Genomic DNA, 57,671 nt, shown 5'->3' on the forward strand with positions numbered 1-57,671 from the left:
CTCCTTTAACGGTGCCTGGATGCCCAAGCTCCGCATCATGCGGTATTAATCACCCTTTCGGGTGGCTATCCCCCTCTATGAGGCAGGTTACCCACGTGTTACTCACCCGTCCGCCGCTAAGATACATTGCTGCATCTCCGCTCGACTTGCATGTGTTAGGCACGCCGCCAGCGTTCGTCCTGAGCCAGGATCAAACTCTCATGTTAAGTTTATTTCCTAGCTAGACTTAACTAGCTATTAATTACTGTTCTAGGTTTCTCAAAAGATATTGTGACTAATTATCGAAGATAACTCATTATCCATGATAATTAATTTGGGTTGTTTCAGTCTTACCTGAAACGCTTCACACAATCTCTCACACTGTTCAATTTTCAAGGATCGTTACCGCTCTTTTGAAGCGGCTGCTCCGAGGGGAGCGACATTTACTATCTTATCATCTCTCTTGCCCTCTGTCAACATGGTTTTTGTTGGCAGTTTTTCTTTTTCTCTTCGCAAAAGTGACGCTTGATTAATATATCATCTTTAACTGCGCATGTCAACATATTATTTTATAACAATCGGCGCTTTCCCCTTCCCCCCGCATTTTATATATCGTCAGGCTCTTCGATTTCATAATAATCAGCCTCTACTAAACCTGCCCCCTCGCGGTTTTCTTTCCTTTTATCCTTGTGTTTTCTCTTTCTTTCTCCATGCAATCTATGTTCATAATAGCTTAAGTCCTTCTCCTCCTTGGCTGCCTTTATCCTTAGATTCAAATCGTCTATTTTACGGCATCTCTCTATTATCCTTTTTTCATCAAAAGCACTCCTTCTGTTCATCTTATATACTAAAGACCCTAAGTCCTTTAAAACCTCATCCCTTTCTTTTTTAAGAGAATTGACCTCAAGCCACACCCTTGCATCCCCTGCAAACTTACCTGTCTTATGCCCCATAGCTTTCATATACTTATCCATTTCATCCATTACCTTTTCAAAAAAATCAGCCATAATACCCCACTTCTTAATTAATACTAATACTATATAATATGAATAGAATTTCATATGGACAATCAAACATAATGGTTATATTTGGTATTATTTTAGTTTATAATAGCATTAATGTTATATTAAAATTAAAGGGAGTGATATAATGTCTTTTCTTGATAACCTTACGAAAAAGGTAGGCGATGCTGCCAAGGTTGCCGCTAAAAGGTCCGAGGGCTTTATGGAAACTACAAAACTGAACATGGCGATCAGCTCTGACGAGGGCAGAATAAAGGCTATATACAATCAGCTGGGGGAATTAACCTACAACAAATTCAAGGCCGGTGAAATTTCAGATGGTGAGCTTGCGGCATTATGCCTTCAGATCAGGGAAATAGAAAATAACATAGCCGAATTGAAAGAAAAGATAGAAGAGATAAGGTTAACCAAAGACCATGAAACCGCTGAATCTTCCTATACGCCTCCTGCTTCAGCCGAAGAGAAGAAGTTTTGCTCCTCCTGCGGTGCGGAAGTATCCGCCGGAGCAAAATTCTGCTCTTCCTGTGGTACGAGTTTGTAAAATATATAGAAAGTGGGATTACCGATTATCCGCAATCACGTTTTTTCTGTCTATGCAGAGCCGGAGCTTCGTCCATCCTCCGCATTAAAAACACCATAATTGCTGTCAATGTAATGGGGCTGTGTCATTAGTAAAACTGAAGACACAGCCCCATATATAATTAAGAGAGGATATAGAAATTTACAAACCTAACCCAGTACTTCCGATATTACTTTTTTCAATATTTCCGTTATTAATCCTGTCTTTCAAAAAATCTTTTACATGACCCTCGCCTCTCTGAGCACCCTTCCGGAATACCTTCGATATTTCATCTGCCTGCTCATTTGTCAGTATACCATCCTCCACAAGCTCTGAAAGGAAATTTTCTTTATCTGATACTTTATTTTGCATATATTCACGGCGTTCTTCAAAAGTCATATCTCTAATTTTCTCATGGTCCAGTTCTTTATTTTCTTCTTCTGTATTCATATATTCAATCACTTTATCTGCCTGCTCCTGAGTGATTGTCCCTTTTTGCACCAGTTCACTCATAATTTCAGATATTTTCTTGTCTCTTTCTTCTTCATGGATTGAATCAAGTTTATTGCGTATTTCATCTGCTTTTTCCTGAGTTATAATGCCTTCTGTGACTGCCCGTGAATATATATCTTCCTTCACAGGTTTAAGGCTTTGATTTTTATTGTCTTCAAAATACGCTTCCCTTTCCTCTTCAGTCATATCTTTTACTTTATTTAATTCTTCCTTTCTCTCATCTATATTTTTTTGCTGAAGTTCTTTGATTTTATCTGCTGCTTCCTGAGATATAATTTTTTCATCCACAAGAGTCTTTAACTGTTCCTCCATAAATACATCCACAGGAATAAATGTCCCGGGGAAACCCTTTATTCCGCTTCTTAAAATTCTCTCTTTACCATATGTAGGGTTTTTATTTGTATCTGCCATAGCTATACTTCCAGTTGTTAAAATAACTCCGCTTATTACTATACCGCCGACTATTCTAATTAATGCTTTCATAATCACTTTCCTTTCATTTTTTAATTGTTCATCTTGCTTATTTAGATTATAAACTTCTACTGTGACCATTAGGTGAACATATGGTGAAATATTTGTGACAAAATATAATTATGCTAGATTGGCTGAATTATAGAAATATTGATATGGCTTATTATGTTTGGAGGTACTTTAAATGAACCTGATAACCCTGGTGCTTACAGCCTTCGGGCTTTCAATAGATGCTTTTGCAGCTTCCGTAACCAACGGAATAGTAATTCACAACCTTAAAATAAAGCATGCGGTAAAAATAGCTCTTTACTTTGGCTTTTTTCAGGCAGTCATGCCCTTGATAGGCTGGTCGGTAGGTATAAATTTCAGTACATATATTGTTGAGATAGACCACTGGGTGGCATTTTTTGTACTTGGATACATAGGCATCAAAATGGTGGCGGAGAGTTTTAAAAAAGAAGAAGAAAATGAAGTGCCTTCAAAAGAAGAGAACCCTATAAACGATAAAACTTTGTTTATGCTTGCTGTTGCAACAAGCATAGACGCTCTTGCAGTAGGCATAAGCTTTTCCTTTCTCAATGTGGCAATTTTGCAGTCTGCCATAGTTATAGGGGTAATAACTTTTATAATATCCTTCGCCGGCGTAATCTTTGGAAAGAAATGCGGCATCCTGTTTAAAAAAAGGGCAAAAGCATTGGGAGGCATAATATTAGCCCTCATGGGATTTAAGATATTAATGGAGCATACAGGAATGCTTTCTTTTCTTTAATATAAGCAATTAAAAAAGGGGTGTAGCATTTGAAAAAACGCAATGAGCATTGTGAAAGTTCTCTGCAAGCTCTTGGTGACTCTGCCGCAGAAAATACTTAGAATTTTAGATTGCTTGAACGAATGAAGTTTAAAAATTCTTGTATTTTCAAGGCAGGGAACCTTAGAACTTGCAGAGCTCGAGCACAGCAATGCAGTGTTTCAAATGCTACAGCCCCTTTTTGTGTTTACATTATAATTCAAATGTTTCGTATAAATCCGGTACAATGGCTTCGGCATTTGATACTTCTTTAAGCTTCTCTTTAAGGTTTTCGGCGGCTTCGGCGTCTCCGTGGGTTATAAATATTTTTTTCTTTACACCGTTTTTGATACTCTTAACCCATTTTAATATGCCGTTCAAATCGGCGTGGCCGGACAGACCGGGTACGCATTCAACCTCTGCCAGCACTGCAATTTTTTCTCCGAATATTGTTACGGATTTTTCGCCTTCTAAGATCCTTCGGCCTAAAGTACCCTCGGCCTGGTATCCTACGAAAGCAATTGTGGCTTCCTTTCTCCACAGATTATGCTTTAAATGGTGCTTTATCCTTCCGGCTTCGCACATGCCGCTGGAAGAAATAATAACTATACCTTTTTTATTATTCAGAAGCTTGGAATCATCCGCCTTTTCAATGATGTTAAGGTTTGAAAAATTAAGCGGAGCTACGTCGCTCTCTAAAACCTTCAATGCTTCTTCATCATAGCATTCCTTATGCTTTTCAAAAATCTCCGTCGCTTTAATGGCAAGAGGGCTGTCCATAAATATCTGAACATTTTCAAGCTTATGCCTTTTTTCAATATCCAAATAATAATTTAAAATATACAAAAGTTCCTGGGTTCTTCCGACAGCAAAGGAGGGTATAACTAGATTTCCGCCTCTTTCCATCGTATTTATTATAATATCATAAAGGCTTTGAGTTTCTTCCCTCATCTCATGAAGCCTGTCACCGTAAGTAGATTCCGTTATGAGATAATCAGTTCCATCTATATATTCATAATTCCTTATGATAGGTATATCAACATTTCCCAAATCACCGGTAAAGGTTATTGTCTTCTTCTTCCCTTCATCATTTATATTGAGAATGATGATGGCCGAACCTAAAAGATGTCCTGCGTCTTTTAAAGTCAGGCTGATGTTTTCATCTATTGTAATTGTTTTATTATAGGTTACAGGCACCACATATTTTGCAACCTTTTCCGCATCTTCAACTGTATATAAGGGCTCTACCGGGTCTAATCCCTTCCTGAGCCTTTTTTTAGTCTCCCACTGGGCTTCCATCTCCTGGATGTGTCCGCTGTCTTTCAGCATTATACCTATCAGTTCTGCTGTTGCCGATGTGCAGTATATGCTGCCTGTAAAACCTTTCTTGACTAAAAGAGGTATCCTTCCAGAATGGTCTATGTGGGCATGGGTTAAAATCATAAAATCAATGTCTCCAGGGAAAAAACGAAAATTCTCTGAGTTATGCTCTGCCATATTGCCCTGGAACATTCCGCAGTCCACCAAAAATTTTCTTCCTGCAGCCTCTAAATAGTAACAGGAGCCTGTAACTGTCCTGGCTGCGCCTAAAAATCTTATCTTCATAATTAATCCCTTCTCTCTAGCATATAAACTAATTATATAACACGAGAAGATGGTTGCAAAGGGCAAAGTGCAAAGGGGCTGCCGCATTTGAAACAATATAAATGAGCATTTGCGAGAGTTCTCTCTAAAGCTCTTGGTGACTCTGCCAAGATATTACTTAGGATTTTAGATGGCAGGAAACCTTAGAACTTGCAGAACTCGAGCACAGCAATGCAGTGTTTCAAATGCTACAGCCCCTAGACCTAGACGCCGAAACGGAAGGTGCCCCAAAATCATCTGCTGTAGGTTATAGCGTGTTTGCCCATCTGCTCCCAGGCTGCGATGAAGCTTTCCCGATCGACTGCCTTATTCTTCTCCCCTGTCAAGGGGTCGTTTAAATATATGTTCTTGTTATCATATCCTGTTATGACTACACTGTGCTCTTTTGTTGTGACTTTTATCTTTCCTTTTACAGTCTGCCAGGTTGCAAACTGGTCTTCTGCAAGTACATTGAAGGTTGTGTTGTTTATGACCCAAACAGGTCTTCCCCTGTCTAAATACTGGAGCACCCATCTGAAGTCCTCACCTGTTAAGTTTACTATTTTATATGGAATGTATTTATTGGCAAGCTCCTGGATTGGCTTGTCATAAACCCCCAATCCCGGCTGGCTCATTGTGTAAATATTCCCCACGAATCCTGAGTTTGGATGGCCGTACAAGCCGTTTTCCAAATATGGAACCTTCCTTATTTTTTCAGCCAGCTCCATTTTCGTCACTTCAACCCCCGCATAATTCAGCAGCATGGTAAGGGATGTGACTTCACAGCCTCTGGGAAGCTCAGGCAATTGGGATATTACCGGCACGTCCAGTAAAACCTTCTTTTCCTCCGGCATATCGGCTAAGGTCATAGGCTTCTTTACCTCCAAATATATTACCGGTCTGGCAAGGATATGGATGGTTATAAAATAGACTTCTGCAATTATAAGCATTATTAATATATATAATATTTTCTTCATAATATCACTGCTCCGGGTAATTTACTAAAATCAGCAGCGGTATTTACTGCCTATATCTTATATTTCGTATAATTTTAAAAAATATAAAGTCCAAAATCTAACAAAAGGACTGTAAACACAGTCCTTTTATTCAATAAATAATATTTAAAATCCGGTAACACATGTATTACATTTTATTTGCCTGTATGGCATAATACTTGTTTAACATCTTGTCCAGCTCTTTGCTGACAAAAATAACATCGGGATTTAATAAATCGCTGTCATCTAAAATCAAACTGCATAAGTAGCTTTTTACAATCTCGATACGCGAATATATCCTTTTAGACTCCACACAACACCCTTCTTTCCTCATAGTCATGGTAAAACCCTTTAATATTCTGCCACAAATTTCAAGGAATGTAAAATTCAACGCATCCAAATTCATGGGAATAATCCCCATTTATTTAGCATATCTTTGTATTTTAACAACTATCTTAATTTATCGTATTTTTTTCGATAAAAGTTATATTTTATCAATACCCGTAAATATATGGTGTTTAAAAACTTCTACACTACCAATAACACCATAAAATCACAAAAAAATATGAAAAACGGCAGTGCTGTTTTTCATATTTTTTAATTTATTAATTATTCCTGTTTATGCCCAACAGGGCGTTTATTATGATTCCGAATACTGCTGCTGTGGCGATTGCCGGCAGCTTTAATCCAAACATGGGAATAAGTCCGCCTTCAAAAGCAAAGGTACCGCCCAGGCCTATCGTGAGTATTGTGGATATTATGGCGAGATTTCTTGTATCAAACATGTCCACCTGCTGGCTTATCATTATAGCCAAACCCTGTACTCCTATAACTCCGAAAAGATATATGGTAATTCCCCCTATTACCGCACCGGGTATTGAATTTACCACGGCGGATAATGTGCCTGAAAATGATATAACCATTGTTATAACAGCCGCCACTATAAGTACCAAGCTTGAGAAATTTCTTGTAATAGCCATGGTGCTTAAATTCTCGCCGTAGTTTGTTCCTGCAGGACCGCCGATAAGTGCTGAAACTATATCGCCTATGCCGTCACCTATAAGGTTTAATCCTAATTTGTCGGCTATTTTATATTTCTTCTTGCTTCCTGTTTTTACTGCCAGGTCATTTACGTATAAATCCAGCTGAAATAAATGTGCCGATGATTCGGGTATCGTTGCTATGGCAATAGGCATAACAGCCAATGCTGAAGCCAGGCTCATCTTAGGCAGTGTGAAATGGGGCACTGTAATCGGCGCAGCGGCTGCAATGCTTCCAAAATCCACAAGTCCGAAAGGTATGCTGACTATATAACCTAAAATTATTCCAAGTAATATTGATAACTGTCCGTAGGTTCCCTTTAGGAACACCGAGAAAAACATCGTTGCCAAAAGTGTAATAAGGGCCACCGGCCAGTGTGCTGCCGCACCGCTCATGGCAGTTCCTGCCAGAGATAAACCAATTACGATTGCTATGCTTCCTGTAATGGTTGGAGGAAGTATTTTATCAATTCTTTCTTTACCGAATTTATTTACCATAAAACCTGCTGCAATTGATACTAAACCCGATGCCATGATACCAAACTGAGCTTCTGCTATGAGGCTGTCGCTTGCAACCTGTCCGAATTCCTTAACTCCGGTTATGGCGACTATGGCTGATATATATGAAAAACTGGAGCCATAGAATAATGGTATCTGCCTTTTAGTAACTACCATAAAGCATAATGTAGCAAAACCGCTGGCAAATAAAGTTGTGGATACATGGAAGCCTGTAAGTAGGGCAACCAAAACCGTTGCCGGGAACATAATAAGTATCTGCTGCAGTGCAAAGAGTATGAGCTTCCATATAGGGGGATTTTCGTCGGGTAAATAGCCTGTTAATTTTTCTTCGTTCATAATTTCCACCTTCCGTTTTAAAAAATATTAATGATTGCAATAAAAAAACTTCTTACCGTTTAACCAGCAAGAAGTTATTACACAACTAATCTAACATATCTTGCCGGTCTCACGGGACCAACTTAAAGATACTATTTAATCTGCCTTTCATAGTGTAACATCAAAATATTTAAAAAACAAGAATAATTTAATTAATTTCGAATACTTTATCCAATCGGGTAAGCTTGAATATTTTATATACATTGGGGTTCATGGAACGAAGCTTAAGGCTTCCCCCTGCTTCCATGCACCTTTTATAGACGGCCACGATTACTCCTAGCCCTGTGCTGTCTATAAAGCTGCAGTTTTTAAAATCCATTATTATGTTCTTATGGAATAATTCGCTCATTTCTTTTCTTAATTCCGATGCCTGCTCAACTGAAAAATAGTCGGGAATCATTATAACTATTTCCTTATCCTTACCCTGAGATACTATCATTTTTCTCCCCCTTTACCTTAAACCTTCTTACCAATTCCTCTAAGCCTGCCGACAAGCTGCTTGTTTCCTCTGCGGTTGACGCAATGGTCTCGATGGTTGCTGTCTGTTCTTCTGTTGCTGCGGAAACCTCCTGGCTGTTTGCCGATGTGGTTTCGGTAATGGTTGCTATTGTATCGATCAATTTTATTACCTGATCTGATGTTGCTACCTCATCCTTTGTAATATCGTCTATCTCTTCTACGTCCCCTACTATCTGCTCAACGGCATTTATAATATTCACAAAGGATTTGTCGGTTTCGTTTGCTATTCTCACTCCGTTTTCAACGGCTTCCTTGCCGCCGTCTATGGAGCTTACAGCCTTCTCAGTATGTTTTATCATTTCATTAACAAGCATTGCAATCTCATTTGCCCCTGTATTGGACTGCTCTGATAATTTACGGACCTCTTCCGCTACAACGGTAAAGCCTTTTCCGTGCTCTCCTGCCCTGGCAGCTTCTATGGCTGCATTTAATGCAAGAAGGTTTGTTTGCTCTGCTATGGCATTTATTGTGGTAATGATGCCTCCTACCTTGTTGGAAAGCTCGTTTAAAGCAGCGACAACTTTGGCCGTATCATTTGTGCTTATACTTATTTTATCCATTGCCTTAACGGTTTCTTCAACCTTAATACGCCCGTATTTTGCGGCTTCCTTGGTCTCAACGGCGTTTTTATTGGCGGACATGGCTTTATTCTGAGCCATCTGCACCAAACTGGACAGCTGTACTAAAACCTGTGAAGCTGTGACTACGGCACCGTTTTGGTGTTCGGCATTATCGGAAACTTCCTGAATGCTTAAATTTATCTGCTGGGCAGCAGAGCTTACCTGCTCAGCAGAAGCAGCCATCTCTTCGGAGGAAGCAGCCAATTCCTGAGCCCCTGCCCTTACCTGGCTTACAATTTGTGACTGGTGCTCCATCATATCGTTAAAGGAATTGCCCAGTGCTTCCAGTTCATCCTTGGATTTTATATCGGAACGGGCTGTCAAATCTCCGCTCCCGGCAATCTCCATTAATTTCTGCATCTTTCTTATGGGATTTACTATCTCTTTTGATGAGATAAAAAATGCAAGGAACAAAGCTATGATTATAGCTGCAGCTGTGATTATTATGGTATCAATAAGTATTGTCCTGGCAGGTGCCATGTATTCGTCATAGTTGGCTGTTAATGCAACCACCCAGTCTCCCACAGGCTGGAACCGCACAAATTTGTAGACCCCTTCATATGTATAAAAGCCTTCTCCCGTTTCTCCCGCCTTCATTTTTTCCACCAGTGCGACAAGCTCTCTGCTGTCTGAGTCACTTAAATTTTCAGCCAGTATCTTTTCTGTTACAGGATGGCTGACTAAAAGACCTGTCCTGTCAATCATATATGAATAACCGTTTTGCCCTATTATAGCTTCTGTGGAGGCTTTCACTATTTCATTAAAATTTATAGTAGCAACAATAAGTCCCGTAACCCTTCCTTCGGATATTAAAGGAACGGCTGCTGCAACAACGGTATTGCCCGTAATCCTCGATGTCAAAACCTCGCTCATTGCCTCAGTGCCGGATAAAGCTTTTTTAACATAGTCCCGGTCGCTTAAATTCATGTCAGGGTTCTTTGAATCGTCCGTAATCATCGCTACCCCGTATGCATCTGTGATAACCAGACTTTCAATAAGCTGGCTGTCATCTTTTTTCAAGGCTGTAAGATAATTAATTGCCTTGTCTTTGGCCTCTTCATTTGTCCTTAAGGATGCCGAGGCATTGATAACGTCCTCGTTGCGGCTGGCTGCCTTTATAAATTTCATAACCGACTGGGCTGTCATGTCTATTGCTTCAGCAATATCCTGGTTTTGCTGCCTTAACTGCTGCTCTATAACTTGCTGAAGTGAACCGGAAGACATCCTGTAGGAGAAAAAACCAAGAATCATCATTGGTATGGCAATAAACATAAGAAATGTGCCCGCCAATTTGATCTTTATGCTTAATTTCATGTATCTTCACTCCCCGTGTATTTATAAGAATATGAAAACATAATATTTTTCATTAGTATATTCTGACTTTCTTCTCTATAATCACAGTGCTGTCGTTAAAACTTATTTTATCCGAACAGCAGCTTATGAGATAAAACCCCCTCCCTTTTTCACTTAATATTCTTTCATCGGCGATTTTTTCGGGTATTAAATTTTCTGTCATACCGTCGCCGCAGTCCTTTATTTCAATTATCACAATTTCACCGTCATAACGAAATTTAAGACAGACAGGCTTTGATGCATCTCCCTTGTTTCCATGAACAAAGGCATTTGTGAGGGCTTCAGACATAATAAGCCTTAAATCAAAGCTGTCTTCTTCATTAAAATTCATTTCCTTGATAATCTCTTCAATGATAATTCTTTGATTTTTCGTTCCAAACATATTGTATTCCTTGTTTATCATGCATCTCCTCCGTAATCATTTGATTTCTACCCCTAACCATGTACAGTCGTCATAGAGCTTTTTAACATCAAATAATGTTTTGCTTAAGTAATCCTTCATTTTTTCCTGGGTCTCAAGTACCAAACACTTCTCACTTTCAAATAAATCATCTATTATAAAATCCAGACCGTCGGTGTAAAAACCAAAGCAGTCCTTTTCCTTAAAGCTTATAATATGCTGCTCAAATTCACTGTCTTCAAACATACCCAAAAACGGACCTTTTACTGTTTCTATGCTCCAGCTGCTTGAAGCCTCTTTGTGCATATACTGATTTATACCCGCGCCGGCAATTACAACCTCTTTTTTTGAAAAATCAAATAAAAAACAGCATACGGCAATGTAATCATCTTCAAAATGCCTTATTACCTGCCGGTTTAAGTAATTCAATATTTTAATTGGCTCCCAGTCTATCAACAGGCCGTCGCTGAATAGCACCTTTATGGCATTTACATTTAATGCGGCGGTCATTCCCTTCCCGCAGACATCCCCTATGATACCCACTACCTTATTGTCATCCAGCCTGTATAATTGATAGAAATCGCCGCTTACAGACATTGCAGGTATGTATATGCTCTTTAATTCTGCTTTGTCTTCCAGGGGAAACTTTGTGTCCAGCCGATGCTGCTGCAGGCTCTCGGCTCTTGCAAATTCCCTTTTTCGCTCCGTCTCATCATGAATTATGGAATATAAAAGCTGTTTTCCCTTTAACACTATGGGGCCGCTGTATACTTCCACATGCCTTACCCTTCCGTCCTTTAAACGGTGGCTGAAATTAAAGGTTCTGCTTTTGGTGCTCTTAGCATGGCTCATTTTTGTTCGTATCTCTTCATCGGTCAAAGTATTGATGCGGTTTATATTCATATTTATAATTTCTTTTTTGCTGTATCCGTAAAATTTCAGGGCTGCGGGATTGGCACCTTCTATAAGAGCGGTTTCGGGATTTATGATGAGAATGGGAGAATTGTTTTTTTCAAATAAAGCACTGTATATCTCCTTATTTTCTTCAAATTTTTCCTCAATCAATTTTTGCCTCGTTATATCCGAATGGGATATAACGACGTAATCCCTTTTCCCGGTGAGGGGAGAAACATTCAGCCTATACCATGATTCCTTTCCTTTATAGCGGCAGGGATACTCATAGGTGAAATTATTCTTCTCTCCATTCAACACTTCCTTTATTCCCTGATAAGTGCTCTTCGCATACTCCAAATCATCCCAGGCATTATCGCAAACCTTAAAATAATTTACTCCCATACCGGTTGTCCCTGGCTTTGCACCGTTTTCTTCGGCAAATTTCTCCCAGGAAATGTTTACATATACGATAGTACCTACCTTGTCCAAAACTGCAATCCGGTCTGTAAGCGAATTAAGCACCATAAAACTGAGTTCCATCACATTATTTTTTTTATGACTCAAGTCTAACACCTTCTTTGAATATTCCGGCTGATATTTATTAACGAAAACAGACCAATTCTAGCAATTTTCAACAATTAATTTATTATAACATTTATATGGATATTTGTGTATCAATTAATAATAATTTCCTGACAACTTAATGAAGCTATTTGACTGCTTCCACAATAAATTAAGGCATGAAAAATCCCCCTAACCGCAGTTTGTTATATTCTACGGCCAGGGGGTTATTTTTGTAATATCCGCTTTTATGGGTTCAAATTAATAGTATAGAGCTTTTAAAAATAACATTATCTTTTAAGAGGCATTGTTTTTAAAACAATTATATAACCTGAATTTTATCCAGAATACCCTTTCCCATTTCTTCCTTGAATTGATTAGTATACAAGCTGTAGTAATAGCCCTTTAACGCCATGAGCTCTTTATGGTTTCCCTGTTCTATTACTTTTCCCTTTTTAATCACCAGGATCCTTCCGGCAGAGCGGATGGTTGACAGCCTGTGGGCTATTATAAAGCTGGTCCGCCCTTTTAACACCCTCTCCACCGCGTGCTGTATTACCTTTTCAGTTTCGGTGTCAATAGAGGATGTAGCTTCATCCAGCACGAATATTTTAGGATTGGCTATGAGGGCCCGGGCAAAGGATATAAGCTGCTTTTCTCCCGTCGACAGCCTGTTTCCTCCTTCTCCCACTTCCGTATCATAGCCTTTGCTTAGCCTTACAATAAAATTATGGGCATTGACAAGTTTTGAAGCTCTGATTATTTCCTCATCCGTAGCAGTAAGCTTTCCGTAGCGTATATTGTCCTTTACGGTGCCGCTGAAAAGGTGGGGGGACTGGAGCACATATCCCAAGTTTGACTGAAGCCAGACTAAGGACCGCTCCTTATAATCCACGCCGTCAATTAAAATAACCCCTTCCGTAGGCTCATAAAATCGGCATAAGAGATTTACTATGGTGCTTTTTCCCGAACCTGTTTCTCCGACCAGTGCTATGGTTTCTCCTTCTTTAACCTCCAGGTTGAAGTTATCCAGTACCTTCTCCCCCCTTTTATAGGAGAAGGATACATTCTTAAAGGCTATATTTCCTTTTATATCTTCCCAGTTTTCTTTCTTAGGAAAAAACACATCACCGTAAGTGCGGATGACTTCTTTTTTATCCACAATATCCGGCTGGGTTTCTATCATGGACAGCACCCTCTCTCCTGAGGCCTGGGCTGACTGAAATTCCGCAAAAATCCTGGCAAGCTCTCTTATGGGTTCAAAGAACTGCACCGTATATGCGACAAAGGCGACCAGGGTACCGTAGGTTAATGTGCCGGCTACAAGGCCGTCTCCTCCAAACCACAATACAAAAGCCGTTCCTATGCTTCCTAAAGCCATGACTACAGGAAGATAAATGGAGGTAAGAACAGCCGCCTTCACAGAGGCTTTGAACATTTGACCCGTAATTTCCTTAAACTCCTCTAAGTTCTTTTCTTCCCTTACAAGTACCTTGGAGGTTTTTGCCCCCATGATTCCTTCATTGAAAGCTCCTGTTATTCTGGAATTTATCTTTTTTACCTTTCTATATAAATTAAGAATCTTCTGCTGAAAAAATATGCTTAATACCGCCAGCACCGGGACAACAGACAGGGTAATCAATGCAAGCTTCCAGTTCATGTAGAGCATGGAAACCATAACCGCAACCATCATGGCGCTTCCCCAGGCCAGATCCACAAGCCCCCAGGCTATGGTCTCACCCAACCTGGTGGTATCGGAGTTCATCCTGGCCATAATCCATCCTACAGGAGTTTTGTCATAATATGAAAAGGACAGCTCCTGCAAGCGTTTAAAGCCCTCTTTTCTTATGTCATAGGTTATGCCCATCTCGATTTTCCCGGCAATTGCAATGAGCATCCCTATATTTACAGCTTGCAAAATAACCAGAAGGCCATAATAGAGCATAAACTTATCCATACCTTCCAAATTCCCCGGCACAATGAATTTATCTATAGCGTACTTTGACATCATAGTAAAAGCCGCATCGACAATACCGCTGCCTATTAATATGGCGGCAAGTAAAATCATCCATGATTTGTAGGGCTTTGCATATTTTAATAATTTTTTCCACAGGGTCAAATCAAATCCCTTGCTGAAATCCTCTTCATCATACATAGCCATATTCATCACCTGCCTTAACTATTTCCTGTTCAATTGAATTTTGTATATTCCAAATCCTTTGATACAGCCCCTCTTCTGAAACCAATTGTTCATGAGTTCCCGTCTGTTTAAGCTTCCCTTCATGAAGAACCAATATTAAATCAGCTTCCTTTAAAGTGGTAATCCTGTGAGAAATGATAAAAGTTGTGGCTGTATTTTTTCTTTCCTTTAAGGAATTTCTTATCCTGACATCCGTTTCTGTATCAACGGCACTTAAAGAGTCATCAAAAATAAGTATGGGGGTATTCATAACAAGGGTTCTTGCCATTGCTACCCTCTGCTTTTGGCCGCCTGATAACGTAACTCCTCTTTCGCCGACGATTGTATCATAGCCTTCCTCAAATTCGTTGATAACATCGTGGACGCTTGATACCCTTGCCGCTTCGAATACCTCGTCATCACCTGCCCTATAATTTGAAAGGCCTATGTTTTCCTTTATGCTCCTCGAAAAGAGAAAGGGTTCCTGAAGTATCAATCCTACATTCTTTCTTAAATGCTCTTTATTTATGTCCTTTAATTCAACGCCGTCTATATATATGTGGCCGGAGTTATAATCATAAAGTCCCTGCAGAAGGTGGACCAGTGATGATTTTCCCGAGCCTGTGGCTCCGAGAATGGCAATTGTCTCTCCTTTTTTAGCGGTAAATGAAATATCCTCTAAAATTTCTCTGCCCTCTTCATAGCCTAAAGAAACATTTTCAAATTCAATGTCGCCTTCCATTTGAGGTTTAAGCCCATTTTCCTTCATATCCTCAAGGGGCGCATCAAGTATTTCTTTTATCCTTCCCAATGATACCAATGCTTTTCCCGCGTCGGTAAGTATCCTTCCTAAATGCCTGATAGGCCAAAGTAGCTTCCCTTCATAAGATGTGAATACCACTAAAGTTCCCAGAGTGATTGCTCCCGTAACTGTCCTGTATACGCCGTATATAAGCACGATGCCCGTCTGAGACATAATAACAAAATCAGACATTGCTAAGTAAACTGCCAGAAGCATGGATAATTTAAAGGATTTATCCCTGTATTCCCTGTTCTTTTCATCGTATTTATCAACCTCATATTTCTGCCTTCCGAAAGCCTTTACAACCCGGACCGCCGTTAAATTTTCCTGAAGAGTCGTCGACAGCCTTCCTTCGGCTTCGTCGGCATCCTGAAAGAGGCGGCTTACCTTATTGAAAAACACAACGGCAAATATGAATATGAAAGGCATGGTAGCCGTAGATACAAGAGTCATATTAATGTTTAAAGATATCATAACCGTAAGCGCCGAGGCTATCATAAATATAATGTTTCCCATCTCTACCATCTGAACTGCAAGAAACCTTCTTATAGTCTCGATGTCTGAGGTACAGCGCTGTATCAAATCCCCCGTCTCCGCCTTTACGTGATAATCGTAAGGAAGGCTTTGTATATGGGAGTACACAACATCCCTCATATTTCTTGCAGCGGCTTCCGAGGCTTCAGCAGACAACTTTCCTTTTAAATAAAGAAAAATACCGTTCAATGCCGTAACAGCCACAAGAATAAGTGCAGGCACCCATAAATTATTCATGAGCACTTCCCTGCCCCCCAATTTATTTATAAACCACATTAAAAATTCCGGAACTTCCTCAGGCTTATTCTGTATTATGTAGTCAATTGCCACCTTCACGATCAAAGGCGTAGCAAGAGACAATACTGCAGAAATACCCATGCTTAATATGGCTCCAAAGTATTGGAGCCTGTTCCCCCTCATAATCGCCCACATGAGCCGTAATTTTGCTGCCAAAAATATCACTTCCCCATTATTCATTGCTTTTGCCCGACAAAAAAACCATAGAAAAAGTCACATACCCATGGCTATTCTACGGCAATTTGAAATTTCATATACACATCTATGTAAATATAAAAAGCCACAGGTACGCACTCCCTGTGGCTCTGTTTTACTTTTAGGCAATAAAAAACAAAATAATTAAAAGCCAGATACCGGTCGTGCGATGAAATTTTCTAATTTAACTATTACGCTGTCCTCTCTGAATTTCATGTTTACGACCCCCTCTCAATTAATCTGCTACCTTTTTAGTATAATACTTAAATTTGGAAAAGGCAACGGATTTTATACAAGTTTTGTCTTTTTCAGCGGGGCGGCAGCAGGAAAGCCTAAAATCGCACCCAATACTATTTGCACAGTTTTCATACATTTTTTATAAGGCCTTAAAATTTACAGATATTATAGCGGCTTTTTTTAAATATGCAATATTTATTTTAGATTGTGGGTAAAATTCTAACATTTACACCTTTTAAAATTATCAAAATAGTTATATAATAAATATCTAGCTTAATGACAAATTACTATGGAGGGTTACTCAAGTGGCTCAAGAGGACGGTTTGCTAAACCGTTAGCAGTCGTAAGGCTGGCGCAGGTTCAAATCCTGTACCCTCCGCCATTAGTATGAAAGAGACTTAAGTAATACAGACAATCGCTATGGCAACATAGAGGAAAGTCCACACTGCCGCAGGCTGAGATGCCTGCGCCAATAGGATTGAGCCTCTCGCAAGGGAGGGCGGGGCAACCCGACGGCGGAGAAAATGCACTCACTGAGGCATGAGTATCCTGAAAGTGCAACAGAGACGAGCTTTTCCGGCGACGGAGAAGGTGGAACGTTTGTAAACCCCTCAATGCAGAAACCCAAATTAAGGTAGGGGAACCCCCTCAAGGGAATAAAACTAGCGGGGGACCAGAAATGGTAGACAGATGATTGTCCGCGACAGAAAGTGGCTTACCGTATTGCTTAATATCTTTATATGCACTAAAATTAAGTGCGCCAAAATAAAAAATCGCCGGGTAACCCGGCGATTTTTTATTTTGGCGCTATCTGCTGTTATGATTTTTGCGCTGCTCTTTGCTTTAATTCCTCCTGTATTTCAGCCATCTTGTTTTTATCCAGGCTGTAAATAGTCATAAATATAATGGCAATAACAGCAATTACACTTGGAACTGCCGATATCAAAACCCTTAATCCCTGCACTACTTCAGGCGTAACCTCATTTGCCTTAAATCCTATGGTTGCCAGGCCGAAAGCTGCCACCGAGCCGCCTATTGCCACGCCGGCCTTTATTGGTATGAGCAGTAAGGACATATTGAGGGCTTTTACGCTTTTTCCTGTCTTCCATTCACTATAATCGGCAGTATCTGAGTAAAATGCGGCGGACGGGGCATTGGATATAGCCATGCCGAACTGTGCCAATCCTACAAGCGCGATAAATACCGCCGCATTGCTGCCGGCAAATAAATAAACAGAAATCATCCCTATGGCCCAGACTACTATTCCCATTCTGTATACAGTTCTTTTATCATATTTATTGGTTAAAAACCTTGACGTTGTGGCTCCCACAAGCATACAGCCTGCTGTAATAGGCGCATACACCGCAAAGAGCAGTAGATTTCCTACGACATATTTAAAATAATACATACCCAAACCCATGAGGACGTTTGTTGCGGTCAATCTGAAAATATCCGCAATCACTAATAAAAGCAGCGGTTTGTTTGTGGCTACGGCTATAACCATATCTTTTAGCGTGGCAGGCTTTCTTCCCGGCATGGGTTTATCATAATCCTTTGCAAGATAGGCAATGTAATATAATCCGGATATGATTACCGCTCCGAATACCAGCACGGTTAAAAAATATCCCTTAGTCTGATCACCGCCGCCCAGGAATAAGACCAGCGGCAATACTATAGCACCCCTTACCAGCTGTCCTATGGCGGCACCCTGGCCTCTGCTTGCGGAAAGGGCTGCTCTTTCGGTCTGGTCCGAGGTAAATACCGGAAGCATTGTAAGGCGGGAAGTGGTTGTAAAGTTGACAAAAACATAGCCCATTATATATGCAATTGTGAGATAGGCAGCCTTTACAGGCAGGCTTACATTAAAATCGGTAAACATGAGCAGGTTAAAAATTATAATTAAGGGCGGGGCTACAAAAAGCCATGAGCGGTATTTACCCCATGGCATATTGCTTTTTTCAACCAGCGCTCCTATAAGAGGTACGTCAACTGTGTCAACAACTCTTCCGATAAGCAGGATTGTTGCCGCGACAGCCGGCAATACCATTGCAACATCGGTCAAAAAGAAAGGAAAATACTGAGTTCCCATTGTTGTCGCAAAACCCATGGCAAATTCCTGATATCCGTATGCGATATAAACTCTTTTTGGCAGCTTAGACATTCTTAAACCTCCTATATATATTTAAGAACAAAGATTGATTATAAAGTTAAACATCATATCTTCATATTTTTGAATTTTAGGTCCTATTATATTTAAGGGCCTTCCATCAAGCTCCGGATGGCTTTCTCTATATTTTTCCCATACTGTAAAGTACTTTGAATTTATGCTTTTATCTATTTCATTGATTATCTCGCTGCGCCTTTTTAGCTTTAAAGCTTCATGGGGGTCCTTGTTATCGCCTTTATAATAGTCATCATATCTTCCGTTTATATATACATACTCAAGTACGGCTTTTAAGTTTTCGGATATGCTGCCGTGCATATCCATGGCGCCCTTGTCAAAGCCGAACATATAATTTCCGCCGGGTGCAAGTATATCAATCAATTCCTTGGCTTTGTCTATGCATTGTTCTTTCGTGGCCGAGTGAAGCATTACAAGAGGATAAAAACCGCTTAATATATGCTTTTTGCCCAGCTTCTCCTTAACGATTTTGGGATCACCGTATTCAAAACGGAGGATGGTATGGGGAGGCAGCTCATAGAAATAATCCAGAAACCTCATAAAGTCATGCTCTACAAAGAGGTTTACATTTATGCCCATTTCGGTTATTGCTTCCACCTGTTTTTTCAATGTGGGCCAATAGAACTTTTCAAAATCCTTTTCTCTCATAAAGGGGCCCATATGGAGGGGTATGCCTACCTGGCCGAAGGTTGAAGGGCCCAATGGCTTTCCTTTTTTAATAAGGATGGGTGTTATAGCTTCACATGCTTCTATAACCTTTTGGGGGATTCTTCTAATATCGGATGAGATTCCTGTAAAGCTTCTGAAAAAGTCGGCCATAAAGTCATAGGGACCCGTTGTTGCACCGCCGGCCATTGATACAAATCCGTATTTGGCATTCAGCCTTGCACTTATGCCTCCGATTACCGCCGCATCATCGCTTTGAACCTTCATTGCTTTGGAGAGCGTCATGGCTTTTGTGTTAGAGTCTGTGTCAAGTCCGGTATATAAGCGCGGTAAAATCTTATCTACAATGCAATCATATGGCGAAGCTATGAAATCATCATAATCTTCCGCCGTCATACCTGCTACATTGGGATGCTGCATGGTTCCGTCAGAGCTCATTATAAAAGGCTTAGAGCCTAGAATCTGGTAATATGAAGGGTACCTTCGCCCTACACCCGGTGCCGAATCCGAAGGAAAGTCCTGACATACCTTATCCAGCGCTGCTTCTGCCTTTGAAAAATCCCAATATACTTCCGCCACATCCATCTGGCAATACTTAATAGCTGAATCTAAGCCCATGGCACCGCTTATTGGGATCCTTGACGGAATTCTCCCGCTTAATAAATTGCGGTACATATCTTCTCTTTCTTTTGCTAATACTTTTACATCGGACATATTTTCCATTCACCCCTTAAATATTTCTCCTTCTTATGGGACTTAAGTCACATAGAAATTTAAATAGCTCATAATATCTTATTGAAATTGATAAAGACCTAGAACAAAATAATTAATCCGCACCAGCTTAAAATATCTTGACACCGCATATAATAGTTGATATTATAAAAAAAAATCTATGAGAACACGTTCTCATCCAGAGAGGTTGAGGGACTGGCCCGATGAAACCTCGGCAACCTTCAGGTCCATTCACCTGAAAAGGTGCCAATTCCTGCAGCTGAATTTCATTTATTCAGAGGCGAGATGAGAGAGGTAGTCTGCTTTATTTTGCGTGTAAACCTCTTTCATTGACAATCGAGTATGAAGGAGGTTTTTTATATGCCAATAAAAATACCGGATAACCTTCCGGCAGCTGAAGTACTTAACAGTGAAAATATTTTCGTGATGGGTGAAGACAGGGCTTACCATCAGGACATCCGCCCGTTAAAGATAGCCATATTAAATTTGATGCCTACAAAAATTTCAACGGAGACGCAGCTTTTAAGGCTTCTCGCCAATTCACCCCTTCAGGTGGATATTACGCTGTTTCTGCCAAAGGACCACGAAAGCAAGAACACCCCGGCAGAGCATCTTAAGAACTTTTATACCACCTTTGACAGCATAAAGCATGAGAAATTCGATGGCATGATAATAACGGGAGCTCCTATTGAACATCTGGAATTTTATGAAGTGGATTACTGGGATGAGCTTAAGGAGATTATGAACTGGAGCCTCCGCAATGTATATTCCACGTTGCACATATGCTGGGGAGCCCAGGCAGGACTTTATCACCATTATGGAATACCTAAATACCCCCTCAAGGAAAAAATGTTCGGTGTATTCCCCCATACCGTTGAAAAACTGGGAGTAAAGCTATTAAGAGGGTTTGATGATGAATTTTATGTGCCGCAATCCCGGCACACGGAAATAAGAAAAGAGGATATAGTTAAGATGCCAAGCCTTGATATTCTTGCCCAATCGGAAGAGTCGGGCGTATATTTGGTAGCTTCAAAGGACGGAAGGCAGATTTTTATAACCGGCCATCCCGAATATGATCCTTTAACCCTGAAGGCAGAATACGACAGAGATGTTGCAAAGGGTGTTCCCATAGAGGTGCCAAAGCATTATTTCAAGGATGACGACCCGGCAAAAGCCCCCGTTTCAAGGTGGAGAAGCCATGCAAACCTTTTATATGCAAATTGGCTCAACTACTATGTATACCAGGAGACACCATATGATTTAAACGCACTGGAGTAAAAGATAAGGGGCTGTGGCATTTTGAACACTCAATTGGCTATGTTCGCGTTCTGCAAGTTCTAAGGCTCCCTGCCTTGAAAATACAAGAATTTTTAAACTTCACTATCGCTCAGACAATCTAAAATTCTAAGTATTTTCTTCGGCAGCGTTACCAAGAACTTGTTCAGAACTCTCACAATTGCTCGTTTATGTTGTTCATAATGCCACAGCCTCTTTGTTCTTTATAAATTGAATTCTTCTTTTGATGTTAAAATACAGTAAGCCAAAAGTATTGTGCCTGTCACTATAAATATGTCCGCCACGTTAAACACAGGGAATATATAGGTTCCAAAATGAAATTCCAGAAAATCTACTACGCTGCCTGTCATAATCCTGTCAGTTAAATTTCCTATGGCCCCTCCCATTATAAAGGACAATGCCGTCCTTACAATCTTATTTCTAAGCCTGAAAAGGTAATAAGCTATGAATATGCACACAAGCACCGTTGTAACTATGAAAAAGTACCTTTTATTTTGCAGAATGCTCCAGGCTGCCCCTTTGTTCAGCACATGGGATATATAAAAGAATCCGTCAATTACCGTTACCGAATCATTCAATGGTATGGCACCCGATATAATATATTTGGTAGCCTGATCCAGCACTATTATCAAAATTATTATCGCAGTCCAAAGCATAGTCCATCCTCCTTAGTTGGGCTGCTGCGTCTTGAACAATCATTTACTATGTTCGGATTCTGCAAGTTCTAAAGCTCTCTGTCTTGAAAATGCTAGAATTTTTAAACTTACTTTCGCTCAAACAATCAAAAATTCTAAGGATTTTCTGCGACAGGCAGGCCAAGAACTTTCAAAGAACCCTCGCAATGCCCGTTACATTATTCAAGACGCAGCAGCCCCTTTTCATATAATATCATACCAAGTTGTCATGTGAAATACCGGCATTATATAAATTTTTCATTATCCGGCAAAAAAATATTGCCCATGACGTTACGTCATGTATTACAATTATGTAGAGGTGATGTCGTTGGGAAATGATGAAGCCATGTTCACCGTAGGAGAGTTTGCTGCAAAGGCAGGAGTTACACACAGGACTCTGAGGTATTACGACAGTATAGGCCTTTTGCAGCCCAGCGCCCATAATAAGTCAGGCCACAGGCTTTACTCGCTGGAAGACTTTGCAAGGCTCCAAAAGATTATGACCTTAAAATTTATAGGTTTGCCCCTTGATGATATAGGAAACATTATTAAATATGATATTGATGGCAAAGGCTTTAAAAATCCGCTGGAGCTTCAAAAACAGGTGATGACTCAGAAGATCCGGCATATGCAAGAGGTTTCAGCAGCCATCGACGAGGCTCTTTTAATGCTTAATAAAGGAGAAAAACTTAATTGGGACAAATTTATAAATATCATAACTGCAATCAATGCGGACATAAACTGGCCGGCGCAATATCAAAATGCCTCCAATTTAAAGACCAGGATTAAAGTTCATGAAGATTACAGCACGAACAATCAGGGCTGGATGGAATGGTTTTTTAAACAATTAAATCTTCCTGATAATGCAAATATTTTGGAATTAGGCTGCGGTGATGCCAGTCTATGGGTAAAAAATTTTGCCTTTATCCCTGATGGCTGGAGCATAATGCTGACGGATTTCTCTCCCGGTATGCTGAAGGATGCAAAGTCTAATTTGAAGAATAAGAATAACAGGTTTAAATTCAAAATGGCGGATGCTCAGATGATACCCTTTGAAGATGAAACCTTCGATGCTGTTATAGCCAACCACATGCTCTACCATGTGCCTGACATTGAAAAATCCCTGTCAGAAGTTCACAGAGTCCTTAAACCCAAAGGTATATTCTATGCTTCTACCGTGGGTAAAAAACACATGTCTGAGCTTAGGGATATAATACAAAAATTTGATTGCCGGCTTATAACAATTAAAAGCTGGGAGCATACCGAAAAATTTCACCTGGAAAATGGAATGGATAAGGTTTCAAAATTGTTCAAAAATGTTAAACTAAAAAGGTATGAAGATAATTTAATTGTCACTGAAGCAAAGCCCTTGATGGATTATATTTTTTCCATGCCGGGCAACGCAAGACAGGGGTTTTCCGAAGAAAAACTAATGGAGTTTAAAATATTTCTGGATAATGAGATATCTGTAAGTAACGGCATATTCATATCCAAAGACACAGGATTTTTTTATGGAACAAAATAAATTTTGAAAGGAAGTACATAAGCTATGAAACATAAAAGCATACCCTTCTCTCCCCCGGATATAAGCCAGGCGGAAATAGATGCTGTAGTTGATGTCTTAAAATCAGGCTGGATTACCTCCGGCCCCAAGGTGGCAGCCTTTGAAGAAAAAATTGCGCAATACTTAAATGCACAGCACGCCGTAGCCCTGGCCAGTGCCACTGCGGGCATGGAGCTTATACTTAAGGTTTTTAATATCACATCAGGAGATGATGTAATAACAACCCCCTATACCTATACCGCTACGGCCAGCGTTGCCCTGCACCGCGGGATAAAGCCGATTTTTGTGGATACTCAAAAGGACAGCTTCATGATTGATATAAACAGGCTGTATGATGCAATAACCCCAAAGACCAGGGCAATATTGACGGTGGACTTCGGGGGAGTTCCGGTGGATTACGACGCTGTAAAAGAGGTTTTAAAGGCTAAAAAAAGAGAGGATATACTGCTTATCTCCGACTCTGCCCACTCCCTCGGTGCATCATACAAGGGGCAAAAGGTAGGGGCACAATTTGATTTTCACGTATTCTCCTTCCATGCCGTAAAGAATCTTACTACGGCGGAAGGCGGAGCAATCACGTACAATGACAAGGCTTCTTTTGGCAAGGAGGATTTGTTCCGGGAATTCAAATATACCGCCCTTCATGGCCAGAGCAAGGACGCTTTATCAAAAATGAAGGCAGGAGCCTGGAAATACGATATATTGACCGACGGCTTCAAATGCAATATGACAGATACATTGGCCGCCATAGGTCTGGTACAGTTAGAACGTTATAATGATATGCTCAAAAAGAGGGAGGAAATATTTGACCTTTATACAAAATTGCTTTCCCAAAATGATTGGGCGGAAATTCCTTTTAAAAAGGATAATGGCACCGAGACCTCCTATCACCTGTATCCCCTGCGGATAAAGGGCTTTAAGGAAGAACAGAGGGATGCGCTTATACAAATGCTGGCAGACAAGGGTATAGGCACAAACGTGCACTTTATTCCCTTACCAATGTTTACATTATACAAAGGCCTGGGATATAAAATTGAAGATTATCCCAATGCCTATAATCAATATGCCAATGAAATAACTCTGCCTCTATATTCCACCCTTGCCTTAGAAGACGCGGAATATGTGGCAAAGGAAACAATTGCTTGTACAAAAGAGATATTAAAGGCTGGTGGATTATAATGAAAGTAAACTTTTATACATCTCAAAGGGAATACCAGGAGAAAAAGGCTGAGTTTGACAAGGCCATAGAAAATGTGTTGAAGGACGGCATATCCACACTGGGCAAAGAAGTTGCCGACCTTGAAAAATCCATAATGGAGTTTACCAGCGCCAAATACGCCGTAGGCGTCGCATCAGGCACCGATGCTCTTGTTCTGGCTTCGGATATTTTAGGCTTTAAAAATGGCAGTGAGGTAATCACATCCCCCTTTACATTCTTAGCCTCCACCTCCTGCATTGCAAGGCATGGGGGGCAGCCGGTATTTGTTGATATCGACGAGGAAACCTTTAACATTGATGCCGCCAAAATCGAGGATGCCGTGACGGATAAAACGGTAGGCATAGTTCCCATCCACCTTTTCTGCCAGATGGCGGACATGGATTCAATCATGGATATAGCAGCAAGGCACAACTTAAAGGTTTTAGAGGACGCTGCGGAAGCCTTCGGAATGTCCTGGAAAGGAAAAGGCAGTAAATACAAGCACGCCGGCACCATCGGTGACTACGGCATATATTCCTTCTTCCCTACAAAAACACTGGGGGCATATGGTGACGGCGGCATGATTGTGACCAATGATGAAGGCCTTTACAAGCTGGCAAAATCCTACAGGGTACACGGAGCCACTGAAAAATATCATTACGATTACATAGGATACAACTCCCGCTTAGATACAATCCAGGCTGCCATACTCCTGGTAAAAATGAAATACATGAGAGAAGCCATTACAAAAAGGGAGGTTATCGCCAATTGGTATTTTGACAGATTAAAGGATTGTCAAGGCTTAAGGTTCCCCAAAATAAAGGGAGAGCAGCATCCCGTATACTATGTTTTCAACATTTTAGCTGAAAACAGGGATGGACTTGTTGAGCATCTTAAGAAAAACCAAGTGCAGTATTCCATATATTATCCCCTTCCCTTGCATCTCCAAAAATGTTTCAGCTATTTAGGCTACAAGAAGGGTGATTTTCCCGTATCGGAAAGGGTTTGCACCGAGATTGCAGCACTTCCCATTTATCCTGAGATAACCGAGGATGAAGTGGATTTCGTATGCCACACCATAAGAAACTTTTATAAATAGGGACAAAATAAGGGACAAAAGACTATTATAATTAGTGATAGAAGTTAAAAAAGGAGATTTTTCTTTGTTTACTAATTATAACCCTGTCTTTTGTCCTGTTTTTTCTTATATGCAGCCGGGATTTTCCTACCCACCTCAATGGAGAATGGAAAAGACAAATATAGCAAAAGCAGATATTAAAGGAGGTCCTTTAGCACCCGATATAAGAGGCGTGGTATACTTTTTGGATGCGATGGACGGTACTTATGTATTTGCCGAAGTTTACGGCCTTCCCGACTACCAGCCGGGCAGTGACAGCAAGCTTCCAATAGGCCCTCACGGATTTCATATTCATGAAAAGGGCAGCTGTGAAGTTGGCGACCCAGAAAACCCTTTCCAGTCTGCCGGAAGCCACTGGAATCCTACAAACCAGCCTCACGGCAATCATGCCGGAGATTTCCCCGTGCTCTTTTCCAACCACGGCAAGGCTATAATGTATTTTTTCACCGACAAATTTACTGTCAGCGATGTACTTGGCAAAGCTATGATAATTCATGAAAGCCCCGACGATTTTAAAAGCCAGCCGGCAGGAAACGCCGGAAGGAGATTAGCCTGCGGGGTAATAAACAATAAACAAATTGGATACTTATAACCTTGGGATGCTTTAAGTTGTGATACTTTAAGTTGGGGCTGTTTCAAATGCAACAGCCCCTTTACTATTCTCTGTAGCCCTTTCATCTTTTACTGCCTTCCTTTCTTATTTCAGCGCATCTTCTGCTTACTGGATATTTCCAGTTTATTCGAACATATGTTTGCATATACTGTTTTTATATGATAAAATTAAATATAAATCGGGGCATATCCCCTAAGTTGAGGAAGCACTTCGGCTACTCCAGATTCATTTCTTACAAAGAAAAGGTGCGTCCCATAAGTCGGGGGCATTTACCCCGGCTCCTACAAAAGCTATTTAAAAAGAGGGGAAGTGTCCCCTTACATTGGACGGTGACTTTATGGATATTCAATCAAAGCTCAATATTTTAGCGGCAGCGGCAAGATATGACGTTTCCTGTTCCTCCAGCGGCAGTGAAAGAAAAAATAATAACGGCCTTGGAAATGCCCACGTAAGCGGCATATGCCACAGCTGGTCATCTGACGGACGGTGCATATCCCTCCTTAAAATACTGATGACCAATATGTGCTCCTATGATTGTGCTTACTGCATAAACAGGAGGAGCAGCAGCAATGACCGGGCAATTTTTACGCCTGATGAAATCGTAAATTTAACTATAAATTTTTATAAAAGAAACTATATAGAGGGCTTGTTTTTAAGCTCTGCGGTATATAAAAACCCGGATTTTACCATGGAGCTTATGCTGCAATGCGTCGTGAAATTGAGAATGGCAAATTTCAATGGCTATATACACTTAAAGGCAATTCCCGGTGCTGATAAAAAGCTTATAGACAAAGCCGGGCTTTACGTTGACAGAATGAGCGTAAATATCGAACTTCCCTCAAGGGAGAGCTTAAAATTACTGGCTCCTCAAAAAAGCGCCGAAGCCATATTTAAACCCATGGATTATTTAAACAACAGAATAATTGAAATAAAAGAAGACAAAAAAACATATAAAAAGCCTCCGCTTTTTTTACCGGCAGGACAGACCACCCAGTTGATTATAGGGGCCACAAATGACCATGATCTTGGCATTTTAAGATTATCAGAGGGCTTATATAACCGCTACAGTTTAAAAAGGGTGTATTATTCGGCTTATATTCCCGTATCCGATAATCCCAACCTTCCGGCGCTTTTAAATCCTCCCCTTAAAAGGGAGCACCGTCTTTATCAGGCCGACTGGCTGCTAAGGTTTTACGGATTTAAAGCAGGAGAATTACTGGATGAAAAAAATCCGGATTTTGATATTGATCTGGACCCAAAATCCTTCTGGGCATTAAAGCATATGGAGCTTTTCCCCGTTGAAATAAACAGCGTTGATTATACCCTTCTTTTAAGAATTCCGGGCATTGGTGTCCGCTCAGCCTTAAAAATAAGAGCGGCAAGAAGAGTAGGCTCCTTAAGCTATGATGACTTAAAGAAATTCGGTGTTGTGTTAAAGCGGGCGAAGCATTTCATAACCTGCCAGGGCAAATATTACGGCACATCATTTACTGATTTGCCCATCATCCGTCAGTTTTTACTGCCTTCGGAAAAAACGCAGGCTCCTAAAAATAAATTCGAGCAGCTTTCCATTTACAATATGATGCAGGATAATTCATCTGCAGTTACAGGAGAACTTTAAAATGATTATCTTTACTTATGACGGGACCTTTGAAGGCCTTCTCTCGGCAGTCTGTGAAGCCTTTAATAAAAAAATCCGTCCGGGGGCTTTCATAAAAAAAGACAGGGTGCAGCAAAGCATCATAGACACCTATGTTGAAGTTGAAACGGATAAAGAAAAGGTAATCAGAATAACCGAGGCTGTTAATAGAAGAATTGGCGGAGATACACTATTGAATATATTTTACCTTTACTTATCCGAATATGAGAATTCCGGAAAGCTCATATTCGAATACATTAATTTAGGATGGAAGGTGGGTTTCAAGCTTAATCTCCACCTTCAGGATGAAAGGGTTCTAAATGTAATGAATGTCTGTAAAAAGGTAACCTTTGAAGTACACAGGCTTTTAGGCCTCATAAGATTCAAAAAACTAAAAGGAGATGTATTATATGCTCCCATTGAGCCGGATTACAACACCCTGCCTCTTTTGGCAACTCATTTTGTTGAAAGGATGTCAAATGAGCTATTTATAATCCATGATGTAAAAAGAAACACCGCTGTCCTGTACAATAAAAAAGAATATGAAATAGTCCCTTTCTATCTTGATTCAGCTTTGCAATCAGCTGATGAAGAAATGGATTTTCAGGTTCTTTGGAAAGATTATTTTAACAGCATAGCCATTCCTGACAGAGAAAACAAGGCTCTGCAGAAAAGCTTCATGCCGGTCAGATACTGGAAGCACCTCACGGAGAAAAATCCCCTTCTGTAATCTTTATTTTACATGGTAATATTTACATATTATGTGTTTTGTTATAAAATTATTTTACTGTAAAATTATTTTATAACAAAATAAGGAGAAGTGATTATGAAAGATTTGACTCAAGGCAATGAGGCCAAACAGATTTTCTTCTTCGCACTGCCTATGCTTATAGGCAATATTTTTCAGCAGCTGTATTCTACCGTAGACAGTATTATCGTAGGCCGCGCATTGGGGAAAAGCGCCCTGGCGGCCGTAGGCGCCAGCTTCCCCATTTTATTCCTTCTTATAGCCCTCATTATGGGAATAACCATGGGTTCCACCATTATGATTTCCCAGTTCTACGGAGCCAGGGATATAAAAAAAGTTAAAACCACCATCGACACGGCATATATATCCCTCCTTATCGGAGCCCTTATAATGATGGTAGTGGGGTTGATGATCAGCGGACCCATTTTAAAATTGTTAAAAACTCCCGATACCGTGCTGCCTACAGCTAAATCATACCTTAATATAATGTTTTTAGGCATGCCGGTTATGTTCGGATATAACTCCATAAGCGCCATATTAAGAGGCCTGGGAGATTCCAGAACCCCCCTCACTTTTTTGATAATTGCAACAGTTATAAATATCATACTGGATTTGATCTTTGTAATGGTATTCAACTGGGGCGTCGCAGGAGCGGCATGGGCGACGGTAATCGCACAGGCATGTTCCTTTGCCTTTGGAGTATTCCATCTTAACAGAACCCACGAGGTTTTAAGATTCAGCATTAAAGGCATGACCTATGATAAAGAAATATTTAAAACCATAGTAAGAATAGGCCTTCCCTCCGGCGTACAGCAAATGTTGGTCTCTGCCGGAATGATGGCATTGACCAGAATTGTAAACGGCTACGGAACCGACACCATGGCAGCCTACACGGCGGCTACCAGGATTGAATCCTTTGCAGTAATGCCCTGTATGAACGTATCCATGGCGGTATCCACCTTTGTAGGGCAGAACATCGGAGCCAACAAGCCCGAAAGAGTAAAACAGGGATTTAAGGCAGGAATTTTGATATCCGGCACTATATCCTTGACAATATCCATAGTTGTAATACTCTTTGGAAAGCACCTCATATCGATATTTACCTCAGACGCCGCCGTAAAGGCAATAGGCGGAAGATATTTAACCATAGTGGGAGCCTTCTTTATAGTATTCTCCACCCAGTTTATAGTCAATGCGGTATTAAGAGGCGCCGGAGATACATTTGTACCTATGCTCTTTACCATACTTTCCCTATGGGTCATAAGAATTCCCGCATCGGCGCTTTTATCTGCCAGAATTGGTTCCGACGGCATATGGTGGGGCATTCCTGTAGCCTGGATAGCTGGTCTTTTGATGTGCTATAGTTATTACAGAACAGACAAATGGAAAAACAAAGCAGTAGTCAGAAGGAGTGTACTCAATGCAGAATAAGGAAACGGCCCGGAAACTTTTAAATTTTTTCGTAAATTTCAACAGCCACATGAAGATTTATCATAATTATCACAATGACAGCCGACCCATAACCGAGCAGCAGTTTAAAACCATGCTTAACCTTAAAATATTGGAGCGCTGCACTTTGAAAGAACTCAGTGAAAAGCTTAATTTATCAAGCTCCAGCACCTGCATAATGCTAAACAAGCTTGATGAGGAAGGCTATATTACAAGGGAAAGCGATACAAAGGACAGGCGAAATACATTTTACAGCCTTTCAAATAAAGGTCAGGAATTTTTAAATGAGGACCTTGATAAAAAGCTGGACATCATAGGCAGCAGATTGGAAAAGCTTTCTGAAGACAAACTTGAGCGGCTTATAAGCTCTATGAATGAATTTCAGGAGATATTAAAAGAGATAAAGAGTCTTTAAGACTCTTTATCTCTTCTATAAACTATTTTAATCGGCCTATCCTAGCCACTGGCGCATGTAAAAATTTCGGAATCTTAGTTCCGGGTGAACAGGTAAACAAAAGGCAGGTGGAAGGACCGGCGGATTTATTTACATCCACATCACCTATGAGTTCAAGTATCAATTCACACCCATTGCTTTTAGCCAATGTTTGCGCTTCTGCCAATATACCTCTTGAGCCTACGGGCAATATATCATGAACCCCTTCGATAAAGGATAGCAGCTTTATATGATTTCCTTTTGCCACCTCTTTATCATCCGGATCGTCAACCTCATTTCCTACCTTGGGAATGCCTAAGAAATACACATCATCCAAAGCCCTTGACGTTCCAATCCTAAGCTCTTCTTTGCCGCACCTTCCTACAACTGTGACGCCAACGGCAGTTTGTTTTGTGGTCATATTTTTTTCAGTGCTTATTGCTATTGGCAGTTCCTTTATATCATTTGCCTTCAGCTCGTCGTATACTCCGTCCAGTATGCCTTCTCCAGTGGGATTCAGCTCGTTTGAGATTGTGACGGACATGACTATGGGATATGCACCTGCCGACAATATCTCTAAAAGCGGCACTCTGGCTGCATATCTTCCTACTATATAAGGCGTAACCTTCACGACATCCAGCTCTTTGCTTCCTATAGCTCCGCTGGAATCGCAGGCAGTCACTATATAAACATTGCCGCAATCCACAACCTCAACATCCCGACCAAAATATCCCATTATTTAGCCTCCTGAATCTCCTTCACAAATCCTACATTTTTAATGGATGAGAAAACTACTGCAGCCAAAATTACATTGAATATGCTGGCAGCCATCAACGGCAGAAGTGATGCCAAAAATACCGGCAGCCCTAAGTTAGGAATGAATATCAGTATAACAGGTGATACAATACCATTTAATATAATACCTGCTATAATTGCCACAATCAAGTTAATTTTATTTGCTATAAAGCTGAATACCACCATTATTATTCCCATTTCAACGGCTACAACGAGATGGATCGGCAAGCTCATAGGAAAACCTCCCAATGCCGCTGACAGCATATGTCCTAAAAATGCCACGGCAGCCCCCGGCAATCCTCCCAGGACAAGAGATGCTAAAAATGCCGGCAGCGAATCAAATGCAATGCTTGATGTAACGGGATTAGGGATTTTTATGTACCCACCTATGATGCTAAGAGCGATAAAAAGGCCCATCATAATAATTGTTTTTTGTTTTTTCATAATACTTTTCCCCCTTGAAATTTTAAAAATAAGAATCCCACCTACTATGGCAATCTTTGATTGCTATAGCAGGTCCCGGGAACCCTTTATTACATATAAAAAAGTCCTTAAATACAAAAATACCGTATTTAAGGACTTTACCGTCATCCTGCTGCCTGTCTGCACAGACATATTACATAAAGGCAGGTCTCCTGGCTTACGGAATAACAAGACTTTCGCCTTCCCGGCAAAAGCCAGTGGCAATTGAAAATCTCTACCGTGTACAGTGGTGGGTCCGCTGAGGATTTTCACCTCATTCCCTATTATCCATAATGGCACCTTCACGCTTTTATTTAGCTTTCATGATATGATAATTCCTGTAAGGAATTATCATATCATGTTTATATTATCACATTTAGCTGCTTAAAACAATATTTAAAACTACATTTCTGCTGTTATATCTCCTGCAACGGTATTTTTCCTTTTAAATAGCTTTGTCTTAAGAAATACCGAAAGATCATCAAACAATGTATAGGTTACCGGGATAAAGACCAGTGTCAATAAGGTTGAAAGGGTCAATCCGCCTATAACCACCGTACCCATAGGCGCCATAGTCTCGGCTCCTTCGCCTATTCCTAATGCCATGGGCATAAGGCCTAAAATGGTTGTCAAAGTCGTCATCAATATCGGTCTTAGCCTTATGGGGCCTGCATTTATAACGGCAGTCCTCCTGTCCTCTCCTCTTTTTCTTCTTGTTATAATGTAGTCTATCAGCACTATGGCATTATTAACAACTATACCGGCCAGCATTATAACTCCTATAAAAGCCGGGACGCTTAAAGACCTTCTTGTCAATGCCAGAGCCAGGGCGCCTCCCGAAAATGAGAAGGGCACTGACAGCATGATTATAAATGGATTCAGCAATGACTCAAACTGGGATGCTATTACCATGTAAACTATGATAAGGGCAAGAACGAGCGCCATTCCAAGATCGGCAAAAGCTTCCTGCTGCTGCTGGCTTTCTCCGCCTATCTCAAAAATATATCCGTCCGGCATATTATATTCCATAAGCTTTTGATTTATATCATTTGTCACGCTCAAAAGGTCTCTTCCCATAATCTGGCTGGATACGGTAACCACCCTAACCTGATTATCCCTGTTTATGGTTATGGGGCCTTTTTCTATGGTTACCTCGGCCACCTGGCCTATAGTAACGCTGGCACCCGAGGCTGTCTGTATTATTATCTGCTTTAAATTGGATAAGCTTTCATTGTACAAATTATCGCTCTTTATAACTACGTCCAGCTCATCACCGTCATATTTCAGTGTTGTCGCCGTTCTTCCTGTAATATTTCCCCTTACGGCTGACGCTATCTGGGAGGCTGTCAGGCCATACTGGGTGGCAGCACGCCTGTCTATTTTTATCTGAACTTCGGGTACCTCTCTGTCCAGGCTGGAGCTTGGTTCTCTTGTTCCTTCGACAGATCTTATTATATTTTCAAAATCATCGCTTATTCTTTTCAGCTCTTCCAAATCGTCTCCCTTTATGCTTATGCTTATAGGAGAACCTCCCATCATACCCATGCTGCCGGTTGCGGCCGTAACTCCTATTTTAGCACCGGGTATATCCTTTACCAGATTACGTATTTCATCTGCTACTTCAAGAGAGCCTCTCTCTCTTTCGCTTAAGCTTTTCAGCATTACTGTAATAGAGCCGCTGTTTGAGCCCCCGCCAAGATAACCTCCGCCGGAACCCGCCCTTGAAAATACCGACTTTATTTCCTGAATTCCTTCAATCTTTCCCTCAATGTCTGACACCAATTTTGCCACATCTTCAATTTCAGCGCCGTCAGGCATGGATATGCTTATGGAAATCTGACCCTGGTCCGATTGGGGGAAAAATTCCGAACCAACTGTTGAAAGGGAGACCATGCTTGCTATAAATACGGCAATGGCTATAAATACGGTGCTCTTTCTGTGATTCAACGCCCAGTTTAATATCTTTTTATATACGGATTCCATACCGTTAAAGAATTTATCAAAGCCTGCATATATGAAAGAAAAGATTTTTAATATGCCTTTTCTTTCCTTGTTCTTGTTCCTGTCCACCTTAAGTAATTTAGATGCCATCATGGGAACAACTGTAAGTGCTATCACAAGTGAAGCCACCAGTGAAAAGGTTATGGTCAAGGCCAGCTCCTTAAAAATTATGGCAGTCATGCCTTCAACGAATACTATAGGTATAAATACGGCAATTGTGGTCAGAGTTGATGCCACAACGGCCATGCTTACTTCCCCCGTACCTTCAATGGCTGCATCTTCCCTGGAATGCCCTTCCTCCCTAAACCTGAATATATTTTCCAATACCACTATGGAGTTATCCACCAGCATACCTATACCTAAGGCCAGACCTCCGAGAGTCATCATATTCAATGTGATTTTGCTGAAATATAAAAGGGCAAAGGTAGCTATAATGGAAACCGGGATGGACACGCCTATTATAAATGTAGTCCTTAAATTTCTTAAGAATAAGAACAATATAAGAATGGCCAGTATTCCGCCCTGTATGGCGCTGTTTGCCACATTATCAATAGAGAACCTTATGTATTCCGACTGATCCATTACAACTTCAAAATTTATGTTGGGAAAATCCTTCTTTAAATTTTCAAGCTCTTTTGTTACACTTTCAGCAACGGCCACGGTATTTGTGCCCGACTGCTTTTGTATCGATATATTTATGCTGTCTCTGCCGTTAGTCTTTACAATGCTTGTGGTATCCTTGTAATTCAATTGAACATCCGCTATGTCGCTTAAAGTTACCACACCGCCTGTTTGCAAAGGTATGGGAAGAGCCCTTATCTCATCCACGCTTTTAAATTCGCCTACAGTTTTTATGGTCAGCTTCTGATTTCCGTTTTGCACCTGACCTCCAGGCATATTTAAGTTTTCCGACGCCAGTATCTGTGAAAGGTAATCTAAAGACAGGCCGTAGCCTCTCATTTTTTGTTCGTTTACCAAAATTTCTATCTGATTTGTATATCCTCCCGTTGTGCTGACGGAAGCAATACCTTCCAGCCTTTCAAACCTGGGCTGAATGCTGTCTTCAGCTATTGCCTGAAGCTTTGATAATTCCATTGTACTTGTCAATGAAAGCTGGACTATGGCCTGGGCATTGGGGTCTATTTTTATTACCATGGGATCTCCCGCATCTTCAGGCAGCATTCCCTTAACCATGTCCACCTTTTCCCTCATTTCAAGGGATGTAAAATCCATATCGATTCCAAAGTCAAACTCCGCTATAACCACGGAATTGCCTTCGGATGACATGGAGGTTATGTTTTTTATATTGCTTACGGTACCTATGGCCCCTTCTATAGGCCTTGTTATGAGGTTTTCCACCTCCTGGGGCCCTGCTCCCGAATAGGATGTTGAAACTATTATAATTGGAATCTCGATATTGGGCAGCAAATCTATAGGAAGCCTTTGCAATGATACCGCACCTAAAATTATTATAATCAGGGTCAGCATCATGACGGTGACAGGCTTTTTGACTGAGAGCTTCGAAAGGTTCATCAATTATCACCTCTGACTATCTTAACTTTTGTTCCATTTTCTACATAGTCCTGCCCCTTGACAATTATATTTTCACCTTCGTTAAGACCGCTTATAACCTCAACTAATGAGCCGGTATCCATGCCAATTGCAACTTCCTTTTCAACGGCCGCATCATTTTCAACTACATATACGTAACTCTTTCCTTCTTTTTCTTTTATGCTTTCCTTTTTAACTATGATTGCATCATTAACCGTATCTGTGCTGAACTCCACCTTTGCAAACATTCCAGGCAGGATTTCCTGTTCTTTATTATCTATATTGATTATTACGGGATACATCTGAGTCTTGGAGTCTGCCACAGGGCTTATGTTTTCTATGTGGCCTGTATACTCCTTGCCGGGTATGGCAGTGAGAGCTATTTTAACCTCTTGTCCTAGCTTTAAGGAGCTTATCATATTTTCTGCAGCGCCTATCTGGACATTTACAATATCCATGTCCACGATGGTTACTGCAGGCTGGGCTGTGGATGCCATCTCCCCTGCTTCCACGTTTACAGCGGATACAATTCCCCTTATAGGTGATTCAATAACTGTGTTCTGTAAATTTTGCATTGCCTGGTTGTAGGATACTTCCGCCTGGCTTAACTGGGCGCTGTATAGATCAAGCTGTATGGAGGATGCAGCAAGCTCTGCCTGCTCTAAATCCTTCTTTGATATGGCGCCGCTGTCATATAAAGTTTTCATTCTATCATATGTAAGTTTTGCATTATTATATTTTTCCAAGTTCATTTGGTAATTAGCATTAGCCAAATCATAGGCAGCCTTTGTTGAATCCACCTGCTTTTGAATATCTTCGCGATCTAATGTCAGTAAAACCTGCTTTTCATTAACCTTGTCCCCCACCTTGACATTAACGGCTGCTACCTTCCCGGGGGCTTTGGGCATGACAGCTATTTCCTTATCAGGAAATACTTTGCCGCTTAATGTGGACATATTGGACAGGTTTTCCTTTTTTATAGTTTGTGTTTCAACAGGGGTATATATATCCGTCTGAGGCGCAGGTCCCGCAGATTGGGGCTGGCCGCCGCAGCCGGCTAAAATACTCACCAATACAAGAATAAGAATAGTCATGGATAAAAATTTCTTTTTCATTAATACTCCTCCATAAATTAATTATTATTGCTTTTATATTTAATATGGTTTGGTTACCACAGATCGGCATGGGCTGTAAAATAAACGGCAGATTAAGAATAGGTACATAACAAAATTATAATATCTTGTGCGCAAATATTAAACCCCTTGTTTAAGGTATACATTAGTCTTTTTAGCATAATTTCACATTTAACTATACCATATAATAATATCTTTTAATTCTGAATTAGTATTAAATTAAATATTAATTATTTATAAACTATTGCAGACAAGTTCAGATAAGGTACAGTGCCAAAAAAAGCCCTGAAATTTCTTTCAAAGCTTTTTTATATTTATTATATATCTTCCGTCCCGTCCTATGTTTATGACAGGAAGAGTTTTTGTGCTTTCAAAGGCATCATAGCCTGCCTTTATATTCTCCCAGAAATAAAGCAGTTCTGCATCATCCTTATGCCTCTCCTGCAGCTCCCGGAAGCCTATATCATCCATGATTTTTGGAAAAATGTGAACCTCAATCCTGTCCTGTCCCTGGGATACGGCTTCAACGGCAGCAATGTATAGCTCTTTTATGCCGTCATCATTAATGGGAATACAGCCGATAGTACTGCTGCCTCCGTGGATAAATATATCTCCTCCGGGATTTTCCCTGTACCCTAATATCATATCCGACTCATTCGGGTAATTGATGCTTAAGGATAGATAATATTTGCTCAAAGGATTAAAATAATCGATGAAATAAAAGCCTTCGGGCACCTGCTTATCACCTTCTTTTCTCTTAGGTCCTAAAACACCTGAGGATTTGCTTACCGGGTAGCTTTTTACAAGTGTGTAGGGCTTATCCTTTGAGCTTGACCAAAGCTCCAGTATCCCTTCTTCTTTAAAAACCCTTATGAATATGCTCTTGGGGGGGTATTTCACATTTTTCGAAGTGAAAATGTCTTTAAGCAATTTATTTTTTTCTTTGTAGGCCAGTTTTACTCTTTCATATTCCATCTGTTTTTCTTTGAACATTTTTCTTGTAAACCTCTGCAGTATCAATAGCCCTGCCATAACCAGAATAAATATTAAAACTGCCGCCGACTTTGTTGAATCCAATGCTTTTAAATTAAAAATATTATACAAAACTGTAGCCATTTTTAAAACCCTTTGCTTAACCTCCCCTTAAAAATATTGTTAACTATATAATATTCACGTCCATTGATTTTGTGAACTTCAAATAGGGATTTTTATGAAATGCCTTGATATATTTATACTTGCACAAATTTTGACAAGCTGAATATGATGGTATTATAAGTTTATATTTTTGAGGTGAATCTTTTGCTTCGTTATCCGATGCCTGCGGGCATGCCGTTACCTATGAATAATTTGGAATATGCAAGAGCATATGTTTTGATCCAGCCATACATGGGAGTTGTTCTTCCCGAAGAAGCATTAAAAAGAGGTACTGTTTTTCCATTCCTTTTAAAATCATATCTGCCTCAGCTTGAAAAGATCGAAAAGGGGGAAGATTAAATGAGAGAAATGGATGTTAAGGACCTTGTAAAGAGAATTAAAGAGCTTGAATTCGCTGCCGTTGACCTGAATCTGTTTCTTGATAATAACCCTACATGCCAGCAGGCTATATCCGACTTCAACATCGTTCATAAGGAATTGATGGATTTAAAGGAAATGTACAATATGAGGGTGGGGCCTTTGCAGAATTTCGGAAATTCCCCCAGCAAATCAGTCTGGACATGGGTTGACGAGCCCTGGCCCTGGGAAAGCGGCGAGTGATGAGGAGGAATAGTCATGTGGATTTATGAAAAGAAATTAGAATATCCGGTTCATATTAAAAATAAGGACTTAAAGCTGGCTAAATGCATAATGGCACAATATGGGGGACCTGACGGAGAATTAAGCGCATCACTCAGATATCTTGCACAGCGCCATACCATGCCTACGGGCAAATCAAAGGCACTGTTGAATGATATAGGCACTGAGGAATTAGCTCATGTTGAGATTGTATGTGCAATTATTTACCAGCTTACGAAAGATGCTACTCCTGAAGAGCTGAAAGAAGCAGGCCTCGGCGGATATTTCACACAGCATGATAACGCACTGTATCCTGCAGACGCAAACGGAGTTCCATGGACCGCAGCATTCATACAGTCTATTGGAGACCCTGTTACCGACCTGACAGAGGATATGGCAGCAGAGCAAAAAGCAAGGACAACATACGAACATCTTATTGCTCTCGCAGATGATCCTGACGTTATAGATCCCCTTAAATTCCTGTGGGCAAGGGAAGTCGTTCACTTCCAGCGCTTTGGCGAAGCACTGGTGGATGTACAGGAACGTTTAAACAGCAAAAGGTTTTTTTAATTTGCCTTAGACAGAAGAATGACTTCTGCTCGGTAAAAGTTTAAAAGGGGCTGTTGCATTTTGAACACTCAATATGCTATGTTCATTTACGTTGTTCATAATGCAACAGCTCTTTTTTATTGTCTTTAGGTGTAGCTACATATCAAGGGTTTTTAATTGATAGCCATTTTCCTGCAATTTTTTTATGGCCATATACACTGCCCAGGGGCTCTGGGGGGACACTGCATGCATCAATATTATGCCGCCGTTATGATGGTTGTTTAATATGGAATTGTATATATATCCCGCCTCTGCTTCCTTTACCCAGTCCACGCAGGCAATGCTCCAGAATATAGTTTTGTAGCCCGTATCCTTGACGGTTTTCATGACGGGATCCGACCATTCCTCATAGGGAGTCCTTAAATATTTCATGTGGATGTTGTAGCGGTTTTTTATCCTGTCATGCATATCCATTATCTCTTTTCTTATCTTGGCTTCACTTAAGGTATGAAGCTTCAGGTAATTTGCCGTGTGGTTCTGAAGGGAATGGCCTTCTTTTACTATTCTGTCCACGATTTCCGGATTTTTTTCGAAATAGTCCTTTATGATAAAAAAAGTAGCCTTGACGTTATTAGCTTTAAGTACGTCTAAAATGGCATTGGTGTTGCCCGATTCGTAGCCTAAATCAATGGTCAGGTAAATTGTCTTTTTATCCGGATCGCCGGTATAATATGCGTTGTATTTTTGAAGCATTTCCTTGGCAGCCTTTGGTATCTCCGGCTGTTTATGCTCGTTGTTTCGTTTTACCTCCCAGCCGTGGTTGGTTGGGCTTGAGCTTGATTTTGGGTTTGTTTTTTGGTTTGGAGATGCTTTTGAGCTTCCATTCGGGCTGGCTAAGAGTAAAAGATGATTATTGCCCTGTATAAAGAAAAATGCTGCTATAACTGTTATAAAAAACATCGGTATTTTTTTCACATTTATCACCCAGGCTTATTATTTGCAAAGTTGAGCCTTATTATATAGAAACATAATGGTATAATAGTATATATCAGTAAAAAATATAAAAGGCCAAGGTCTGGGATGGAAAAAAGTAAGATTGGATTTTGATTTAAAATTTAATTTGGGGAAAAGAGGTTGAATTATGGAAAAAGTAGTGGATAAATTTTTAAGATACGTAAAGTATGATACCCAATCACAAGAGGATGTCGAAGACTATCCAAGCACAGAAGGTCAGCTTGTTCTTTTAAAGGATTTGGCAAAGGAATTAAAAGATTTGGGGTTAAGGGATGTTACCATGGACGAATTTGGCTATGTTTTTGCCACTTTACCGTCAAATATTCAAAAGGATCTTCCAATCATAGGCTTTATCGCCCATACCGATACCAGCAATGCCATGCCGGGTAAAAACGTCAATCCTAAAATAACTGAAAACTATGACGGTAATGATATAGTACTTAACGAAAAGCTTGGAATCCTGTTATCCCCCAATGAATTCCCTGACCTGTTGAATTACAAGGGAGATACAATAATTTCAACGGATGGGATCACATTATTAGGGGCCGACGATAAGGCAGGGGTTGCGGAAATTATGACGGCTGTCGAGTATCTTGTAAATCACCCCGAAATAAAGCACGGCACAATTAAGGTGGGCTTTACTCCCGACGAGGAGGTTGGAAGAGGAGTGGACTTTTTTGATGTTAAAAAGTTCGGAGCTGATTTTGCTTATACTGTGGACGGAGGAAAAATAGGAGAAGTTGAATATGAAAACTTCAATGCGGCTATTGCAAAATTTGATATACACGGAAAGAGCACTCACACCGGCTCGGCAAAAGGAGTCATGGTAAATTCCATGTACATAGCATCGGAGCTTAATATGATGATTCCCCAGGATGAGACGCCGGCAGCAACAGAAGGGTATCAGGGATTTTATCATCTGCATACCTTAAGCGGCAATGTGGAGCTTACAAAAACCAGCTATTTACTGAGGGATTTTACTGATGAGGGACTTTTAAACCGCAAAAAATTCATGCAGGAATTGGCTGTAAAATTAAATAAAAAATACGGTGAAGGCACTGTTGAAGTAAAGATTAAGGATCAGTATTCCAATATGGTTGAGAAGGTAAAAGAAAGGCAGCATATCGTTGATACTGCCATTGAGGCCATGAAGGAAGCTGGTGTTGAACCCCTCGTCCAGCCAATAAGAGGCGGTACTGACGGTGCAAGATTGTCCTTTATGGGATTGCCCTGTCCCAACCTTTTTACCGGGGGACACAACTTCCACGGAAAATATGAATTTATCCCCCTTAAGTCCATGGAAAAATCCGTTGAGGTAATACTAAAAATTATTGAAATTTATGCAAGATAAAATTAAGGCAGCTTGAAAGCTGCCTTTTACTTATTCTTTAGGGATGAACCCCACTTTTTTATGAACTTTTCTTAAGGTTTTGTAAGCCACTCTTGCTGCCTTTTCAGCGCCTTCTTTATATACCTCATTGAGATAATCCTTGTTTGCAATGTATTCCCTGCACTTTATCTGAATTGGCTCCAATTCTGCAATGACAGCCTCGGCGGTATCGGCTTTGAATTTTGCATAGCCTGCGCCTTCGTATTCCTTTGCGATGTCTTCCGAGGTTCTTCCCGTAAAGGTGGAGAAGATGGATAAAAGATTCTTTATGCCCGGCTGCTCGTCGGAATTCCTTACAGTACCTAAATTATCGGTAACGGCGCGGCTAATTTTCTTTCTTATCACATCCGGACTGTCAAGCATGGTGATAAACGCATTTTCGTTTTCATCGGATTTTGACATCTTCTTTTCCGGCTCCTGAAGGCTCATAATCTTAGCGCCTTCAGTACCTATATATGGCTCCGGAACCTTGAAGGTGGGGCTGTATAAATTATTAAACCTCTGCGCTATATCGCGGGATAGCTCCAAGTGCTGCTTTTGGTCGACACCCACGGGAACAAGGTCGGTCTGATACAATAAAATATCGGCAGCCATAAGTACAGGATAAGCAAAGAGGCCGGTGTTTATATTTTCTTCATGCTTCGCTGATTTATCTTTAAATTGAGTCATGCGGCTTAGCTCACCCATATAGGTGAAGCAGTTGAGTACCCATGAAAGCTCGGCATGGGCCGGAACATGGGATTGGATAAAAAGCGTATTCTTATTGGGGTCCAAGCCCGACGCAAGATACAGGGCCAGAACCTCCAGAGTCTTTTCCCTTAAACCTTTAGGTTCCTGACGGACCGTTATTGCATGCATATCAACTATGCAATAAAAACAATCATATTCATCCTGCAGCTTTACCCAGTTTTTCAGTGCCCCCAAATAATTTCCTATAGTTAAATTGCCCGACGGCTGAATACCGCTGAAAATTACCTTTTTTTCATCTGACATACTAAAACCTCCTATTTATAATAGTATATATTTGTTAACCGCACAAATCAACCCCTTCGAAGCCCTCCTCCCTTCGTCCCTTCGGGACGGTTAACAACTATTTACTCTCACTCAAAAATTCACCGGTTGAGACCGATTTGGGACGGTTAACAATTAATGATTATCAGTTGAATATTATAAAAAATCCATCATTCAACACAAATTACTCTGATTTTATGAGAAATCCATATACATGTTCTATGGCTTCTAGCGTATACAAAAGGCAGCTTGTACAATTTTTCAATAGTTAAAGATTTGAAGCAGCAATTGAAAATTAAAAGACATTATTTATGCTGTTTTACAGTTTTCGAAAATATCGTTCATTATGCTTCTGTATTTATCATTACTTTGGAGCAAATCAACACCAATAGAGCAAAGTTTAGATACCCTAGATTGTGTCACATTGCCGATAACTCTGCAAATATCAACATATTTTAAATCACAAAATGCTCGTAGGAAAAGGACATACAAGGATCTATATTCCGTAGCTTTGCTGTTACTTTTCATTGAAAGCATTATCTTCTTAAAACCTATTTTCTCTGACATTTGCTGTGCAACATCCACTGCCGTCTGCTCTCTCAAATATAAGCTTTTTTGACTCCAATAGTCATTGAGTTCGTTCTCAAACTCTATATCCGAAAGTATATCCAGGCTGATGCATTGCTTTATGTAACCTAAATATTGATTTCTTGCCAAATTGATATTCTTGCCAAAATGTAGAAGTACGAACTTGTGATCTACCAATCCAAACGCGTCCTGTGCTAACCCCAGATAAATTCCCAAAGTTGAATAGGGGTAGCCTTCGATATTACCATTATAATTTTCTAAATCAATTGGGTTATTGTGAATGTACCCGGACAATGATATGAGATAACTTTCGTCTTCTACAACCTTACTCTTGAATCTGTCTTGGAAAAGATGTCCATGTCTGCCATGCCTTCTGTTGTAATATTGAGCATAGGACTGGTTGACTCCATGCATGACTTTTGATATGTCGGCACCATTGGAATAAATGATAAAATGGGCATGCGTATCCATAATGCAATAGGCATAAACCTTGAAACGAAACATCTCCTGATATTTTTTGAGCGTCTTTAAATATCTGATTTTATCGGTATCATCGTCATATAGCAATACTTCGCTAATGCTTCTAACCATGATGTGATATGTGCAAGATGGAGCTTTTATTCTTGCGCATCTTGGCATGAAATCATCTCCTTTATTTGTTTTTTTTATCATTGTTGCCTAATTTTTGTAGATTAAACAAATTGTGGATAAATAAAGAAGAATTGTTAACCGTCCCCAAACCTCAAACGGGCACTAAAATAGTAGTGAGCTGAATTGTGGTATTAGCAGAAAAAGTTGTTAACCGTCCCCCTGGATTAGCAGAAAAAGTTGTTAACCGTCCCTCTGGATTAACCGTCCCCCTGGATGGAAAAAAGCGGAGCGGGGAGCTCCGCTTTTTCTACATGAGGACGTCGATGTGGTGGTCGCGGTTGTCATTGGTTAAAGGGATTATGTTGTCTTCCACCACGCCTCCGTCTAGGTATACCTTTTTGACACCGTGGTTGGTGCCGTAAGGGTTTTTGACGGTGATTATATATTGGGTGTCCTGATAGTTGTATTTCATGGAGTATTCTCCCCATTCTTTTGGTATGCAAGGGTCAATCATCAATTTGTCGCCGCGGATTTTAAGGCCTAAGATGTGTTCTATGCACACTCTGTACATCCAGCCGGAGGCTCCTGTGTACCAGGTCCAGCCGCCTCTGCCTACGTGGGGTTCAACGGCATACACATCTGCTGCCATAACGTAGGGCTCCGCCTTGTAGCGGGCGGTATCCAATGCAGTAGTTGAATGGTTTATCGGGTTAATCATATTAAACAATTCCCATGCCTTGTTGCCGTTTCCCAGCATTGCAAAGGCCAGGACCACCCATACGGCGGCATGGGTATACTGGCCTCCGTTTTCTCTGACTCCCGGCACATAGGCCTTGATGTACCCCGGCTCCAATTCACTTTTATCAAAGGATGGAGTTAACAGCATTATTAAACCTTCATCCCTTTTTACCAGATACTGCTCCAATGCACCCATAGCTTCAATGGACCTGTATTCTTTACCGCCTTCTGATATTACCGACCAGGACTGAGCCAGGGAATCAATCTTGCACTCGCTGTTTGATGCGGAGCCTAGTGGCGTGCCGTCATCAAAATATGCCCTTCTGTACCAGCTTCCGTCCCATGCATTTTTTTCTATATTATTTACGATAGTTTTTGCAGTCTCAATAAAGCTGTCTGCCTTATCGTTATCTCCTTTCCTCCTGCATATGGGAGCAAAATTATTGAGTATCTTATACAAGAACCAGCCCAGCCACACGCTTTCGCCCCTTCCCTTGTTTCCAACGGTGCTCATGCCGTCGTTCCAGTCTCCCGACCCCATTAAAGGTATTCCGTGCTCACCGAATTTAAGGGACCTGTCAATCGCCCTCAGGCAATGATCATAAATGGTTCCTGCTTGACCGGAAACCCGGGGCTTGTTGTACCTTTCATCTTCTTTTTCATCTAATGGTTCATCCTCTAAAAAAGGCGCTGTTTCATCCAAAATGCTATAATCTCCGGTAACACTTATATAATCTGCTGTAACGTAAGGCAGCCACAGCAAATCATCGGAGAACCTGGTTCTGATTCCTCTGTCCGTTACGGGATGCCACCAGTGCTGCACATCACCCTCCAAAAATTGATGGGCGGCGCTGTATAAAATATGGCCCCTCGTACTTTCAGGCGATACAAAGGATATGGCCATTGCGTCCTGCAGCTGATCTCTGAAGCCATAGGCCCCGCCGCTCTGATAAAAAGCAGACCTGGCCCAGAACCTGGAGGCTATGGTCTGATACATGAGCCATCCGTTGACCATGATATTCAAGGAGTTATCCGGCGTGGACACCTGTATAGTTTGAAGCTTCTTTACCCACATTGCCTTTACTTCATCAAAAGCAGACTTTACTTCACTTAAATCCCTGTATCTTAATGATGTATTTAAAGCCTCCTCACGGTTTACACCCTGGCTTAATGTAAATACAAGCTCCTTTTCCTCATCTTCTTCCAGAATTAGGCTTATCTCCATGGCACCGCAAGGGTCAAATCCCGCCCCCACTTTTCCGGATAAATTGTTTCTATATAATCCAACCGGGCATTCTAAGGATTTTCCCCTCCCGATAAATTCCGCCCTGTCTCCCGTTACATTTCTCTCAATTGCCGATGTATCAATGCACACATATCTTCCGGCAAAATCATCGCTGTAGGTGTTTCTTAGAAGCAGTGCCCCCGTTCCTTCATCCACCTCTGAGACGATGTAAGGTGCCGTAATCTGGTCCGTCACACCAAGGACCGGCCTCATATAATAGCACACCCTCAGGCTTCTCGGCCTGTCGGATATATTTTTAAGCTTTACATGCATTATTTTTATCTTCCCGCTCTTTGGAACAAATACCGTCATTTCCTGTTTTATGCCATGGCTCACGTGGCTGTATACCGTATACCCAAAGCCGTGCCTTACAACATAAGGCTCTTTTTCTCTTATTGGGTTTGCCGTTACGGACCACACATCCAAATCCTCGGCATCCTTGATATATAAAACCTCTCCCGGAGGATCAGCCACCGGGTCGTTGTACCAAGGCGTTATCTTATATTCCCTGCTGTTTTCCGCAAAGGTATAGCCCGAACCGCTCTCCGTCACAATGCAGCCAAATCCCTCGTTTGATATGACGTTTGACCAGGGTGCCGGCGTGTTTGTATCCTCGTTTATCTGTATGACATATTCGCTGCCGTCCTTTTTAAAGCCCCCCAAGGAATTGTTAAATACAAGCCCGTTAACAGTTTCCTTAAAGGGCGGATAACTCTTTCTGGGTCTATTGACATCTTCGATGGCAGGCACAGCATTTTCAATATGTTTTAACCTAAGCTGCTTTGCAATGGAGCCAAGCTCTCCCTTTAAGACAATTCTGGCTGCGGTATATAAAAGCACCCTCTCCTCAGGCTCCATTGTGTTTGCCTGCCTTAAAAAGACGCCGCCTGGACGGTTTTGCATATCTCTTCCGTGGCTGGCTGCCACAACATCCTCCAAATGACGCTGCAGAGTTTGTATGTAGCTTCCAGCATCCTCATTCAATATTACAAGGTCAACGGCAAAGCCCTTGTGACGCAAAAATTCATGGGCTTTTAATGCTTCCTGCACCACATCTATTTCATCTATTTTAGATAAAGCCACTAATAAAACCGGCACATCCCCGGAAATTCCATGGGGCCATAATCCCGACTGCCCTTTTACATTCTTTTTAAGCACGTCTTCCCTCGTTCTCCTTAAAGGGCTTACATACAAAAGATGGGCTACCATTTTCTGATATGTCTCGACCTCGCTGTTTCTTAAATTGAGGAAGCCGGATTCCATCTGGCTCTTGGTCCATGCCAGCTCATATGCTCTGTTTGACGCCGGCATTTCGCTGTATTTGCCGGCAAGCTCCATTACTCCCTCCCGGCTTGCTGCTATACCGGTAGTGTATACAAGCTTTACGGTTTCTCCCCGCTTTATCCTGACCCTTCTTCTCAAGCTCATAATAGGGTCGATAACCGGCCCAATGCTGTTAAGAAGCGGATGATCCACATCCATTGCCGCCGGGTTGGATAAATCCCTGTTTCTTCCTAAAAATTTCAACCTGTCTGTTTCATACTGCACCGGTCCTATGGTTTCGCCTTCAACGGCAACGGTATGAACAAGCCATACGGGCTTTTCCTCCAATGACCTGGGACGCCTTGTGGCAAGCAGGCTGTTATATTTATCCACATATTCAGTCCTTACAAAGAGCTTGTTAAAGGCGGTATGGGCGGTATCTGCCGACTGCCGTGACAATACGACCTCAAAATAGCTCGTGACTTCAATAACCCTGGCATGGTCACTGTGGTTTGTAAGGGAAATCCTTCGGATTTCCGCATTATCCTCGGGAGATACTGAAATTTCCATGTGGGTATCAATGCTTCCGTCCACCCGCTGAAATTCCACCTTATCGGCTGAAAACACCACTCTGTACTCCTCCGGCATGACCTTGTACGGCTCATAGGCCGCCGACCACACATTGTTGGAATTTATATTCTGGATGTAGAAAAACATCCCGTAAGTATCCAATACCGAATCCTCTCTCCACCTGGTGATTACCGTATCCTCTTTTCTGCTCAAGCCTGTGCCGCTGTTTGATACAATTACGGAATAAGCGCCGTTTGATATAATATGCGCATCGGGGAATGGAAGTACAGGCTCCTTTATGACCTTGGCATAATCCTCAACAGGCTTTGCAATCTTCCCTACAGGATAAATTTCATCTTCAACATCCTTTGTAAGCACAATCCTCCCCGGCATCTTTTCCTGAAGCAAAAGCTCGGTGGCTTTTATCTTTGGATCCCTGTGAAATCTTTCCTGCATTATGTTATCCTTCAAAAAATTGTTCAGGGATATAAGGCTCATGCCGTGGTGATGCACCATGAAGCTTCTGACAATGGCTCCTTTTTTATCTACCGGCACTCTGCCGGGAGTGTAATCTATGGCTTCGTAAAATCCGTAGGCTCCCATAAGGTCTTCTTTTTTTAATTCCCGTATGTTTTTCATGGCAGACACCGGATCCACCATCAATGCTAATATCGTGGCATAAGGTGCAATAACGATATCATTTATCAATCCTCTTTTTAATCCTAATTTGGGGACACCAAAGGCTTTGTACTGGTAATTAAGAGAAGCATCAAAGCCGTAGTAGCCGCATTCCGACACACCCCAGGGCACCCTCCGCAAATTACCGTACTCCTTTTGCCCCGCCACCACGAAATTATAGGTTTCATCCATAAGGGTGTTTTTATAATTTTTCATGAAAAGAAGGGGCATGAGGTATTCAAACATTGTACCGCTCCAGGAAACCAGACCCTTCGTGCCGTCAAGAAGGGTTAACTGCCTTCCCAATCTGAACCAGTGCCGCTCCGGCACATCTCCCTTTGCAATGGCAATAAAGCTGGTCTGCCTGGCCTCCGATGCAAGCAAATCGTAATAGGATTTGTTAAGCTGCTCTTCTTCTATGCTGTATCCTATGGCAAAAAGCTGCCTGCCCTCATCAAAAAGAGGTTTAAAATCACAGCCTGCTGTCATCTTTTCAGCTGCTTCCCACAGTATTTTGCCGGTGCTTAAAATTTTATTGCAGTTCAGATAGGCCTTCATCACCGAGTCCTTAAATTCCCTCAGCCATTTTGATGCTTCTGGCTCCTTTGCTTCACCCATTATGCTGTTTATATCCGCCATGACCAGGCGGTAATTTTTGCAAAGCCCCGCCGGCGAGGTGTCCTTAGCTATTTTGTCTATGACATCATTTACCTTTATCCTGATTTTATTTTCACTGCCCCTTAAGGCGCAGGACATTGTTTCCGTCAGTTTAACCCAGGGCATTGCATCCATTAACTCATCCTCAAGGGAGGCAATCATGGAGTCTACCTTGTAATTCCAGGGAGAATTGCCTAAATTAAGGGCTCTTTCAATTTCACTTTTTTTGTTTTTAAAGTCCGTCAGCGCCTTAAACCAACCTGCCGGGCTGCCGGCTGCGCCTTTAAAATAGGACATAAGGCTTATAACCTCATCCTCATAACCTAAATCATCTTTTAAAAGTTCCAAAGTGTCGAATATGCCGTCTATAAAGGCAGCATCAATAAGGGGCCTTTTCAAATATTCCTTAAGCCCTTCCTTTAAAACCATGAGGCAGCCGACAAAATTGCCGCTGTCAACGGTTGAAACATAAAGAGGCCTTAAAGGCTGCAATGTCTTGGTATCGTACCAGTTATAAAAATGCCCCTTCCAGGTATCAAGCTTCTCCAGGCTTTTAAATGTATTTTCTGTTTTTTCAAGCATTTCCTTTGTGGATATATAGCCTAAATCCCGGGCACAAAGTATGGATGCAAGCAGCAGCCCCATATTTGTAGGAGATGTCCTGTGCGCCGCACCCCTGTCCGGCTCCTCCTGGTAGTTGTCGGGAGGCAGATAATTTTCCGCCTGTCCCGCAAAATCTTCAAAATACCTCCAGGTCTTTCTTGAAAGCCTTCTTAATTCATAAATATCATCTTTGTTCAATAGGGGTTTTTTATGATCATCCGCCAGGCTGATAAACTGTGCAATGGTAGGTGAAGCAACCCACAGTATGACAAAAACAAGGGTACCGGATAAATTAACCGGAGATACCGTCAGCACCGAAATCAGCAAAAGCACGGCAATCACGGGCGCCGCCCACATCCTGGTAAAGAAGGATTTTGTATCGCACTTGAGCCGGGCTTCAGCATCTGCCGCCGTTTCCCACTCCAAAAGGTTTCTCTTTGTTACCAACAGCCTGACTATGGTACGAATCACCGCATCCAGCATCAGATAAGCCCTGTAAGGCATGAATATTAAAGTCAGGAGCGTCTGAATAAAGATGCTTTTAAAGTCAAAGGCCGTTCTCGAGCTTAAGCTTTTAGTCCTGGTTCTGGCGATAACCGCATCTGCCATGCCGCAAAGTATGGGCAGGGCAATTGTAAGTATGGCAAAGCCGGTCCACAGCGATTTAAGCCCCGGCAGCACAGTGAATGTAAGAAAAATCAATATCACCTGGGCAGGGGAAATAAGACTGCGCCTTAAGTTATCGAAAATCTTCCACCGGCTTATGGCAGACAATGGGTTTTTAACATACTCGCCCTTCACGTCCTTTACCTTTGGCATCAGCCAGGGCAGAAGCTGCCAATCTCCCCTCACCCACCTGTGCATTCTGGCGGCATAGGAGTTATACTTGCTGGGGAATCCGTCTATTAACTCAATGTCAGTTACCAGCCCCGCCCTTATGTAAGAGCCCTCCAAAAGGTCGTGGCTAAGCACAGCATTCTCCGGGATATATCCCTTTAGCATGCTCTGAAAAATGTCTACGTCGTATATGCCCTTGCCGGTGAATATGCCTTCACCGAAAAGGTCCTGATACACATCGGATATTGCGTTGGTATATGGGTCGATTCCGCCTTTTCCCGCAAATATTCTGGAAAATAAGGATTTATTTGCATTCAAAACGCTGACATTAATGCGTGGCTGCAGTATTCCATAGCCTTCCAAAACCCTTTTTTGATTTTCATCCACTACCGCCCGGTTTAAAGGATGAGACAGGGTTCCGATGAGTTTTTTTGCCGCGCCTCTTGGCAGTTCGGTGTCCGCATCCAGCGTAATTACATATTTAACGGGCGGAATCTCCGATAAGTCATTGCTTTTTACATGATATGTAGTATCTTGTGCGCCTCTTAAGAGCTCATTGAATTCCATGAGCTTTCCTCTTTTTCTCTCCCATCCCATCCATTTTCCTTCGGCAGGATTAAATTTCCTGTACCTGTGGAAAAAATAAAAAATATCATTATCAGCGGCGTATTTTTGATTGAGCCTGTAAACCTCCTCCAAGGCGGTCTTGATTATATCCTCATCCCCCGGCATTTCCTTTTCCTTGGCATCGGTAAAGTCTCCCAGGATGCCAAAATAAAGATTCTTATCCTGGTTTGCAAGATAATATACCTCCAGCTGCCCGAACAATTCCTTTACCCTTATCTTATTGGGAAGAAGGGTGGGCACCACAACCATTGCAGTGCAGTTCTCAGGTATTCCTTCCTTAAGCTCCAGTTTGGGCAGGAATGACGGGGTTAATATATGGGTGACAACCCAGTTGACTATGCCGACGCCCAGTTCGCTTGCCGGCAAAAGCGCCGCAAGGGCGCATAAAATAAGCACGGCAGCACTTTGCCCATCAGCCGCTTTGTAGTTTGCAAATGCCAATGTAAATGAAATGATCAAAGTCAGTATTGAAACAGACCACAGGTATATCAATGTTGGATACAGCTTTAAAAGCTTTATGAATTTTTTCCACGGCCCCGGCTTATAGCCAACGATCTCTTCTAATTTTTTTCTGCCGCTGCCTAAGATGTAATAGCCGACATGGTTTATCCTTTTATCATCATCCTCAGGTGCACTTAAAGCGCAGTCCAATGCCTTTTGGGCCACCATGGATTCGGAAATCCGTAAATCCTTTGCCATCAATTCTATTTCGTGGCGGTAGCAGTCCCTGCTTTCAAAATCCATGCGGCTGTAAACACCCGCCGGGTCCTCCTCAAGAATTTGTTCAACGGGACTGAGCTTTTCAAATATGTTGTTCCAGCCAAGATTCGATATGAGCCTTAAGCTGGTTATGGTGTTGCCTATGGATATCTGCCTTTTAGCCTGTTCCTGGTGCTCAATTGCTATGACTTCCGAGGACTTGGTATCCTTGGAAGCCAGTTTGTCATCTATCAATGCCATAATTGCGCCTGTTTCACCGCTGTGCCGCCTTATCCTCACTAACAGCCGCTCGGCAAAGGAATGGCTCATAAACTCCATATCCTTGGTAATTGAGTTGATTTCAGCTGCAACGGTGTTTATATCAACATTGTCTCTTAATATGGAATCAGCCAGGTCATCCGCCAGGCTTTTCTCTCCCTGGGATTTTAATATTTCTTCGCATAAATTCCTTATAAACTCAATCAAGGCGACGCGAAGCATTATGGGCACTGCCCATAATTCTCCGCTGGTCAGCTGGGATTTTGACTGATAAGCCTTTAAAAAATTAATTAAAAGCCGCTCATCTATCCGCCCGTCAGTATGGGATACAACCTCAAATGCCAGGCTGTACACCCTCGGATAGCCTTTGTGTTCTCCGTTTAAAATGCTGGGAAGCGCTGCATAATATCCCTTTGGAAATGACAATCTTATTTCCTTTACCTGCTCTTCGATGACATAGAAATTGTCAAAAAGCCACTCGGCGGCAGGGGCGACAGGACGCCTCTTTGACACCTCGGAATTTAGCTCTTTATATGTTTTTGCTATGTATTCAAAATTTTCGTTAAGCCTTGGTATGAGCCTCTTTGAAGATTTGGTTTTTGATGAAACCGCATGGCTCAGCGCTATTTCCATACTGTGCTTTTCTAATTCTTCTATATTAAGAATGGCTGCCCATGTGTGAGGGATGGTGTCGTTTTTTACTTTCATGCAATTGTAAAGATTCACCGCAAGGACAGCTATGACGATTATAAAAAGTACAATTAATATAATTAAAAGCATAGTATTATGTCTCCCATTCAACTCATTTTTTGTCTCATGGTTTTATAATACCCATAAAAAAATTTTTAATTAAATTTAACAAAAAAATGTGCTGAATCTCAGGCTCATAACTATTATCATCAGCACAAAAAGCAGCCTTTTTCAAAGGCTGCCCTGTTAAAGTGCTTTATGAGGTTGTAAGATTAGCCATATTTTCTGTGAGGCATCAGTTATATGATCAGAGTGTAAAATTAAGAACCAGCCTAAATATGATGGAAGGAACATTGCGAAGTGGCTGTAGAAGCTGTTAACGAGACGCAGGGAAGCTGCATCATTGTTTGAGTAAAGCAAGCTATGGTGATAGGTTGGTGACATTCCTCAAAAAAACGAGGAGTGTCACCTTGCCTTAACAGTCGAGTTTTACAGCTTCTAAGCTACGTAGCCGTGAATGGAATCATATTTATGCTGGTTTATTATTTAAGCTCGTGAATAAAGAGGCCGCTTCTTAGCTTTGGCTCGAACCAGGTGGATTTTGGAGGCATAACCATGCCGGCATCGGCTATAGCCATCAAATCAGAAATGGTGGTTGGATACATGGAAAAAGCCACGCCATAGCCTCCCTCTACTCTTCTTTCCAGTTCTTTTAAGCCCCTTATCCCGCCTACGAAGTCAATTCTTTTATCCGTCCTTGGATCTTCTATTCCGAGGATTGGATTCAGCAAATTGTTCTGCAATATGGATACATCAAGCGAATCCACCGGGTGATTTTCATCAAATGTCTTTTCCTTGGCAGTTAAAATGTACCATCTTTTGCTTAAGTACATTCCAAAGGTGTGCTTGCAGGCAGGCTTATACTGTCCTGAGCCTTTATATTCATCAACGTAAAATCCCTCGGAAATCTCAATTAAAAACTCCTTGTCAGTCAGTCCGTTCAAGTCTTTTACAACCCTGTTATAATCCATAATATATAATTGCTCGTCGGGGAAAAGCACCGATAAAAAGTAGTTGAATTCCTCGCTGCCATCGTAATCAGGATTTTCGTCCCTTCTCATTAAGCCTACCTTGACAGCCGATGCCGCTCTGTGATGGCCGTCGGCAATGTATAAATAATCTATGCCTTTAAAAATATCTGCAAGTTCCTTAATAATATCATCATTGTCAATTGCCCAGATGGTGTGGGAGACGTTGTCCTCAGCCACAAAATCGTATGCTGCTTTATTATTTGATGTCCAGCTGTCAATTATGCTGTTAACCCGGGCCTTTGCCCTATACAGCATGAATATGGGGCCGGTATTGGCGTTGCAATAATCCACGTGGTTTATTCTGTCCTTTTCCTTGTCCGCCCTGGTGTGTTCATGCTTTTTTATGACATCCTTCATGTAATCATCAATGGATGTACAGGCAACAAGCCCGGTCTGTGCACGCCCATCCATCACCAGCCTGTATATATATAAGTTGTCCCTCTGATCCTTGTTTAAAATACCTTTATCAATCATTGAATAGAGATTGTCCCTTGCCTTTTCATATACGCTTTTGTCATATATATCAACGGATGGCTCCAGGTCGATTTCCGCTTTATCAACGTGCAAAAACGAAAACTCATTTCCTGTTACCATCTTCCTTGCCTCATTGCTGTCCATAACATCATAAGGAAGGGCTGCCACTTTTTCAGCCAGTCTGGTCTCAGGTCTTATTGCCTTGAATGATTTTATAATAGCCATTAAAATCTCTCCTGTTCTGGTTAAACTCCAACCATTCTATATTTCTATAAATTTTATCAGATTTTGATGGACTTTACTATACTAAAGTTTAAAAACGGCAGGTATGTCCTAATTGTGTCAAATAATTAACAATCACGAATCGTCCCTTGACCCATTTTTGCCTTTTAAGGGCAAGTCCCAATTATGTCAAAATAATCAATAATTGTTAACCGTCCCCAAGCACCCCAAGCACCAAGCAACTTCCCCAGGCGACTTCGGTCCTAAATGACTAGACGACTTTAATAAACCCAATGAGGAGCATGTCCTAATTGGGTTAAAAAGACAAATAGTTGTGAACCGTCCCCTTCCAGGAATAAAAATAAGTGTTGCGGAAGCAACACTTATTTTTATTCCCGGTGGAATTCCCCATCGAAGATGAGTTTTTGGATGGCATAGGCGGCGCCATGGTCGTCGTTTGATTTTGTGTGAAAGGAGCATGCCGCCTTGACTTCGTCTACGGCGTTATCCATGGCGACGCCGCAGCCGGCATATACAAGCATTGGCATATCGTTGTAGTTGTCTCCCATGGCTATTATTTCTTCACGTTTGATGCCTTTTAAATCCGCCAGCTCTTTTAGGGCTGTTCCCTTTGTGACGCCCTCCACCCCTACTTCTACGTTGTAGTAATTGGAGGATGTGATATCGACATGGGGTATGCCTTTAATGCTTTCCTTGAATTTAGCCAGAGCTTCCTTATCCGTTGATGATACCTGTATTTTATAAAAGCCGCCTTTTTTTGAAGCCGCAAAGGCAGCCAGATTTCTCTTGACGTTTACTTCGGTAAAATAAAGCCTTTTTATTCCCCTGATTATTTTTCTTATGCTGAACTGGCTGCTTACAGCGCTTTTGGAATAGTTCTTAAGTACTTTTAAAAGGTCAAACCTGCTCTTTGTGTAAATGTAATTATCATCATATATATGATAATATATGTTTGCTTTTTCCGCCCTTTTTATAATAGCGTTCAAGCTGTCCCTGTTTATATAATGAGTCTTTACGATATTTCCGTTTTCATCGGCAACCTGGGCTCCGTTGCACCCTATAACGGAACATTTTATGCCGCTTTCCTTTAATATGCTCTTTGCTGAAACGTAGGGCCTGCCGGTAACTATGGCAAATTCCACTCCGCTTTTCATAGCCTCTTTTATTGCATCTGCATTTTCTTTGGAAATTTCCCCCGAGCTGTTAAGCAAAGTCCCGTCCATGTCGGACACAATGAGCTTATACAAACAAACCACCTCTTTTATTACGTCCGGATGATTACTTTTCCCAGAACACCTCTATTATATCACCATTTTTTAATTTATCCGAGAATCCCGCATCTTTTCCGTTTAATTTCAGCTTGATGTTTCCTGCAGGCTTAGATAAATCAAAATCATATTTGTTGAAGATATCCACAAAAATTTTGTTGTCGCCTTCCAAAGCTATATTCTTTCCATTGACGGTGACATTTATGGTATTGACCTGAGGCATAATTTCCGCAGCTGCAGCCTGCTTCTCTTTACTTTCCGAAACAGCTCCTGCCAGGTCAGCCGCTGCTTCTCTGACTGCTTCTTTAACTCTTACAGGAACACCTATCTGAATTTCATCATTATCCTTTATTATATATAAACCATCTTCTTCTTTTCCGTTAACTTTTATAACCTCATCATCCACATTTATTCCGTATTTATATGCTGCCTTAATTATGGAGTATTCCGCATCCTCGCCGTTCAGTGCATTCTTAATGACTATAAAATCTCCGCTGTTAACTATAGTCTCCAGATTAGCCGGCTTGTCGTTTATGAACATTTCCGGCGGCGACGGCGGCCCTCCCGATATTTTTCTTGATGCACCGTTTAACGTAAATTTTACGCCTTTTCCGCTTCTGCCCATCAAATTTGTCGGATCGTAGCCAATCAAGCCCAAAACCTCCACAATTGTGAGGTTTTCGGTATTAAACAGCCTGTATTCCCTGCCGTTTACGTACACGTTTATGAAATCATGTCCGGCTTTTTTAAAGGCAGTCATGGCTATACCTATGACGGTAACGCCTTCCGGTCCCTCTATTATCAAGTTGCTGCCGTCTATGTTCTGGATGGAATCCGTCTTTTTAACGGTAATCCTCTGCCTGTCCATTCCAAGCTCAGCTGCTGCAGCATCTATTAAATTAATGGTCTGGCTTCCGCCTCCAACGAAAAATATGGCTCTCGGCGCTTCACCGTTAAACTGTAAAATAGATTTTGATATTTCTCCGGCCAGCCTTTTTATGGTACCATCGATTGCTTGTATAACCTCACCGGTCTCAACTGTGTTTTTCATGCCCGTTATATCTTTGAAGCTTACTTTTTTCTTTTTAGCCAGGCTTCTTTTTATTCCTTCAGCCGTATTAAAGTCCACAAGGTATTTCTCTGCAATAGCCTCGGTTACCTCATCCCCGGCTACAGGCACCATTCCGTAAGCGGCTATGTATCCTTTTTTTGTAATAGCGATGTCCGACGTCCCGGCGCCGATATCCACCAGAGCCAGATTAAGCATCCTGATATTCTCCGGCACTACTGCCTCGATTGCCGCTATAGGCTCTAATGTCAGGCTGGCAACGGATAAGCTGCATAAATCCAGCACCCTGTATAGTCCGTTTACAACGGATTGAGGCAGGAAGGTCGCCAAAACATCGGCACCTATGTATCTGCCTCTGTGGTTAAGTAGGTTTGTCATGGTGTATCCGTTTAAATAATATGAAATTATGCTGTAACCAACACAGTAAAAATGATCCTTTTCATTTGTTGATTCTTCTTTTATAATCCTGCTGGCCTCGCTTACTCCCTGAAACTCCAACCCGCTTATTGTAACGCTGTCTATATCCATATCATCTAAAAGGTCCTGCTCTACATGGACACATTTTGTCTTCAATGCCCTTCCCGCGGCAGCAATGGCGGCTTCCTTCAAAGTATACCCGATTTTGTCCTCCAGTTCTCTTTTTACCTTCATAACAATCTGGGCAACTTTTTCAACGTCATGAACCTGTCCGTCAATCATGGACCTGCTGTCATGCTCCACCATGCTTTCAGCCACAATCTTTACAGAAGTAGCCTCTCTTTTGCACACTATTCCTATTACGCTTCTTGTTCCTATATCCAGGGCAAATATATGGTTATTGTTTGACGTATCCATCAAGGCAGCACCTCATCTTTACTCGGTTTCCTTATATTTCTACTTAATTATACAATAACTTGCCTTTGCCCTTCAAGTTTTCTAGATTTACTATCTTAAATA

General features: G+C 41.3%; 42 protein-coding genes, 1 tRNA gene, 1 rRNA gene, 1 other RNA gene and 2 riboswitches. Of the genes, 17 read left to right on the top strand and 28 right to left on the bottom strand.

The genetic code is table 11. From position 1 onward, the window contains the following. Positions 1-206, bottom strand: a 16S ribosomal RNA gene (locus tag OXPF_RS06100); the annotation flags it as partial. A 378-nt stretch (positions 207-584) separates the two neighbouring features. Continuing rightward, a complete protein-coding gene (locus tag OXPF_RS06105; protein WP_054874327.1) occupies positions 585-986 on the bottom strand; it encodes a hypothetical protein in 402 nt (133 codons plus the stop codon). 142 nt (positions 987-1,128) lie between these two features. On the opposite strand from OXPF_RS06105, the gene OXPF_RS06110 reads away from it, so the two are divergent. After that, a complete protein-coding gene (locus OXPF_RS06110) occupies positions 1,129-1,542 on the top strand; it encodes a zinc ribbon domain-containing protein (protein ID WP_054874328.1) in 414 nt (137 codons plus the stop codon). A gap of 180 nt (positions 1,543-1,722) precedes the next feature. On the opposite strand, the gene OXPF_RS06115 is transcribed toward OXPF_RS06110, so the two are convergent. Continuing rightward, positions 1,723-2,556, bottom strand: coding sequence for a hypothetical protein (locus OXPF_RS06115; protein WP_054874329.1), 834 nt, complete (start codon positions 2,554-2,556; stop codon positions 1,723-1,725). 172 nt (positions 2,557-2,728) lie between these two features. Here OXPF_RS06115 and OXPF_RS06120 point away from each other — a divergent pair, with 172 nt between their 5' ends. Beyond that, entirely contained in the window at positions 2,729-3,313 is a 585-nt protein-coding gene (locus OXPF_RS06120) for a manganese efflux pump MntP (RefSeq protein ID WP_054874330.1), read from the top strand. A gap of 231 nt (positions 3,314-3,544) precedes the next feature. Here OXPF_RS06120 and OXPF_RS06125 read toward each other — a convergent pair whose 3' ends face one another. The 10 genes from OXPF_RS06125 to OXPF_RS06170 all read right to left on the bottom strand — a co-directional run bounded on the left by OXPF_RS06125 (position 3,545) and on the right by OXPF_RS06170 (position 16,198). Continuing rightward, the gene (locus tag OXPF_RS06125) at positions 3,545-4,936 is read right to left on the bottom strand and encodes an MBL fold metallo-hydrolase RNA specificity domain-containing protein (RefSeq protein ID WP_242854334.1); all 1,392 of its coding nucleotides are present in this window, start codon (positions 4,934-4,936) and stop codon (positions 3,545-3,547) included. 272 nt (positions 4,937-5,208) lie between these two features. Beyond that, positions 5,209-5,931, bottom strand: a complete 723-nt coding sequence (locus OXPF_RS06130) for a C39 family peptidase (RefSeq protein WP_054874331.1) — start codon at positions 5,929-5,931, stop codon at positions 5,209-5,211. 166 nt (positions 5,932-6,097) lie between these two features. Then, positions 6,098-6,355, bottom strand: a complete 258-nt coding sequence (locus OXPF_RS06135) for an aspartyl-phosphate phosphatase Spo0E family protein (protein ID WP_054874332.1) — start codon at positions 6,353-6,355, stop codon at positions 6,098-6,100. 199 nt (positions 6,356-6,554) lie between these two features. Continuing rightward, the gene (locus OXPF_RS06140; protein WP_054874333.1) at positions 6,555-7,844 is read right to left on the bottom strand and encodes a uracil-xanthine permease family protein; all 1,290 of its coding nucleotides are present in this window, start codon (positions 7,842-7,844) and stop codon (positions 6,555-6,557) included. 187 nt (positions 7,845-8,031) lie between these two features. Then, entirely contained in the window at positions 8,032-8,322 is a 291-nt protein-coding gene (locus tag OXPF_RS06145) for an STAS domain-containing protein (RefSeq protein ID WP_054874334.1), read from the bottom strand. Then, complete coding sequence (locus OXPF_RS06150) at positions 8,303-10,336, bottom strand: methyl-accepting chemotaxis protein (RefSeq protein ID WP_054874335.1); 2,034 nt, start codon at positions 10,334-10,336, stop codon at positions 8,303-8,305. Before OXPF_RS06150 ends, OXPF_RS06145 begins: the two co-directional genes overlap by 20 nt. A 52-nt stretch (positions 10,337-10,388) precedes the next feature. Then, entirely contained in the window at positions 10,389-10,778 is a 390-nt protein-coding gene (locus tag OXPF_RS06155; RefSeq protein ID WP_054874336.1) for an ATP-binding protein, read from the bottom strand. A gap of 15 nt (positions 10,779-10,793) precedes the next feature. Then, positions 10,794-12,209: a SpoIIE family protein phosphatase gene (locus OXPF_RS06160; RefSeq protein ID WP_242854339.1), complete on the bottom strand. Its 1,416-nt coding sequence runs from the start codon at positions 12,207-12,209 to the stop codon at positions 10,794-10,796. A gap of 343 nt (positions 12,210-12,552) precedes the next feature. Continuing rightward, entirely contained in the window at positions 12,553-14,391 is a 1,839-nt protein-coding gene (locus OXPF_RS06165) for an ABC transporter ATP-binding protein (RefSeq protein WP_201779680.1), read from the bottom strand. After that, on the bottom strand, positions 14,378-16,198 hold the full coding sequence (locus OXPF_RS06170) for an ABC transporter ATP-binding protein (protein ID WP_242854335.1): 1,821 nt from the start codon (positions 16,196-16,198) through the stop codon (positions 14,378-14,380). The genes OXPF_RS06165 and OXPF_RS06170 overlap by 14 nt, the downstream gene beginning before the upstream one ends. 567 nt (positions 16,199-16,765) lie before the next feature. Here OXPF_RS06170 and OXPF_RS06175 point away from each other — a divergent pair. Both OXPF_RS06175 and rnpB read left to right on the top strand, forming a co-directional pair. After that, positions 16,766-16,856: transfer RNA gene (locus OXPF_RS06175), tRNA-Ser, on the top strand. 21 nt (positions 16,857-16,877) lie between these two features. Then, positions 16,878-17,197: RNase P RNA component class B (rnpB, locus tag OXPF_RS21645), an RNA gene on the top strand. Positions 17,198-17,291: 94 nt separating this feature from the next. Here rnpB and OXPF_RS06180 read toward each other — a convergent pair. Beyond that, positions 17,292-18,635 (bottom strand): MFS transporter, encoded by a 1,344-nt coding sequence (locus OXPF_RS06180; RefSeq protein ID WP_054874340.1) that lies wholly within the window; start codon positions 18,633-18,635, stop codon positions 17,292-17,294. Positions 18,636-18,656: 21 nt separating this feature from the next. After that, positions 18,657-20,036, bottom strand: a complete 1,380-nt coding sequence (locus OXPF_RS06185; RefSeq protein WP_152967710.1) for a uroporphyrinogen decarboxylase family protein — start codon at positions 20,034-20,036, stop codon at positions 18,657-18,659. 189 nt (positions 20,037-20,225) lie between these two features. Then, positions 20,226-20,346, top strand: a riboswitch (SAM riboswitch). A 68-nt stretch (positions 20,347-20,414) separates the two neighbouring features. On the opposite strand from OXPF_RS06185, the gene metA reads away from it, so the two are divergent. Continuing rightward, positions 20,415-21,332 carry a homoserine O-acetyltransferase MetA gene (gene metA, locus OXPF_RS06190; RefSeq protein ID WP_054874341.1) on the top strand — a complete coding sequence of 306 codons (918 nt, stop codon included), beginning with the start codon at positions 20,415-20,417 and terminating at the stop codon, positions 21,330-21,332. A 221-nt stretch (positions 21,333-21,553) separates the two neighbouring features. On the opposite strand, the gene lspA is transcribed toward metA, so the two are convergent. Beyond that, positions 21,554-22,006, bottom strand: coding sequence for a signal peptidase II (lspA, locus tag OXPF_RS06195; RefSeq protein ID WP_054874342.1), 453 nt, complete (start codon positions 22,004-22,006; stop codon positions 21,554-21,556). Positions 22,007-22,346: 340 nt separating this feature from the next. Here lspA and OXPF_RS06200 point away from each other — a divergent pair, with 340 nt between their 5' ends. The 8 genes from OXPF_RS06200 to OXPF_RS06235 all read left to right on the top strand — a co-directional run bounded on the left by OXPF_RS06200 (position 22,347) and on the right by OXPF_RS06235 (position 30,788). Continuing rightward, the gene (locus OXPF_RS06200; RefSeq protein WP_054874343.1) at positions 22,347-23,549 is read left to right on the top strand and encodes a MerR family transcriptional regulator; all 1,203 of its coding nucleotides are present in this window, start codon (positions 22,347-22,349) and stop codon (positions 23,547-23,549) included. A gap of 24 nt (positions 23,550-23,573) precedes the next feature. Then, positions 23,574-24,767 carry a DegT/DnrJ/EryC1/StrS family aminotransferase gene (locus tag OXPF_RS06205; protein ID WP_054874344.1) on the top strand — a complete coding sequence of 398 codons (1,194 nt, stop codon included), beginning with the start codon at positions 23,574-23,576 and terminating at the stop codon, positions 24,765-24,767. Next, positions 24,767-25,885 carry a DegT/DnrJ/EryC1/StrS family aminotransferase gene (locus tag OXPF_RS06210; RefSeq protein ID WP_054874345.1) on the top strand — a complete coding sequence of 373 codons (1,119 nt, stop codon included), beginning with the start codon at positions 24,767-24,769 and terminating at the stop codon, positions 25,883-25,885. Before OXPF_RS06205 ends, OXPF_RS06210 begins: the two co-directional genes overlap by 1 nt. 145 nt (positions 25,886-26,030) lie before the next feature. Further along, positions 26,031-26,516 carry a superoxide dismutase family protein gene (locus OXPF_RS06215; protein ID WP_054874398.1) on the top strand — a complete coding sequence of 162 codons (486 nt, stop codon included), beginning with the start codon at positions 26,031-26,033 and terminating at the stop codon, positions 26,514-26,516. Positions 26,517-26,874: 358 nt separating this feature from the next. Then, positions 26,875-28,158 carry a putative DNA modification/repair radical SAM protein gene (locus OXPF_RS06220; RefSeq protein ID WP_054874346.1) on the top strand — a complete coding sequence of 428 codons (1,284 nt, stop codon included), beginning with the start codon at positions 26,875-26,877 and terminating at the stop codon, positions 28,156-28,158. Between the two features lies 1 nt (position 28,159). Further along, entirely contained in the window at positions 28,160-28,906 is a 747-nt protein-coding gene (locus OXPF_RS06225; protein WP_054874347.1) for a TIGR03915 family putative DNA repair protein, read from the top strand. Positions 28,907-29,002: 96 nt separating this feature from the next. After that, on the top strand, positions 29,003-30,355 hold the full coding sequence (locus tag OXPF_RS06230) for an MATE family efflux transporter (protein WP_054874348.1): 1,353 nt from the start codon (positions 29,003-29,005) through the stop codon (positions 30,353-30,355). Next, positions 30,345-30,788 carry a MarR family winged helix-turn-helix transcriptional regulator gene (locus OXPF_RS06235; protein WP_054874349.1) on the top strand — a complete coding sequence of 148 codons (444 nt, stop codon included), beginning with the start codon at positions 30,345-30,347 and terminating at the stop codon, positions 30,786-30,788. Before OXPF_RS06230 ends, OXPF_RS06235 begins: the two co-directional genes overlap by 11 nt. A 22-nt stretch (positions 30,789-30,810) precedes the next feature. Here OXPF_RS06235 and OXPF_RS06240 read toward each other — a convergent pair whose 3' ends face one another. The 5 genes from OXPF_RS06240 to OXPF_RS06260 all read right to left on the bottom strand — a co-directional run bounded on the left by OXPF_RS06240 (position 30,811) and on the right by OXPF_RS06260 (position 37,864). Then, positions 30,811-31,542 carry a hypothetical protein gene (locus OXPF_RS06240; protein WP_054874350.1) on the bottom strand — a complete coding sequence of 244 codons (732 nt, stop codon included), beginning with the start codon at positions 31,540-31,542 and terminating at the stop codon, positions 30,811-30,813. Next, positions 31,542-32,045: an ECF transporter S component gene (locus OXPF_RS21650; protein ID WP_083479723.1), complete on the bottom strand. Its 504-nt coding sequence runs from the start codon at positions 32,043-32,045 to the stop codon at positions 31,542-31,544. The genes OXPF_RS06240 and OXPF_RS21650 overlap by 1 nt, the downstream gene beginning before the upstream one ends. A 164-nt stretch (positions 32,046-32,209) precedes the next feature. Then, a riboswitch (cobalamin riboswitch) is annotated at positions 32,210-32,382 on the bottom strand. Positions 32,383-32,465: 83 nt separating this feature from the next. Next, positions 32,466-35,597, bottom strand: a complete 3,132-nt coding sequence (locus tag OXPF_RS06250; protein ID WP_054874352.1) for an efflux RND transporter permease subunit — start codon at positions 35,595-35,597, stop codon at positions 32,466-32,468. Next, a complete protein-coding gene (locus OXPF_RS06255; protein ID WP_054874353.1) occupies positions 35,597-36,730 on the bottom strand; it encodes an efflux RND transporter periplasmic adaptor subunit in 1,134 nt (377 codons plus the stop codon). Before OXPF_RS06255 ends, OXPF_RS06250 begins: the two co-directional genes overlap by 1 nt. 315 nt (positions 36,731-37,045) lie before the next feature. Beyond that, positions 37,046-37,864 carry a L,D-transpeptidase family protein gene (locus OXPF_RS06260; RefSeq protein ID WP_201779681.1) on the bottom strand — a complete coding sequence of 273 codons (819 nt, stop codon included), beginning with the start codon at positions 37,862-37,864 and terminating at the stop codon, positions 37,046-37,048. Positions 37,865-38,086: 222 nt separating this feature from the next. Here OXPF_RS06260 and OXPF_RS06265 point away from each other — a divergent pair, with 222 nt between their 5' ends. The 3 genes from OXPF_RS06265 to OXPF_RS06275 are packed head-to-tail and all read left to right on the top strand — an operon-like array spanning position 38,087 to position 39,091. After that, on the top strand, positions 38,087-38,242 hold the full coding sequence (locus tag OXPF_RS06265; protein WP_201779682.1) for a spore coat associated protein CotJA: 156 nt from the start codon (positions 38,087-38,089) through the stop codon (positions 38,240-38,242). After that, a complete protein-coding gene (locus OXPF_RS06270; RefSeq protein ID WP_054874355.1) occupies positions 38,243-38,503 on the top strand; it encodes a spore coat protein CotJB in 261 nt (86 codons plus the stop codon). Between the two features lie 15 nt (positions 38,504-38,518). Continuing rightward, the gene (locus OXPF_RS06275; protein ID WP_054874356.1) at positions 38,519-39,091 is read left to right on the top strand and encodes a manganese catalase family protein; all 573 of its coding nucleotides are present in this window, start codon (positions 38,519-38,521) and stop codon (positions 39,089-39,091) included. Between the two features lie 135 nt (positions 39,092-39,226). Here OXPF_RS06275 and OXPF_RS06280 read toward each other — a convergent pair whose 3' ends face one another. Further along, positions 39,227-40,045, bottom strand: coding sequence for a polysaccharide deacetylase family protein (locus OXPF_RS06280; RefSeq protein WP_054874357.1), 819 nt, complete (start codon positions 40,043-40,045; stop codon positions 39,227-39,229). A gap of 166 nt (positions 40,046-40,211) precedes the next feature. Between OXPF_RS06280 and pepT the strand changes: the two genes are divergently transcribed. Then, positions 40,212-41,435 (top strand): peptidase T, encoded by a 1,224-nt coding sequence (pepT, locus tag OXPF_RS06285; RefSeq protein ID WP_054874358.1) that lies wholly within the window; start codon positions 40,212-40,214, stop codon positions 41,433-41,435. A 30-nt stretch (positions 41,436-41,465) separates the two neighbouring features. On the opposite strand, the gene trpS is transcribed toward pepT, so the two are convergent. The 6 genes from trpS to OXPF_RS06315 all read right to left on the bottom strand — a co-directional run bounded on the left by trpS (position 41,466) and on the right by OXPF_RS06315 (position 57,569). Continuing rightward, entirely contained in the window at positions 41,466-42,467 is a 1,002-nt protein-coding gene (trpS, locus tag OXPF_RS06290; protein ID WP_054874359.1) for a tryptophan--tRNA ligase, read from the bottom strand. A gap of 327 nt (positions 42,468-42,794) precedes the next feature. Continuing rightward, positions 42,795-43,745: a transposase gene (locus OXPF_RS06295; protein ID WP_083479724.1), complete on the bottom strand. Its 951-nt coding sequence runs from the start codon at positions 43,743-43,745 to the stop codon at positions 42,795-42,797. A 226-nt stretch (positions 43,746-43,971) separates the two neighbouring features. Then, positions 43,972-52,680 (bottom strand): glycoside hydrolase family 94 protein, encoded by an 8,709-nt coding sequence (locus OXPF_RS06300; RefSeq protein WP_054874361.1) that lies wholly within the window; start codon positions 52,678-52,680, stop codon positions 43,972-43,974. A gap of 452 nt (positions 52,681-53,132) precedes the next feature. Next, positions 53,133-54,380: a DUF1015 domain-containing protein gene (locus OXPF_RS06305; protein WP_054874362.1), complete on the bottom strand. Its 1,248-nt coding sequence runs from the start codon at positions 54,378-54,380 to the stop codon at positions 53,133-53,135. Between the two features lie 386 nt (positions 54,381-54,766). Next, positions 54,767-55,645, bottom strand: coding sequence for a Cof-type HAD-IIB family hydrolase (locus tag OXPF_RS06310; RefSeq protein ID WP_054874363.1), 879 nt, complete (start codon positions 55,643-55,645; stop codon positions 54,767-54,769). A 31-nt stretch (positions 55,646-55,676) separates the two neighbouring features. Then, a complete protein-coding gene (locus tag OXPF_RS06315) occupies positions 55,677-57,569 on the bottom strand; it encodes a cell division FtsA domain-containing protein (RefSeq protein WP_054874364.1) in 1,893 nt (630 codons plus the stop codon). Positions 57,570-57,671: the final 102 nt, after the last annotated feature.

This window comes from Oxobacter pfennigii, assembly GCF_001317355.1.
Classification (GTDB): Bacteria; Bacillota; Clostridia; order Clostridiales; family Oxobacteraceae; genus Oxobacter; species Oxobacter pfennigii.

Coding starts and splice junctions, on each gene's coding strand:
- pepT (WP_054874358.1), top strand. CDS start 40,212: ATGGAAAAAGTAGTGGATAAATTTTTAAGATACGTAAAGTATGATACC.
- OXPF_RS06215 (WP_054874398.1), top strand. CDS start 26,031: ATGGAAAAGACAAATATAGCAAAAGCAGATATTAAAGGAGGTCCTTTA.
- OXPF_RS06260 (WP_201779681.1), bottom strand. CDS start 37,864: ATGGCTACAGTTTTGTATAATATTTTTAATTTAAAAGCATTGGATTCA.
- trpS (WP_054874359.1), bottom strand. CDS start 42,467: ATGTCAGATGAAAAAAAGGTAATTTTCAGCGGTATTCAGCCGTCGGGC.
- OXPF_RS06155 (WP_054874336.1), bottom strand. CDS start 10,778: ATGATAAACAAGGAATACAATATGTTTGGAACGAAAAATCAAAGAATT.
- OXPF_RS06125 (WP_242854334.1), bottom strand. CDS start 4,936: ATGAAGATAAGATTTTTAGGCGCAGCCAGGACAGTTACAGGCTCCTGT.
- OXPF_RS06205 (WP_054874344.1), top strand. CDS start 23,574: ATGAAACATAAAAGCATACCCTTCTCTCCCCCGGATATAAGCCAGGCG.
- OXPF_RS06295 (WP_083479724.1), bottom strand. CDS start 43,745: ATGATAAAAAAAACAAATAAAGGAGATGATTTCATGCCAAGATGCGCA.
- OXPF_RS06165 (WP_201779680.1), bottom strand. CDS start 14,391: ATGGCTATGTATGATGAAGAGGATTTCAGCAAGGGATTTGATTTGACC.
- OXPF_RS06220 (WP_054874346.1), top strand. CDS start 26,875: ATGGATATTCAATCAAAGCTCAATATTTTAGCGGCAGCGGCAAGATAT.
- OXPF_RS06305 (WP_054874362.1), bottom strand. CDS start 54,380: ATGGCTATTATAAAATCATTCAAGGCAATAAGACCTGAGACCAGACTG.
- OXPF_RS06115 (WP_054874329.1), bottom strand. CDS start 2,556: ATGAAAGCATTAATTAGAATAGTCGGCGGTATAGTAATAAGCGGAGTT.
- OXPF_RS06200 (WP_054874343.1), top strand. CDS start 22,347: ATGTCGTTGGGAAATGATGAAGCCATGTTCACCGTAGGAGAGTTTGCT.
- OXPF_RS06210 (WP_054874345.1), top strand. CDS start 24,767: ATGAAAGTAAACTTTTATACATCTCAAAGGGAATACCAGGAGAAAAAG.
- OXPF_RS06275 (WP_054874356.1), top strand. CDS start 38,519: ATGTGGATTTATGAAAAGAAATTAGAATATCCGGTTCATATTAAAAAT.
- OXPF_RS06250 (WP_054874352.1), bottom strand. CDS start 35,597: ATGAACCTTTCGAAGCTCTCAGTCAAAAAGCCTGTCACCGTCATGATG.
- OXPF_RS06255 (WP_054874353.1), bottom strand. CDS start 36,730: ATGAAAAAGAAATTTTTATCCATGACTATTCTTATTCTTGTATTGGTG.
- OXPF_RS06140 (WP_054874333.1), bottom strand. CDS start 7,844: ATGAACGAAGAAAAATTAACAGGCTATTTACCCGACGAAAATCCCCCT.
- OXPF_RS06300 (WP_054874361.1), bottom strand. CDS start 52,680: ATGCTTTTAATTATATTAATTGTACTTTTTATAATCGTCATAGCTGTC.
- lspA (WP_054874342.1), bottom strand. CDS start 22,006: ATGCTTTGGACTGCGATAATAATTTTGATAATAGTGCTGGATCAGGCT.
- OXPF_RS06180 (WP_054874340.1), bottom strand. CDS start 18,635: ATGTCTAAGCTGCCAAAAAGAGTTTATATCGCATACGGATATCAGGAA.
- OXPF_RS06130 (WP_054874331.1), bottom strand. CDS start 5,931: ATGAAGAAAATATTATATATATTAATAATGCTTATAATTGCAGAAGTC.
- OXPF_RS06240 (WP_054874350.1), bottom strand. CDS start 31,542: ATGGGATATTTTGGTCGGGATGTTGAGGTTGTGGATTGCGGCAATGTT.
- OXPF_RS06265 (WP_201779682.1), top strand. CDS start 38,087: ATGAATAATTTGGAATATGCAAGAGCATATGTTTTGATCCAGCCATAC.
- OXPF_RS06135 (WP_054874332.1), bottom strand. CDS start 6,355: ATGAATTTGGATGCGTTGAATTTTACATTCCTTGAAATTTGTGGCAGA.
- OXPF_RS06230 (WP_054874348.1), top strand. CDS start 29,003: ATGAAAGATTTGACTCAAGGCAATGAGGCCAAACAGATTTTCTTCTTC.
- metA (WP_054874341.1), top strand. CDS start 20,415: ATGCCAATAAAAATACCGGATAACCTTCCGGCAGCTGAAGTACTTAAC.
- OXPF_RS06120 (WP_054874330.1), top strand. CDS start 2,729: ATGAACCTGATAACCCTGGTGCTTACAGCCTTCGGGCTTTCAATAGAT.
- OXPF_RS06105 (WP_054874327.1), bottom strand. CDS start 986: ATGGCTGATTTTTTTGAAAAGGTAATGGATGAAATGGATAAGTATATG.
- OXPF_RS06160 (WP_242854339.1), bottom strand. CDS start 12,209: ATGGAACTCAGTTTTATGGTGCTTAATTCGCTTACAGACCGGATTGCA.
- OXPF_RS06225 (WP_054874347.1), top strand. CDS start 28,160: ATGATTATCTTTACTTATGACGGGACCTTTGAAGGCCTTCTCTCGGCA.
- OXPF_RS21650 (WP_083479723.1), bottom strand. CDS start 32,045: ATGAAAAAACAAAAAACAATTATTATGATGGGCCTTTTTATCGCTCTT.
- OXPF_RS06110 (WP_054874328.1), top strand. CDS start 1,129: ATGTCTTTTCTTGATAACCTTACGAAAAAGGTAGGCGATGCTGCCAAG.
- OXPF_RS06270 (WP_054874355.1), top strand. CDS start 38,243: ATGAGAGAAATGGATGTTAAGGACCTTGTAAAGAGAATTAAAGAGCTT.
- OXPF_RS06185 (WP_152967710.1), bottom strand. CDS start 20,036: ATGTCCGATGTAAAAGTATTAGCAAAAGAAAGAGAAGATATGTACCGC.
- OXPF_RS06235 (WP_054874349.1), top strand. CDS start 30,345: ATGCAGAATAAGGAAACGGCCCGGAAACTTTTAAATTTTTTCGTAAAT.
- OXPF_RS06315 (WP_054874364.1), bottom strand. CDS start 57,569: ATGGATACGTCAAACAATAACCATATATTTGCCCTGGATATAGGAACA.
- OXPF_RS06145 (WP_054874334.1), bottom strand. CDS start 8,322: ATGATAGTATCTCAGGGTAAGGATAAGGAAATAGTTATAATGATTCCC.
- OXPF_RS06150 (WP_054874335.1), bottom strand. CDS start 10,336: ATGAAATTAAGCATAAAGATCAAATTGGCGGGCACATTTCTTATGTTT.